This window comes from Streptomyces sp. NPDC026062 (assembly GCF_055568375.1).
Genome location: NZ_JBVHOQ010000006.1, coordinates 228,687 through 270,590, shown reverse-complemented (window position 1 = coordinate 270,590; position 41,904 = coordinate 228,687). Strand labels below are relative to the sequence as shown.

42 protein-coding genes (1 of these 42 cut by a window edge) are annotated in these 41,904 nt (G+C 68.2%); 17 read left to right on the top strand and 25 right to left on the bottom strand.

Annotated features, from left to right (window positions below; genetic code table 11):
• The first annotated feature begins 165 nt into the window (after positions 1-165).
• From ACZ4LX_RS08175 to ACZ4LX_RS08165, 3 genes are all read left to right on the top strand, one after another.
• Positions 166-1,335: an RHS repeat domain-containing protein gene (locus ACZ4LX_RS08175; protein ID WP_467639929.1), complete on the top strand. Its 1,170-nt coding sequence runs from the start codon at positions 166-168 to the stop codon at positions 1,333-1,335.
• A 50-nt stretch (positions 1,336-1,385) separates the two neighbouring features.
• Complete coding sequence (locus ACZ4LX_RS08170) at positions 1,386-1,667, top strand: hypothetical protein (RefSeq protein ID WP_467639932.1); 282 nt, start codon at positions 1,386-1,388, stop codon at positions 1,665-1,667.
• A gap of 376 nt (positions 1,668-2,043) precedes the next feature.
• Complete coding sequence (locus tag ACZ4LX_RS08165) at positions 2,044-2,859, top strand: DUF6585 family protein (protein WP_467639935.1); 816 nt, start codon at positions 2,044-2,046, stop codon at positions 2,857-2,859.
• 94 nt (positions 2,860-2,953) lie between these two features.
• Here ACZ4LX_RS08165 and ACZ4LX_RS08160 read toward each other — a convergent pair whose 3' ends face one another.
• Genes ACZ4LX_RS08160 through ACZ4LX_RS08145 form a run of 4 tightly spaced genes read right to left on the bottom strand, consistent with a single transcriptional unit; the run spans position 2,954 to position 6,697 of the window.
• Positions 2,954-4,147, bottom strand: a complete 1,194-nt coding sequence (locus tag ACZ4LX_RS08160; protein ID WP_467640538.1) for an ABC transporter permease — start codon at positions 4,145-4,147, stop codon at positions 2,954-2,956.
• Positions 4,148-4,206: 59 nt separating this feature from the next.
• Positions 4,207-4,929 carry an ABC transporter ATP-binding protein gene (locus tag ACZ4LX_RS08155; RefSeq protein ID WP_467639938.1) on the bottom strand — a complete coding sequence of 241 codons (723 nt, stop codon included), beginning with the start codon at positions 4,927-4,929 and terminating at the stop codon, positions 4,207-4,209.
• Positions 4,926-6,008, bottom strand: coding sequence for a peptidoglycan-binding protein (locus ACZ4LX_RS08150; RefSeq protein WP_467639940.1), 1,083 nt, complete (start codon positions 6,006-6,008; stop codon positions 4,926-4,928). The genes ACZ4LX_RS08155 and ACZ4LX_RS08150 overlap by 4 nt, the downstream gene beginning before the upstream one ends.
• Entirely contained in the window at positions 6,005-6,697 is a 693-nt protein-coding gene (locus tag ACZ4LX_RS08145; protein ID WP_467639943.1) for a hypothetical protein, read from the bottom strand. The genes ACZ4LX_RS08150 and ACZ4LX_RS08145 overlap by 4 nt, the downstream gene beginning before the upstream one ends.
• Positions 6,698-6,832: 135 nt before the next feature.
• Between ACZ4LX_RS08145 and ACZ4LX_RS08140 the strand changes: the two genes are divergently transcribed.
• The 3 genes from ACZ4LX_RS08140 to ACZ4LX_RS08130 all read left to right on the top strand — a co-directional run bounded on the left by ACZ4LX_RS08140 (position 6,833) and on the right by ACZ4LX_RS08130 (position 9,593).
• Positions 6,833-7,540, top strand: a complete 708-nt coding sequence (locus ACZ4LX_RS08140) for a response regulator transcription factor (protein ID WP_467639946.1) — start codon at positions 6,833-6,835, stop codon at positions 7,538-7,540.
• Positions 7,541-7,659: 119 nt separating this feature from the next.
• A complete protein-coding gene (locus ACZ4LX_RS08135; protein ID WP_467640540.1) occupies positions 7,660-9,102 on the top strand; it encodes an ATP-binding protein in 1,443 nt (480 codons plus the stop codon).
• Positions 9,099-9,593 carry a GerMN domain-containing protein gene (locus ACZ4LX_RS08130; RefSeq protein WP_467639949.1) on the top strand — a complete coding sequence of 165 codons (495 nt, stop codon included), beginning with the start codon at positions 9,099-9,101 and terminating at the stop codon, positions 9,591-9,593. Before ACZ4LX_RS08135 ends, ACZ4LX_RS08130 begins: the two co-directional genes overlap by 4 nt.
• A 232-nt stretch (positions 9,594-9,825) precedes the next feature.
• On the opposite strand, the gene metK is transcribed toward ACZ4LX_RS08130, so the two are convergent.
• From metK to ACZ4LX_RS08050, 16 genes are all read right to left on the bottom strand, one after another.
• A complete protein-coding gene (gene metK / locus ACZ4LX_RS08125; protein ID WP_467639952.1) occupies positions 9,826-11,034 on the bottom strand; it encodes a methionine adenosyltransferase in 1,209 nt (402 codons plus the stop codon).
• A 75-nt stretch (positions 11,035-11,109) separates the two neighbouring features.
• Positions 11,110-11,514 (bottom strand): holo-ACP synthase, encoded by a 405-nt coding sequence (locus tag ACZ4LX_RS08120; RefSeq protein WP_467639955.1) that lies wholly within the window; start codon positions 11,512-11,514, stop codon positions 11,110-11,112.
• Between the two features lie 32 nt (positions 11,515-11,546).
• Entirely contained in the window at positions 11,547-12,707 is a 1,161-nt protein-coding gene (locus ACZ4LX_RS08115; protein WP_467639958.1) for an acyl-CoA dehydrogenase family protein, read from the bottom strand.
• Complete coding sequence (locus ACZ4LX_RS08110) at positions 12,700-13,299, bottom strand: hypothetical protein (RefSeq protein ID WP_467639961.1); 600 nt, start codon at positions 13,297-13,299, stop codon at positions 12,700-12,702. The genes ACZ4LX_RS08115 and ACZ4LX_RS08110 overlap by 8 nt, the downstream gene beginning before the upstream one ends.
• Before the next feature lie 5 nt (positions 13,300-13,304).
• Positions 13,305-14,147: a hypothetical protein gene (locus tag ACZ4LX_RS08105; protein WP_467639964.1), complete on the bottom strand. Its 843-nt coding sequence runs from the start codon at positions 14,145-14,147 to the stop codon at positions 13,305-13,307.
• A gap of 9 nt (positions 14,148-14,156) precedes the next feature.
• Entirely contained in the window at positions 14,157-14,423 is a 267-nt protein-coding gene (locus tag ACZ4LX_RS08100) for an acyl carrier protein (protein WP_467639967.1), read from the bottom strand.
• Positions 14,424-14,441: 18 nt separating this feature from the next.
• On the bottom strand, positions 14,442-15,737 hold the full coding sequence (locus ACZ4LX_RS08095; RefSeq protein ID WP_467639970.1) for a type III PLP-dependent enzyme domain-containing protein: 1,296 nt from the start codon (positions 15,735-15,737) through the stop codon (positions 14,442-14,444).
• Positions 15,734-17,101 (bottom strand): preATP grasp domain-containing protein, encoded by a 1,368-nt coding sequence (locus ACZ4LX_RS08090; RefSeq protein ID WP_467639973.1) that lies wholly within the window; start codon positions 17,099-17,101, stop codon positions 15,734-15,736. Before ACZ4LX_RS08090 ends, ACZ4LX_RS08095 begins: the two co-directional genes overlap by 4 nt.
• A gap of 5 nt (positions 17,102-17,106) precedes the next feature.
• The gene (locus ACZ4LX_RS08085; RefSeq protein WP_467639976.1) at positions 17,107-18,057 is read right to left on the bottom strand and encodes a 3-oxoacyl-[acyl-carrier-protein] synthase III C-terminal domain-containing protein; all 951 of its coding nucleotides are present in this window, start codon (positions 18,055-18,057) and stop codon (positions 17,107-17,109) included.
• A gap of 11 nt (positions 18,058-18,068) precedes the next feature.
• On the bottom strand, positions 18,069-18,896 hold the full coding sequence (locus ACZ4LX_RS08080; protein ID WP_467639979.1) for a class I SAM-dependent methyltransferase: 828 nt from the start codon (positions 18,894-18,896) through the stop codon (positions 18,069-18,071).
• A 22-nt stretch (positions 18,897-18,918) separates the two neighbouring features.
• On the bottom strand, positions 18,919-19,158 hold the full coding sequence (locus ACZ4LX_RS08075) for a phosphopantetheine-binding protein (RefSeq protein WP_467639982.1): 240 nt from the start codon (positions 19,156-19,158) through the stop codon (positions 18,919-18,921).
• 9 nt (positions 19,159-19,167) lie between these two features.
• Positions 19,168-19,590: a holo-ACP synthase gene (locus tag ACZ4LX_RS08070; protein ID WP_467639985.1), complete on the bottom strand. Its 423-nt coding sequence runs from the start codon at positions 19,588-19,590 to the stop codon at positions 19,168-19,170.
• Between the two features lie 4 nt (positions 19,591-19,594).
• On the bottom strand, positions 19,595-20,443 hold the full coding sequence (locus ACZ4LX_RS08065) for a class-II aminoacyl-tRNA synthetase family protein (RefSeq protein ID WP_467639988.1): 849 nt from the start codon (positions 20,441-20,443) through the stop codon (positions 19,595-19,597).
• Positions 20,440-21,306: a diiron oxygenase gene (locus tag ACZ4LX_RS08060; RefSeq protein WP_467639990.1), complete on the bottom strand. Its 867-nt coding sequence runs from the start codon at positions 21,304-21,306 to the stop codon at positions 20,440-20,442. The genes ACZ4LX_RS08065 and ACZ4LX_RS08060 overlap by 4 nt, the downstream gene beginning before the upstream one ends.
• A gap of 256 nt (positions 21,307-21,562) precedes the next feature.
• The gene (locus ACZ4LX_RS08055; RefSeq protein WP_467639993.1) at positions 21,563-22,645 is read right to left on the bottom strand and encodes a LuxR family transcriptional regulator; all 1,083 of its coding nucleotides are present in this window, start codon (positions 22,643-22,645) and stop codon (positions 21,563-21,565) included.
• Positions 22,646-22,650: 5 nt separating this feature from the next.
• Positions 22,651-23,436, bottom strand: coding sequence for a thioesterase II family protein (locus ACZ4LX_RS08050; protein WP_467639996.1), 786 nt, complete (start codon positions 23,434-23,436; stop codon positions 22,651-22,653).
• A gap of 250 nt (positions 23,437-23,686) precedes the next feature.
• Between ACZ4LX_RS08050 and ACZ4LX_RS08045 the strand changes: the two genes are divergently transcribed.
• The 3 genes from ACZ4LX_RS08045 (at position 23,687) to ACZ4LX_RS08035 (ending at position 25,931) form a co-directional block, all read left to right on the top strand.
• Positions 23,687-24,169: a helix-turn-helix domain-containing protein gene (locus tag ACZ4LX_RS08045; RefSeq protein WP_467639999.1), complete on the top strand. Its 483-nt coding sequence runs from the start codon at positions 23,687-23,689 to the stop codon at positions 24,167-24,169.
• Positions 24,170-24,262: 93 nt separating this feature from the next.
• Positions 24,263-24,778 (top strand): hypothetical protein, encoded by a 516-nt coding sequence (locus tag ACZ4LX_RS08040; protein ID WP_467640002.1) that lies wholly within the window; start codon positions 24,263-24,265, stop codon positions 24,776-24,778.
• Between the two features lie 7 nt (positions 24,779-24,785).
• Positions 24,786-25,931 (top strand): MAB_1171c family putative transporter, encoded by a 1,146-nt coding sequence (locus tag ACZ4LX_RS08035; RefSeq protein ID WP_467640005.1) that lies wholly within the window; start codon positions 24,786-24,788, stop codon positions 25,929-25,931.
• A gap of 22 nt (positions 25,932-25,953) precedes the next feature.
• Here ACZ4LX_RS08035 and ACZ4LX_RS08030 read toward each other — a convergent pair whose 3' ends face one another.
• A complete protein-coding gene (locus tag ACZ4LX_RS08030) occupies positions 25,954-27,210 on the bottom strand; it encodes an MFS transporter (protein WP_467640008.1) in 1,257 nt (418 codons plus the stop codon).
• A 154-nt stretch (positions 27,211-27,364) separates the two neighbouring features.
• On the opposite strand from ACZ4LX_RS08030, the gene ACZ4LX_RS08025 reads away from it, so the two are divergent.
• The 3 genes from ACZ4LX_RS08025 to ACZ4LX_RS08015 all read left to right on the top strand — a co-directional run bounded on the left by ACZ4LX_RS08025 (position 27,365) and on the right by ACZ4LX_RS08015 (position 29,078).
• Positions 27,365-27,709, top strand: coding sequence for an ArsR/SmtB family transcription factor (locus ACZ4LX_RS08025; RefSeq protein ID WP_467640011.1), 345 nt, complete (start codon positions 27,365-27,367; stop codon positions 27,707-27,709).
• 67 nt (positions 27,710-27,776) lie between these two features.
• On the top strand, positions 27,777-28,400 hold the full coding sequence (locus ACZ4LX_RS08020; protein ID WP_467640014.1) for a pyridoxamine 5'-phosphate oxidase family protein: 624 nt from the start codon (positions 27,777-27,779) through the stop codon (positions 28,398-28,400).
• A 417-nt stretch (positions 28,401-28,817) separates the two neighbouring features.
• A complete protein-coding gene (locus ACZ4LX_RS08015; protein WP_467640543.1) occupies positions 28,818-29,078 on the top strand; it encodes a DUF6243 family protein in 261 nt (86 codons plus the stop codon).
• A 54-nt stretch (positions 29,079-29,132) separates the two neighbouring features.
• Here the strand turns inward: ACZ4LX_RS08015 and ACZ4LX_RS08010 are convergent, their stop codons facing one another.
• Positions 29,133-29,438, bottom strand: coding sequence for a response regulator transcription factor (locus ACZ4LX_RS08010; protein ID WP_467640017.1), 306 nt, complete (start codon positions 29,436-29,438; stop codon positions 29,133-29,135).
• A gap of 546 nt (positions 29,439-29,984) precedes the next feature.
• On the opposite strand from ACZ4LX_RS08010, the gene ACZ4LX_RS08005 reads away from it, so the two are divergent.
• The 3 genes from ACZ4LX_RS08005 (at position 29,985) to ACZ4LX_RS07995 (ending at position 32,621) form a co-directional block, all read left to right on the top strand.
• Positions 29,985-30,407, top strand: a complete 423-nt coding sequence (locus ACZ4LX_RS08005; protein WP_467640020.1) for a hypothetical protein — start codon at positions 29,985-29,987, stop codon at positions 30,405-30,407.
• 568 nt (positions 30,408-30,975) lie between these two features.
• A complete protein-coding gene (locus ACZ4LX_RS08000) occupies positions 30,976-32,139 on the top strand; it encodes a hypothetical protein (protein ID WP_467640546.1) in 1,164 nt (387 codons plus the stop codon).
• Positions 32,139-32,621: a hypothetical protein gene (locus ACZ4LX_RS07995; protein WP_467640549.1), complete on the top strand. Its 483-nt coding sequence runs from the start codon at positions 32,139-32,141 to the stop codon at positions 32,619-32,621. Before ACZ4LX_RS08000 ends, ACZ4LX_RS07995 begins: the two co-directional genes overlap by 1 nt.
• A gap of 62 nt (positions 32,622-32,683) precedes the next feature.
• On the opposite strand, the gene ACZ4LX_RS07990 is transcribed toward ACZ4LX_RS07995, so the two are convergent.
• Positions 32,684-34,801 (bottom strand): tetratricopeptide repeat protein, encoded by a 2,118-nt coding sequence (locus ACZ4LX_RS07990; RefSeq protein WP_467640023.1) that lies wholly within the window; start codon positions 34,799-34,801, stop codon positions 32,684-32,686.
• A gap of 172 nt (positions 34,802-34,973) precedes the next feature.
• Between ACZ4LX_RS07990 and ACZ4LX_RS07985 the strand changes: the two genes are divergently transcribed.
• Entirely contained in the window at positions 34,974-38,309 is a 3,336-nt protein-coding gene (locus tag ACZ4LX_RS07985; RefSeq protein WP_467640027.1) for an AfsR/SARP family transcriptional regulator, read from the top strand.
• 430 nt (positions 38,310-38,739) lie between these two features.
• Here ACZ4LX_RS07985 and ACZ4LX_RS07980 read toward each other — a convergent pair whose 3' ends face one another.
• Positions 38,740-40,299 carry a hypothetical protein gene (locus ACZ4LX_RS07980; protein WP_467640030.1) on the bottom strand — a complete coding sequence of 520 codons (1,560 nt, stop codon included), beginning with the start codon at positions 40,297-40,299 and terminating at the stop codon, positions 38,740-38,742.
• 640 nt (positions 40,300-40,939) lie between these two features.
• Complete coding sequence (locus ACZ4LX_RS07975) at positions 40,940-41,413, bottom strand: hypothetical protein (protein WP_467640032.1); 474 nt, start codon at positions 41,411-41,413, stop codon at positions 40,940-40,942.
• 472 nt (positions 41,414-41,885) lie between these two features.
• Here ACZ4LX_RS07975 and ACZ4LX_RS07970 point away from each other — a divergent pair, with 472 nt between their 5' ends.
• Positions 41,886-41,904, top strand: partial view of a DUF6801 domain-containing protein gene (locus ACZ4LX_RS07970; protein ID WP_467640035.1) — the start only. Its footprint extends 1,340 nt past the window's final position; the window shows 19 of its 1,359 coding nt (coding positions 1-19); the start codon lies at positions 41,886-41,888; its stop codon lies beyond the right edge, outside the window.

Below are 41,904 nucleotides of genomic sequence, written 5' to 3'. Positions count from 1 at the left end.
TGCCCCACACCCAGCGGGCCAGAAACCGGGCCGAACTCGCTACTGAAACCCGCAGGTTCTTCCACCGCCGACAGCGCCAGCCCCACATCGTCACCGGCTACTTCAAAGCCCCGCACGTCCGATACGTCCTCGACGAGTGAACCCAATGAGTTTCTGATCAATAAGTTGACCGAAAGTTATACCTACGACTCTGTAGGAAATCAGACGGCAGCCGTTCTTTCGGGACACCACTTTGATAGCGACGCCATGGGCGACCGCACCTACAGCGGCAATCGCTTGATGCGAGCAGGAGCGAAGCGGTACGAGTACGACAATGCCGGACGGTTGGTCAAATGCACCAAGGCCCGCTTGTCAAAAAAGCCCGACACCTGGCATTACTCATACGACGCTCACAGCAGACTCACCGCCATAAAAACTCCTGACGGGGCCTGTTGGCGCTATTCCTACGACGCACTCGGACGCCGCCGCCGAAAGCAGCGCATGTCTCCGGACGGCATATCAGTGGCCGAGCAGACCGTGTTCAGCTGGGACGGTAGCGTCCTTGCCGAACAAACCACTACGCATCCCGGTGTAGTGCCCACCCCGGTCACGCTTACCTGGGATCACCATGGCCAGATTCCCATTGCCCAGACGGAACGCCGAATCGATGGTCACACTCAGCACGAAATCGATACACGATTCTTCGCCATAGCCACCGATCTGATCGGTGCACCCACCGAGCTCATCAGCACATCCGGTGAAATTGCTTGGCGCGCACAGGCCACCCTTTGGGGCTCCACGACATGGAACAGCAACGCCTACGCGTACACGCCGCTCCGCTTCCCCGGCCAGTACTACGACCCGGAATCCGGTCTCCATTACAATCACCACCGCTACTACGACCCACAGACCGCGCGATACACCACGCCAGACCCGCTCGGCCTCGCCCCGGCCCCCAACCCGAACACGTACGTAAAGAACCCGCACTCGCAGGCCGACCCATTGGGTCTGGCACCCACCGACTACCCGGACCTCGGCGACGACTGGAAGCCGCTGGACATCAAGGACCCGAGTAACTGGAACGGTTGCGAGGAAGTAGCTGTGCAGATTCAGGAGCGGCTGGGCGGTGGGACCCGCTACAGAATAAGCAACGCCATACCCGACCCGCTCGCTGAGAACTTCGCTATGGGGCCCTACAGGAACACCGACCCAGCATGGTTTCACCATGACGTAGTCATGCACAACGGGCGCGTCTACGACGGCTTCACCGGCCGAACCGGCCTGAGCAAGCAAGAATACGACGAACTATGGGACCCCAACTATCTCGATATCCTGCATTGGAGGCCACTCGATTGATGCTTCACGAAATCCTACCTCACCTCCGCAAAAGGCCGCTCATGTTTGGAGTGGACGGAACCTTCGCCACTCATGTTTCGTTCCTCTACGGATACTCTGCCGGCGATCCGCGAGGGGAGCTCCAGAAGTTTCACGCATGGCTCAATAAGGATTTCGAGGCCAGCTCGAATATGAGCTGGGTCTGGCTCGTACTAAAAAGGGCCTTTCCGGGAAGAATCTCACTCTGGGATCCGAACGCCCCTCGCACCTCCGAGGAAGAAGCCACTGCCGTGGTCGCCCTGCTGACATCTCTTGAGGAATTCATCAATTCAGAGGAAGGGGAGCACCAGTAGCCCAGCCCACAGAACATTTACCGGGTCGGTTTTCTGCTTCCTTTTCATACACTCCCAGGAAACCGTCCTGGCCACCGGGGCGAAAAGCGTCATGGAGGCGACAACATGGCCAAGCTCTGCGGCAACCAGGTCCGCAGCATCCCTCTCTGACGAGCCCCTTTTCCCCATGACCTGCGGCACGGGCGGGGCCACCGGGCTGTGAGCGGCGGGCGGAACTGCCGCGTCTCTGCGGTGATGGTGTGCCGCCTGAATCACCAGGCGGGCCAACCATGCCTGACCGGGGCTGAATTGACGGATCAGCAGGTGGCGGCTCTCTACCGCACGCGAACACAGGACCCTCATAATGGCGCTCTGGTTCCGGGTGGGGGAGGCTTGGATGTCGTCTGAGCGTAATGCCACACAGGTCCCGCACGCGTTACGTGCCGCGGCAAAGGAGCGCGGGCTGGGGGCGCGTAAGGGGCTGGTGCAGAGCGAGCCGAAGCGTTTCCCGTGGGGCGCTGTGCTGCCGTTCGGCGTGCTCGGCGTGTTCCTGGGGTGGCTGGCTCTGTCGTACGCGATTGAGGACCAGCGGGAGCAGGGCGCCTGGTACTACTCGCTCCCGCTGCTCATTCTCGCCGCGATCCCGCTGGGGTTCGTAGGATTCATCCTCTTCGTCCGGCTCTTCCGTCCCTCGCCGCCCAAGGTCTGGGTGGCCTGGTACGAGCACGGCGCCCTGTGGCACACCGACCGCGGGGAGACACAGGCATACACCTGGGACGAGATCGCTTCTGTCATCCGGCAGGACATCAAGGTGACCAACGGAGTCACCAGTGCCACCACGCGCCGGCTGACCATCGTGTCGGAGCAAGGTGCCACGATCGTGGTGGGGGACGACTTCAGCGGGATGGTCCCGTTCGCCGAGGGCCTCAGCGCCGCGTTCAGCCGCGCACGGGTTCCGCGGGACACCGCCCGGCTGGAAGCCGGTGAACGGATCCGCTTCGGCCTGGTCGACGTCGACATCTCCGGTGTCGGGCTGGGCAGCCGCCGCATCGGTTGGCCGGAGGTGGAACGGGTCGATGTGAAACAGGGACGCGTGGAGATTCGCCGTCATGGGGACCGCAAGCCCTGGATGTCGCTTGAGGCCCCCGGCTTCCCCAACCTGGCCGTCTTCCTGACCCTCGCCGACGCGCTGCGGCGCCAGCAGGAGTCCTGAGACGCTTTCGGGTCCCCCGATCGTTTCCGGTCCCCCGATCGCTCCCCCGCGCACCACACACCGTCGTCGTACGGCGTCCCCCAAACCCCGTCCCTCACGCCGCGTTCAGCGCCACCGTCGGGTGGAGACGGGAGGCACGGATCGCCGGATAGAGGCCCGCGATCACGCCGGTCAGGAGGGTGGCGGCCAGGCCGCCGGCCAGGGACCAGGGCGGGACGACCGCCGTCCAGCCCTGGACCTGCGCGAAGCCGTAGGTCGCCGCCGCGCCCAGCAGCGCGCCCGCCGCTCCGCCCAGGGCCGACAGGAGCAGCGATTCCGTCAGGAACTGGAGGCGGATCGCGTTGCGGGTCGCGCCCAGCGAGCGGCGCAGGCCGATCTCCTGGCGGCGTTCCAGGACGGAGATGACCATGGTGTTGGCGACGCCGACCCCGCCGACCAGGAGTGCCACCGCGCCCAGGCCCAGCATCAGGGTGGTCAGGCCCTCGTCCGTGGCGGCCTTGGCGGCCAGCGCGTCCGAGGGGCGGGAGACCTTGACCCCCGCCTCGTTGCCGGGGCTGATGGTGCGGGCGAGGATCGCGCGGACGTCTTCCACCGAGGCGTCCGTGGAACGCTCGAAGATGGTGGTGGGGTGGCCGTCGAAGCCGAAGTAGCGCTCGGCGGCCGGGAATCCGACCAAGGCCACCCGGTCCAGGGTGGGGACCAGTTCGATCGGTTCGAGAATCCCGACCACGACCACGCGCGTGTCGTTCATCATGATCGTCTCGCCGGTGCGGCTGATGCCGAGACGGTCTGCGGCCACCGCGCCGAGGACCGTCGTCGGGAGGCGTTCGCCGACCGGATTCAGCCAGGCGCCCTTGTGGATCCTGCCGCCGAGCGTGGACAGCAGGTCGAGGCGGGCCGCCTGGGTGGTGACTCCGGCGGTGCGCTCGTCGGGGACCACGTCGCTGCGGCGGATGCGGGCGTCGACGTCGGCGGTGGCCGTGGCGTACCGCACCGGGCCGACGCGCTCGACCATCGCGACCGCGTTCTCGGGGAGCTTGATCTCCCCGCCCATGGCGTCCTCGCCCGCCTCGGCGGTCAGGAGGTTGGTACCGAGGCGGTCGAGCTGGGACATCAGGTCCGCGCGGCTCGACTCGGACAGCCCGACGACCGCCACCATGGTCGCGATACCGATGGCGATGCCGAGCGCCGAGAGCACCACGCGCGCGCGACGTGCGCGAAGGCCTACCGCACCGACGCGGAACACGTCGCCGACGGAGAGACGGGAAGGCTTGAGGCCGTTCCTCATGAACCGGCCTCTTCCGTACACGTCGCCGACGGAGAGACGGGAAGGCTTGAGGCCGTTCCTCATGAACCGGCCTCCTTCCCGCGTGAGGCGGCCCGGCGCGTGCCTGAGTACGCGTCCGAGACGATCTCGCCGTCCCTGAAGCGGACCCGGCGCGGCAGCGAGTCCGCGATCTCGTTGTCGTGGGTGATCACGCAGATGGTGGTTCCCGACGCGTGCAGCTCGTGCAGCAGCTCCATGACGATCGCACCGGACGCGGTGTCCAGCGCCCCCGTCGGTTCGTCCGCCAGCAGCAGCCGGGGGGCGCCCACCAGGGCACGGGCGATGGCCACGCGCTGCTTCTCGCCGCCGGACAGCTCGTTCGGCGTGTGCGAGCGGCGATGGTCCAGCCGTACCTCGGCGAGCGCCTCGCGCGCCCGCGCGCGCCGTTCCTTCAGCGGCACGCCCGCGTACAGCAGCCCGTCGGCGACGTTGTCCACCGCGTCGCGCCCCGCCGCCAGATGGAAGTGCTGGAACACGAAGCCGATGTGGCGGGCACGCAGTGCGGAGAGCCGGGAGTCGGAGAGTTCGGACACGTCGTACCCGGCGACCCGGACGCTGCCCGTCGTGGCCTTGTCGAGCGTGCCGATGACGTTGAGCATCGTGGATTTCCCCGAGCCGGACGGGCCGACGACGGCGAGCAGTTCGCCCTCCTCGACAGTGAGGTTCACTCCGCGCAGCGCGTGGACGCCGCCGGGGTAGGACTTGGTGGCGTCCCGCAGTTCGATCACCGGGCCGGGCGTCATGGCTTCGCCACTCCGATCTTCATGCCCTCGCGCACGTCGGGGCCACTGACCTCGATCTGCCCGTCGGCCGTCATGCCCGTCTCCACCCGCACCATCGTCGACGTGGCGCCCCGGACGACCTGGAGCCCGTAGCCGCCGTTCTCGCCGCGCAGGGCGACGACCGCCTCGATGGGAACCGCGAGGACGCCCCTGTGCGCCTCGCTGACGAACTTCACGCTCGCCGTCTTCCTGGCGTCCTCACCGGCGGCGGCGCCCGCCCCGCCGTCCAGGACGACTTCGACGGTGATGCCCTCCGGGGCGGCCGCTCCGCCCTCGGATGCGGATTCCTCGGGGCGCACCGTCCCGGCGACCTTGCCGGCCACGGTCTTCCCGCTCGGCAGCGTGACCTCGACCTTGGTGCCGCTCGACGTGAGCGCGCCGTCGGTCTGCTCCAGTTGCGCCCGGACGACCGGCCGGGTGGAGGCGATCGTCAGGACCGTCCCGCCGGGGACGACCTGGTCGGCGAGCGCCGCGTCGGCCTTGGCCACCTTGACCCGGTCGGGCTGGAAGACGACATCACCCCTGCCGACCCTTCCGGTGGTGTCGCGGTTCAGGGTCTTCTGCCACTGCTTGACGGCGGCCTCGGTGTCCTTGTCGTACCAGGGGTCGACGTACAGCTTCGACCCGAACCCCAAGTCGCGCAGGTTGCGCTCCAGTTGGAGTACGTCACTGCCCCGGTCGCCCGTCTTCATCCCGCGGAACATCGGGACCGGTCCGTAGAGGAGCGTGACGGGCTTGTCGTTCAGCTCGTAGAGCGTCTGCCCTCTTGCCACCGTCGCCCCTTCGGAGGCGGCCACCGTGACCGTGCCGTCGACGGCGGACCTGACGGCGCGGCGGTGCGCGAAGTCGAGTGTGCCGTCGACCGTCGTGGACCGCACGAGGTCGGTGCGTACGACGGCCGTGGTGGCGGGCGGCAGATCGCCGCCCCGGCCGGAGGCGTCCGCGGCGCCGCCGTCACCGCGGAACAGGATTCCCCCCGTGCCGGCGACGGCGACGACGGTCGCCGTGCCCAGTACGAGGAAGGCGGTGCGGCGCTTCACTGCATGCCGTCCAGACCGTCGAGCAGCTTGGTCTCGCACGCCTTGCGGGCCTGCTTGTACGACGGCGAGTCCTCGTCGAAGGCCCGCGACATCGGGTTCGGCTGACCGCCCGGCTGGGCCTTGCCCCCGCTCATGGTCGGGTTGGTGAACTTGGAGACGCCGTTGTCCCGCATGCACTGGGCGTGCGCGAGCATCGACTCGTAGGCCTTCTGCTGGTCGATCGGGGGCTCGGCCGTCAGGGCGGCCTGCAACTCGTCGGCACAGACGCCGTTCCTGCCGCCCTTGATGCCTTCGTTACGGCCGGGCTGGGAGCCGATCTCGTTGATCTTCTCCCAGTCGAAGTAGCCGCTGAGTTTGGGGTCGGGGAAGTCCTTGTAGCCGCCCTTGGCGCGCATGCACTGGACGTACTTCATATGGGCGTCGTAGGAAGCGCCCTTGCCCGCGGTCGGGGTGCCCGGACCGCTCTTCTTCTCCGCGGCGCTCGCGGACGGCGCGTCCGGTACGTCGGCGATCGCGTCGCCCTGCTTCGTGTCGCCCGAGCTGTCACCGCCGCCGCAGGCGACGGAGAAGGCGAGTACGGGCACGGCCACGACGACGGCCGTGCGCAGCCGGGCGGTGGTGCGGGGAGGCGTCCTGACGGCCATGCGCAACCGGGCGGTGGTACGGGAAGGCGTCCTGAGGAATCTCATGCGTTTCACGTTCGCCACCGCGGATGATGGCCCTGCCATGGCCACATGATGGGAACGTAACAATGCCCCCGGCCCGCGCCTCCACCCCCGTGCGGAGTAGTCGCGAACGGCCCCCGCGTGCCCATAATCGGCCCCATGCCGCATGTGCTGCTCATCGAGGACGACGCGTCCGTACGGGACGGGATGGAGCTCGTGCTGCGCCGGCACGGATACGGCGTGGACACCGCCGACACCGGCGAGCGGGCCCTCGCCCTGCTGGCCGGCGAGCGGGGCCCGCGGATCGAACTGGCCGTACTCGACCTGATGCTGCCCGGCATGGACGGCTTCGAGGTGTGCCGCCGCATCCGCGCCCGCTCGGCGACCCTGCCGGTCATCATGCTGACCGCCCGAGGCGACGACCAGGACATCGTGACGGGACTGGAGGCGGGCGCCGACGACTACGTGGTCAAGCCGGTCACCGCGCCCGTCCTGGAGGCCCGCATCCGGGCCGCCCTGCGCCGTGCGGAGCCGTCGTCCGGTTCCGCCTCCGGCCGGCCGGACGTACCGCCCGACCTGGGGGGCCTGCGCATCGACCGCGCCGGGATGACCGTCACCAAGCACGGCGACCCGGTCGCGCTGCCGCCCACCGAACTGCGGCTGCTGCTGGAGCTTTCGGCCTCCCCCGGCCGGGTCCTCAGCCGCGAGCAGCTCCTCGAATCCATCTGGGACCACACCTTCCTGGGCGACTCCCGGCTGGTGGACGCGGCGGTCGCACGGCTGCGGGCGAAGCTGGAGGACGTACCGGCGAAGCCGCGGTACATACAGACGGTGCGGGGTTTCGGTTACCGCTTCGGGCCGCTGTGAACCGTACGGAAGCGGGCCTGCCCGGCACCGCCCCGGAAGCACGTCCGCCCGGCACCGCCCCGGAAGCGGGCCTGCCCGGCGCCGCCCCGGGGAACCGCTCCCGGCGGCTCGTCGGCGGGCTGCGGATCCGGCTCGTCGTCGCCTTCGTCGTCGTCGCCCTCGTCAGCGCGGTGACCGCGACCGCCCTCGCGTACCGGGACGCCCGCACCGCGGTCCTCCAGCGCACCCAGAACGCCGCCGTGAACGACCTCCGGGAACGGGTCACCGCGGTCGCCGCAGACTTCGACGTACCGCCCGACCAGTCGTCGCTGTCCCGCTTCGCGGCGAAGGTCTCGGACGGCATCGGCTCCCGCATCGTGGTCACCCGCTACCAGGGCCTCGTCGCGGCATCCGACTCGCTCGCCCGGACGGAGGACCGGATCACCCCCGAACTGCGCGCCGCCGTACGCGGCGGGGACGAGGCCCGGTTCCAGCGGGTGGTGTGGCGGGGCGAGCCCTATCTGGTCGTCGGCATGCCCGTGAGGTACGCCGACGGGGACCGCCGCACCTCCGGCCTGGAGGTCTTCGCGATCACCGATCTGCGGGCCGAGCGCGACGACACCGCCGCCCTGCTGGACTCCGTGCGGACGGGCACCGTGCCGGTGGTGCTGCTGGCCGCGGTCCTCGCGCTGCTGGCCGCGAGGACGGTCCTGCGTCCGGTACGGAGACTGCGCCGCGCCACCCGTGAGCTCGCGGCGGGAGACCTCGGCAGCCGGGTCGCGATCACCGGCCACGATGAACTCGCCGACCTGGCAAGGACGTTCAACGAGACCGCCGACGCACTCCAGGCCTCCGACGCGGAACTGCGTGAGCAGGAGGCGAAGGCACGCCGCTTCGTGGCGGACGTGTCCCACGAACTGCGCACCCCCCTCGCGGCGATGACGATGGTGGCGACCGTCCTGGAGGAGGACGCCGACCAGCTGCCGCCGGACGCGGCGCGGGCGGCCCGTACCGTCGGCGCGGAGACGGCGCGGCTGGCACGGCTGGTCGAGGACCTGATGGAGATCTCCCGCTTCGACGCGGGGACGGTACGGCTGAACGCCGTCGAGACGGACCTCGCCGACACCGTACGGGCGTCGCTGGCGCTGCGCGGCTGGACGGACCGGGTGGGGACGCGCCTCGACGACAACGTACGGGCGGTGGTCGACCGGCGACGTATCGACGTGATCGTCGCGAACCTCGTGGGCAACGCGCTGCGGCACGGAGCCCCGCCGGTCACCGTGACCCTCGGGACCGCCCTCGCGGCGGACGGGGAGTGGCTGACGCTGGAGGTCGCCGACCACGGCCCCGGGCTGCCGCCGGGGGCCCGGGAGCGGGTCTTCGACCGGTTCTACAAGGCGGACGCGGCCCGCACGCGTGGCACGGCCGACGACAGCGGGCAGGGCAGCGGCCTCGGTACGGCGATCGCGCTGGAGAACGCACGGCTGCACGGCGGCACGATCGACGTCGCCGAAGGACAGCGGCGGGGCGCGGTGTTCACGCTGCGGCTGCCCCTGCGGCGCGACGGAGAGGACACGGAGTGAAGGCCGGGCAGGGAGTCGTGGGCGCCGCGCTGGGAATCGCCCTCATGGGCTGCGGCGTCCAGCCGACCGGAGTGATAGGCGCGGGCGAGCCCGCGTCCGGGCCGACGCGCGGGGCGCGGCTGTACTTCGCGTCCGCCGGCGGACTGCGCGGGGTGCCCGTGCTCGACACGGAGATCAAGAACCTCGACACGGTGGTCAAGCTGCTCCTCAAGGGACCGCCGCCCGCCGAACAGGCCGCCGGCCTCACCTCCTTCCTCCAGCTGCCCGGTTTCTCGGTGACCGGAACGGGCGCCCACATCACGGTGCACATCTACGACATCTATCCGGAGACGGGACGTGACCAGGGCACGGGGCAGCTGGTCTGCACGCTGGCGCGTACCCAGTCCGTACTCCGGCCGAAGGTCAGGACCAACGACGTCGACGTCGTCCTGCGGCCGTCCGAGGGCACCGTGCTGGGCCCCTACCGGTGTGCGGAGTTCCTCAACGGCTGAGGTACGCGGCCGGGTTCGCAAGCCGTGATCGCACTCGACGGGCACAACGGGGCGAGTGCGACGGACCGCCGCCGCGCGTCCGCGTCCGCCGCGCGGCGGCGGTGATCTGCGCGGCGGGCAACGGTCCGAAGAGCGCGCGCCGCCCGGCTGATCGACCGCGCTCGGGCCCCGTCCGCCTCCCGGACGCGTACGGGAAGCGCACCCCTTCGCTCCGCGGCCGGACCGGAACGGGTCAGATGCGGGTGGCCTCACGCAGTGCCTCGGCGCGGTCGGTGCGCTCCCAGGTGAAGTCGGGGATCTCGGTGCCGAAGTGGCCGTAGGCGGCGGTCCGGGCGTAGATGGGACGGAGCAGGTCGAGGTCGCGGATGATGGCGGCCGGGCGCAGGTCGAAGACCTCGCCGATGGCCTTCTCGATCGCGGCCTGGGGAACGGTGGCGGTACCAAAGGTCTCCACGAGGAGCCCGACGGGCTCGGCCTTGCCGATGGCGTACGCGACCTGGACCTCGCAGCGTGCGGCGAGACCTGCGGCAACGACGTTCTTGGCGACCCACCGCATCGCGTAGGCGGCGGAGCGGTCGACCTTGGAGGGATCCTTGCCGGAGAAGGCGCCGCCACCGTGGCGGGACATTCCGCCGTACGTATCGATGATGATCTTGCGGCCGGTCAGGCCCGCGTCGCCCATCGGGCCGCCGATCTCGAAGCGGCCAGTCGGGTTCACCAGCAGCCGGTAGCCCTCGGTGTCCAGCTTGATGCCGTCCTCGGCCAGCCGGGCCAGCACCGGTGCGACGACGTGCTCCCGGATGTCCGGGGCCAGCATCGCGTCCAGGCTGATGTCCCTGGCGTGCTGGGAGGAGACAACAACCGTGTCCAGGCGTACCGGGACGCTGCCCAGGTACTCGATGGTGACCTGTGTCTTGCCGTCCGGGCGCAGATAGGGGACGGTCCGGTCCTTGCGGACCTCGGTGAGCCTGCGGGCAAGGCAGTGCGCGAGGTGGATCGGCAGCGGCATCAGCGCAGGCGTCTCGTCCGACGCGTAGCCGAACATCAGGCCCTGGTCGCCCGCGCCCTGCCGGCCCAACGCGTCGTCATCGCCCTCCACCCGCTCCTCGTACGCCCTGTCGACGCCCTGGGCGATGTCCGGGGACTGCGCGCCGATGGATACCGATACACCGCACGAGGCGCCGTCGAAGCCCTTGGACGACGAGTCGTAGCCGATCTCCACGATCTTGTCCCGGACGAGCCGGGCCACCGGCACGTCCGCCGTCGTGGTGACCTCGCCGGCCACGTGCACCTGGCCGGTGGTGATCAGCGTCTCGACGGCGACCCGGGCGGCAGGGTCCTGTTTCAGCAGCGCGTCGAGGATCGTGTCACTGATCTGGTCGGCGATCTTGTCCGGATGCCCTTCGGTCACGGACTCCGAGGTGAACAGACGACGGGACACAACTCTCCCTGGGGCCGGATCAGGCCGTGGCCTGACAGCGGAGGGGCGACAGCCCGATCGGGCGCGCCCCGCGGTTCAGCGCGAGGATTCGAGGTCGGTGCACAGGGCCGCGGGCACGCCGATCGCGACGGCGACGACCACGCCCTTCTTGTGCGTCACGGACACACTGATATCGGTGATGCCACGGTCGCGGGCGTGCCGGAGCGCCGGACCGCGGAGGTGGACCTGGGGAGCCCCGCCCTCCGTGCGCAGGATGGCCACCTGCCGCGGGGTCACCCCCGCCCCCACACCGGTACCGATGACCTTCAGCACCGCCTCCTTGCCCGCGAAGCGGCCGGTGAGGAACTCGTGGGCCCGCTCGGCGCCGAAGGAGGCGGCGGTCCGGAGCTCCTCGGGGGCGTACGTGTAGTCACGGAACCACGGACGGGTGAGCAGAGCCGCGAGCTCGTCCTCGTGCGTGACGTCGACACCGATCCACACTGTGTGCTCACCCTGCTCTCCGCGGTGTCCCGCTAGTTGAGAAACGTCCCCTTGAGTACGCCCTGGAAGACGGCGAGCCGCTGGATGTGGCCGGTCCCCTCCATGAACTCGAAGGCCCGGGCGTCCCGGTACAGCTTGTTGAACAGCGGATCCTCCAGGAGCGCGCCGGGGCCCATCAGTTCCGCGGCCACCAGGGTGCAGTGCTCGGCAAGCTCCGCCGCCCGTGTCTTGACCCCGGCAATGTGATCGGCACGCACTCGGCCGGCGTCGATGGCCGCGGCCACCTCGTAGTTCTGGAAGCGGACGGCGGCGAGCCGGTCCTCCATGTCCTCCAGCCGCGACCGGGCACCGCCCCTCAGAGCGGGGCGCTGCTCGTGCACGTGCTCCAGCACCGCGCGGCACAGTCCCACAATGGTTCCGGCCAGCACCGGACGGAATCGCTGGAGCGTGCGGATGGCGCCGACCAGCCCGCGCCGGCTCGGCCTGAGGCTCTCGTAGCCGAGAATCTGCTCACGTTCCACGCGTACGCCGTCGAGCCTGATGGCGGAGATGCGCGCTCCGCGCATGCCCACGGTCGGGATCGGCTCGGCGTGGAATCCGGGAGCGTCCGTGTCCACGAGGACCGCCTCGATGCCCAGCGGCCCGGGTGCCCGGCGGCAGAACACGACGCCCAGTTGGGCGTACGCGGCATTGCCCACATACCGCTTCTCACCGGAGAGCCGGAAGCCGTCCCCCTCGGGGACGAGCGTCGTCTCCAGTTCGGTCGCGGCCGAGCCCTTGGCCGGTTCGGTGAGCCCGAAGAACGTCCAGACGGGGTCAGGACCGGCCATGCGCTCGTAGTACGCGTGGCGCTGTTTGTCGTCCCCCAGGGAGCCCACCGCGACCCCCGACATCAGCGGGCCGGGGCACGCGAGCATGAATCCCGCGTCGCCGTAGCTCAACTCCTCGATGGTGACCGTGTGTTCCAGGCAGGAGCTCATGTCGTAGGTGTACGGGCCGATGCGCAGTGGTGAGTCCAGGTACTCCACCGGAATGGTGCAGCCGCGCATGATGTCCACGGCGGGCAGTCCCAGCCGGCGTTTGATCGCCTCCGGGTCGCGGTCGATCTCCAGCCCGATGTCCCGTAGTTGCCTGCCGGCCTCCCGTACATAGGAGCGCAGCGCGTGGATCCGCTCGCCGGTGGGCTCAGTCATCTCCGGCCTCCGATCCCCGCTGCTGCGGGTGCAGGTAGGTATGGCCCAGAACCTCGGCCAGGTACAGGACGGTCCCCGGTCCCCCGGCCACGAAGCCACTCGCGCCGTGCAGCCTGAGCGCCGTCCGGCCCGCGTCCACCAGATCCACGTGGATGCGCCGGCGTCGTCGCGGAGTGCTCAGGGGAAGCCTCCGCAGGTTGTCCGATTCCGAGAGAACCAGGGCCACATCGGCCACAGCGCCCTGGACGAGCTGCCGGTTCAGCAGGCTGGCGCCCTCCGAGACCCGCTCGCCGAGCCGGGCGACCGCGCTGTTCAGTACCTGCCGTACACACTCCAGGTGCAGCCGGATCAACGCGTCGGCGAACTCCTCCTGCTGTCGGACCACAGCCGGTGTTCCGCCGCGTTGCGCCATAAGCGCCCCCAGACTGCCGGCCACCTCGGTGCCGTTGGTCACCAGCGCCGGAGAGCTGACGGCCCAGCCACCGAGGGAGACCACCGGACCGCCCGGGGACACCCTGTCGTGGCAGGCGTCGAGCTCGGCGGCGAAGCCCCGCAGTGTGAGGTCCGGGGATGTCGTCGTGTCGGTGTTCACCGGCGTCACCTCCCCCGCCCCGCGGGCTCCGGGCAGGTGCCGTAGTCGTCCGACCTCAGCACGGCCAGGTGGCTGTCCCCGGAACGCGGGTCGGTGTCGCACAGCACGACCGTCGTGTACTCCTGCTGCCAGGAGCGCCAGTGCCGCGCGAGCGCCAGCCACACGCTGGTGCAGTACGTGCCGCCGCTTGCCTGGTAGCGGTGGCGGACGTCGGCGAGCGCGGCCGTGTCGAGCCACGGTCCGGCCACCAGCAAAGTGCCGTCGGGCTCCTTGCCCACCACCTCCCCGATCCGGTCGGCCACCGATTCCTCGGCGGGGACCGTCTCGACGCCGGCCACCCGGAGTCCGCCCTCCTGGCCGAACCGGAGCATGACCCCGGAGTCGACCAGGTGATGGTCGTGGACCAGCGGCATCCGGGTGGGCAGGGTGGTCTGCTCCAGGACGGCCAGGACTGCCTCGCGGGCCCGGCCGGCGCGCTGGAAGACGCAGATGACGCGCAGTGCCGTGAACGGCGCGGCCAAGCCCTGCTGATGGATACCGAAATTCGTCGAACCGCCGCCGAGTCGCCGGTCGAGGTAGGGCGAGATCGCGGTGAAGGGTGTGACATCCGGCAGCGCCTGCGTCACGATCACCAGGTCCGGCGCACTGCCGCCGATGTCACCGGTGGCTACGAGCCGGTCGATCAGGTCCCGGTGGCTGACGTTCGGCCCGGCGCGCAGCAGATCCTCGTCCACTTCAAGGCCGAACGGCTCAACCAGGTCACGGTAGTAGGAAAGAGTGGACGGATCGCCGTCATGGGGCCTGCTCGGCGGGGATACCACGGCGCAGGCGGCACGCAAGGTGGGCATCGTCGTCGCTCACCCCTCGCCGGCGGTCTGTTCGGTCTGGGACAGGACGTAGTCGGTGAGCGTTCCGACCGACTTGAAGTCGTCCATGTCCAGGTCCTCGGGGTCCACCGAGATGTCCGTCGCGTCCTCCAGTTCCATCAGCAGTTCCAGGACGGACGTGGAGTCCAGATGCAGGTCCTCGAAGAGGCGTACCTCCTCGGTGAGGCCGGTAACGGGGCGCTCCAGTACCGCGCTGAGGGACTTCTCCACCGCCGAGATCACGCTGCCGCGTTCCATTGCCAGTTCGCTCCTGAGTCAGTCGAAGTCGATGAGGCGCTGCTTGGCCAGCAGTTCCTCCTTGCGGTCCCGCTCCCGCACCAGGTGCGCGGTCCCGTTGTGAACGAGCACCTCGGCCGGGAAGCCGTGGCTGAGGAACAGGCCGGGGGACGCGGTCGGTCCGTACGCTCCCGAACGCTCCACCCCCAGCAGATCGCCGGCCTTGACCGGGGGCAGGGCGACCTTCTTGCCAATGACGTCGTTGGGTGTGCACAGCGGCCCGGTGACGGTGTACGTGCCGGCCGGCTCGTCGTCGTACCGGCTCAGGGAGCGGATCGGGAAGTTGCGCTTGACGAAGCTTCCGACGCCGACCGCCGCCATGTGGTGGTTGGTGCCGCCGTCGGCGACCACGAACCGCTCGCCCATCGACTCCTTGACGTACAGCGCCCGCACCACGTACGTACCGCACATCGCGGTCAGGTAGCGGCCGAGTTCGTTGATCAGCCGGCAACCCGGGTGCGCCGCCGCGAACGGCCCGACCACCTCGTTGATCCCGTCGATCGTGGCCTGAAGGTCCAGGTCCTTCTCGTTGTCGAAATAGGCGACACCGAACCCGCCGCCGAAGTCGACGGTCTCCAAGGTGATGTCGAGGGCCTTCGCGAGTTCCTCGGCCAGCGCGAGGATCTGACGGGTGTTGTGCGCCAGGTCCTCGGCGTTGAGGAAGCGGGTGCCCATGTAGGCGTGGAAGCCGCGCACCCGCACCCGGTGCAGGCGGTCGAAGAAGTCACGGGAGGAGCGCAGCAGGTCCGCGTCGATGCCGAACTGGCGTGGCTTGCCGCCCATCGCCAGACCCGACCCCTTGGTGTGGAAGTCCGGGTTGACGCGGAGCAGCACCGCGACCTCGTCGCGGTCCGCGGCTGCGGCGATCTCCTCGATCTCCGCGACCTCGTCCAACGACTCGCACACGATGGCGTACAGACCGGCAGCGACGCACGCCTCCAGCTCGGCACGGGTCTTTCCCGGTCCCAGGAAGATGACGTTCTCGGGTGCGATGCCCGCCTGCTTCACGGTCATCAGCTCCACCATGGAGGAGATCTCCGCGCCGGCACCGAGTGAGCCGAGGCGGGAGGTGACGCTGACGTTCGGGTTGGCCTTCAGGGAGAAGAACACGTCCACAGCCGGGTTCAGCTGCTCGCGCAGCGACTGGTAGACGGATCGCAGCACCTCCCCGTCGTACACGAACACAGGGGTTCCGAACTCCTCGGCGATCTGCGAGACCGGCACCCCCTGCACATGGAGTTCCGTGCTGCTCGGGGCATCCTTCGGGCTGCTCATGACTTCCTTTCCGTGGGGGCGAGCCGGCCGAGCGCGCCGGCCACCTTCCGGTCGAGTGCCGCGAGTTCCTCACGCCGCTCGGCGAAGAGCAGCGTGTAGAGCCGGCCGTCGAACGGGACGGAGGCGCCACTCTGCGCGTTGACGGTGCCGAAGGAGGTGATGACCACTCCGGAGCCATCGGACGGTGGTTCGGCCAAGGGGCCGAGCGCCCCGGCCAGCTCGTCGAAGGAGACGGGTGCGGTGAGCCGCAGCGGGTAGTGCCTGGCCAGGGCCGCGCCCTCGGGGGCCATGAACCGTTCGGCCACCCGTCCCTGGTAACTGGACATGTTGAGCCGCGCGTTGATCTCCAGGACCGGGTAGAGCAGATCGTCGGCGGCCACCAGGGCGTCCACACCCACGATGCCGAAGAACCCGTCCTTGTGGAGCCGGGCGCCCAGCGCCTCTGCGGCCTCGGTCAGCGTCTCGTGCTGGGCCGGGGTCAGGCCGGCGGGCATGACGTGGCCGAGGTGCACTCCGCCCGAGGTCAGTGCCTCCTTGACGAAGTCGAGCCCGACCCGGCCGGAACGGTCGATGGTGAACTGGTAGTTGAGGTCGAAGCGTTTGGGCAGGAACCTCTCCACCACCACATGTATCGCCTCGTCGCCGGTGCTGCGCGCCCGGCGCTCGACCATGCGCATCAGCCGGTCGGCCTTCCTCCGGCTGTCGAGCACGAGCAGGCCCTTGCCGGATACTCCGTACGCGTCCTTGACGATCACCGGTTCGCCGTTGTCCAGCGTCCGGTCGAGCGCCTGGCGCAGCTGCGGGACCGTCTCACAGCAGAATCCGGGGATCTCGCGCAGCCCCAGATCCGCGGCCAGCCGACGGCTGTAGATCTTGCTGTTGACCCGCTCGCAGGTGGCCGGGTCCGGTACCGCGGCGCGGAGCCGCGTCTCCTCGGAGATCTGCTGTTCCAGGACCGAGTTGCCCATGGGCATGAGGTACGCGCCCTCACGCGCGAGCAGGCGCAGCCGGTCCAGCAGCTCCGGTGAGTCCAGTACGGCCCGGCTGGTGCCCCCCGCGCCGGCGGGGGCCCGCGTGACCAGCTCGGCGGGCGCGCCCAGGCCCGTCCGCTCGACGTATCGGCGGTAGCCGCCGTCCAGCGGCCGGTCCAGCAGGAGGTAGTCGGACGGCTCGGCCAGCAGGACGCCCAGCTCCTCCATACGCTGCACGGTCGCGCTGGTGGCCGACACACGCGCCGCCGGCAGACCGGTGTAGTCGTGCGCCCACTGGTTCTCCACCTCGAAGTTGCAGAGCCATACGAACCGGGCGTCGCGGTCGCCGGTGAGCGCTTCCTTGAGATCCGCCGTGTAGGCGGGCTCGTTCATCGCACTCACCGCTTCCGATGAGTGATCACCATGGCGCCGAAGGTGGCTCCCAGACCGACGGAGACCAGGACGTAGTTGCGGCCGTCCATGAGCCGGTCGCCGTCCCGCAGGGTGGTGTAGTTGACGAAGACATCCGAGGCGTAGCAGTGGCTGTAGCGCTCTATGTTCTCCAGGAAGAACCGGTCGGGGTCGGCGCCCATGTCCTTGATCGTCTGTCGCCAGGAGACCATGTTCACGTTGTGCGGGATGACGAGGTCGATGTCGTCGAAGGCCAGCCCCGCCTCCTCCGTCGCCTGCAGAATGACCTCGCCCAGCACCGTGCTGTAGGACTGCCCGAAGCCCCGGGTCTCGTCCTTGGTCATCTCCAGACCGGCCGCGTACTCCCCGAGCGTGCGGGTCACATAGGAGCGGACCTCGTCCCCCCGGCCGCCCACGGTCACCAGGCAGGCGGCCGCGGCGTCGGCCATGATGGCGCTGTTGGGGATCAGCTGCACCTTGGGTGAGTAGGCCCGCTCTCCGGTCACCATCAGTGCGTGGGTGCCCTCCGGTGCCTCCGCCCGCAGCAGTTCGCCCGCCAGGTCGATGGCTCCCAGACTGCTGACGCACGCCTGCTGGGTGAGCGCGAACGCTTCGGCGTCATGCAGCCCCAGATCGTCACGGATCACCTGGGCGGCGTCGATGTGCGCAGGGGTGAGGGTCTGCATGGTGTGGGCGTAGATGACGTACGAGATCCGGTGCCCTTCCGGAAGTGACTTCAAGGCCTGCCGTGCGGCGGGAAGGACCAGGTCGAACAGGCCCATGTCCGGGTCGAAGCGGAGCCGGTCCAGGCCGTATATCTTCCGGAAGACGCCCACTTCGGCCCGTCTGAGACCGAGGCTGCCGGCGAGTTCGTCGATCTTCACGCTTCGTTCGGGGAGGAACGACTCGATCCTCTCCAGTGTGGTCGCGCCAAGCATCTGCTCTCCTCTCAGTGGCCCGCGAACTCCGCACGGACCAGCCAGCTGCGCGACGCACCCCTGCGGTCGCGGGGCTGCACCTCGTACGGCCACCGGCCCTGCCCCGCGCCGGGCTCGCCGGGCTCCTTCAGCTCCCGCACCTTCCAGCCCGAACCGGCCAGGAATTCCTCCGGCTCGTCCGTGCCGAACAGCCACGGCGTGCCGTCGTCGCGCAGGCCGTTGAGGAAGGACCGGGAGAAGGGGCTCCGCAGCAGGGCCTTGCTGACGAAGTCGACGGCCAGCCAACTGCCCGCTGCCGAGGCGGATCCCAGGACGTTGAGCAGCTCGGACGCCTGCTCCTGGGTGAGGAAGAACATCAGTCCCTCCGCGACCCACAGGGTGGGCTGTTCGCGGTCGAATCCCGCCTCGTACAGCGCGGGCAGCCACTGTCCGGCCAGGTCGGCGGCGACCTGGTGCCGCTCGGTCGCCGGCTGCGCGTCCAGCTTGGCGAGACGACGTCCCTTCTCCCTGACCAGGGCCTCGTGATCGACCTCGTAGACCTTCGCACCGGAGGGCCAGGAGAGCCGGAAGGCCCGGGTGTCCATGCCGGCGGCGATGATGACGATCTGCCGGATGCCGCTGTCACGCAGGATCGCGTCGATGCTGTCGTCCAGGTACTTCGTGCGGATGGCGATGAAGGGCAGCAGGCCGCCCCCTCCGTACTTCTCCAGCAGTTCGAAGCCACGCGGGGCCGCCAGCTCACGTGCGAACGGGTCGTCGAACATCGCCTCTTCGCCGAGTTCGGACTCGACCGCCCTGGCCGCGGCCGTCCACTGGGCCGTGTACGAGACAGCTTCCATCGTGCTTATCCCTTCGGGGAGTTCAGGCCGGAACGAAGAACGCCTTCTCGATTGCTGAGAGCGTCTGGAAGTCCTGGATGTCAATGTTGTCGAAGTCGATTTCGATGCCGCTCGCGCCCTCGATGGCATAGACCAGCTCCACGAAGGAGAGCGAGTCCACGAGCCTGTTCTCGATGAGGTTCTCATCGGGTGTGATGGAATCCCGTTCCGGGTGCCGTTCCAGGATCCACGTGCGTACTTCGTCGATACCTGCCGAAGCCATGTCCACTCCTCAACCGTTGTCGGCGGATGTCAGTCCATCAGCGTCCGTACCAGGCGCATCGGCGCAGAAGGCAATCGCCACCGCGCATGGTTCGTCGTGCGTGATGCTCACTTGGATGTCTCTGAAGCCGGCATTGCGTGCCAATTGGGCTGCGCGGCCACTGAGCCGTACGACCGGCCACCCGCCGTCGGCCTTCAGGATTTCAATTCCGAGCCAGGGAAGGGTCTGCCCCCGAGCACGGAACAACTTGAATACCGCCTCCTTGGCGGCCAGCCGTCCTGCAATTCCGGCGATATCCGGTGCGCCCGCCGCCCAGGAAAGTCTCAGCTCATCCTCCGAGAGAACCCGGGCCAGCGCCGTCCCCTGCTCGCGCTCAGCCATATCGCGGACGCGGACGAACGGGACCAGGTCGATTCCGACTCGTCCGTTCATCACGTCAGAGGTCCTGGCGGACGGCCGCCCGGACCACCTTCAGAGCCTGCCGGGCGTCACCGCCGTGCATATCGAGAAGAACGGACAGCCACCGCTCCAGACCGAAGGCCACGCAGCTGGTGAACGCGTATGCGCGATCCTTCCCGAGACGGATGTCGCACCGCTCGCCGAAGAAATTGCGGTGTGTGTTCACCGACGCGATCGCCAGGCCCCCTGCGGCCTGGAACTCGAACTTGACGGGGCTGATCTTCGCCATGAGAGCGCGGCCGCCGTCATCCTCGAAGAACGGATCGGACGCGACCACCTTCTCCAACCCCAGGTCCAACGCCTCGGCGAATGCCGTGATGCGTTGCGTGAAGTCCGCGATGACCTGCTGGGTGTGCTCGTACGTGCCCAGCGCGACGATTTCCCGCATCTGGAAGCTCAGCAGCCGGCGCAGTCCGTCGTAGCGCTCCTCGTTCCGGAAACAACGGTTCACCAGGGTCACCAGGGTCTGATCGGACACCTGGCTCTTCTCGTAGTACAGATACGCGCCGTAGCAGGTCGCGTGCGGCAGTCCCAGGCGAGGTTCCCGCAGTTCGGAGGTGGCGAACCGACCGTCGGCGGGCTTGCCCGCACCGCTGCTCAGATCAAGTCCGGTCGCGACCAGGGCCAGCTGCGGGAAGTTCGTGTAGACGTCGAACTTCTCCAGGTGGGGGACCGGGTAGAGGGGCGGCGGGAGGATCTCGCGGGCACCGGCGGAGAGTCCCCAGCCGCTGAAGATCCGATCGAGTTCCCTGAGAAGATCGGTCTGGTCGGGGTCGAGGATGACAAGCCCCTGGGACAGGTCAACGGCCTGATCGGTTTCGGTCATCGGACGATTCCCGTCCTCTCCAGAAATTTCGACGTCTTGCGGAATATGCTCTTTTCGAACTCCGGTCGCGTCGGAGAGGCCAGCAGCTCCCGGCGGAGATCCAATGGCTTCTCGATGCCCGCATCGCGGTAGACCTGCGGGTTGTAGAGCGACTCGAAGCTGTAGCTCATGTACCGCTTGACATAGGCGGAGATATCCCGCAGTTCCTCTTCGGAGGAGGTGCGCTTCACTTCCTCGAACAGAACCGAGACCAGTTCGCGGCCGAAGGCGATGTGCCTGGACTCGTCCTGGTGGTGAATTCGATTGATCGCCCGAATGGTCTCATGCAGTCGATCGTCCAGCGCCATCCTGGAATTGAAATGGTCGACCAGCTCCTCAAATATGAGGATCCGGACGAAAACCAGCAGGCTCTCGACGCCGGAACGCGGGATCTCGCCGACAGCCCCGGAAGGCTGACGGTATATCCTGCCGTACCGCAGGCAGAACTCGGCGAAGAACCACATGTGTTCGTTCTCCTCACCGATGAAGTGGTGGAAGAACTCGGAGGGCGTCTCGAAGCCCGTGGTGTGTATGCGCTTGGTGACCTCGATCAGGAGCTCTCGGATACCGTGCACGTTCAGACTGTAGAAGTTGATGCTCTCGTAGCGCGACAGCGCGTGGAGCTGTTCCTCGGTGAGCCGTGCAGCGGCATCCGTCCCATACGTCGTGGTGAGCTCCGGGCTCATCCACCACATGTTCTCCGGCAGACTTTCAGGCCATTCGAAGAGTTTGTACGGGTTGTAGTAGTCATCTATAGCCTTGGTGGTCAGACGGTCCAGGATACCGAGAAAACGGTCATCCTGATCAATTAATTTGCTGACCATGCTCGCACACCCTCCAATTTATGTCGGACTACCGGTGCAGTGGGCGCCGACTTTCACGGACACCGCCCCTTCGGGCACTGAGACAACCGTAATGAGAGGCGTCCGGAAGTGGCAACGGCCGAAAGCGGCTTGGCCACTCCCGGCCACCGGAATTACCTGCCTGCACGGGAGACATGCGGGAACCGGTGGACACAGAGGAACGGCCTGTCCGGGCTCCGCAGCGGAGCCCGGACAGGCCGTTCCTTCGAGGGACCGCTCAGCCGGCCCGGCCCACTTGCAGGCTGGGTTCGCGCACACCGGCGAGGCCGGCGCAGGCCGCCGCCACCCCGGCCTGGAACCGGCTCTCGGCGTTGAGTTCGTCCATGATGCCGGAGATGTGCCTGCGGAAGGTACGCGATGACATGCCGATGCGGCGGGCGACCACATCGTCCTTCAGACCGGTGCTGAGCAGGTCCAGGATGGTGGCCTTGACGTCGTCCAGCGTCTCCCCGTAGGAGACCGCGTCGGCCTCGAAGGCGGCCCCCGACTGCCATGCGTACTCGTAGACCCGGCGGAGCAGGGACACGACCGCCGGCTCGTAGACGATCGTGACCAGCGGGGCGTCCTCACCGACGGCGTTCTCGGACAGAAATGCCGCAGCGCCCACGATGACGAGATTCTCGAAAACGTGGCTGGACGTACGGATACGGGCGCCGGTCCGGGCGGCCCTGCGCAGGCCGGCTCGGGCGGACGCGCTGGTGCGAGCGGTGTGCGGGCACAGGATCCGCGTGCGCGCGTCGCCGGGCAGCGCATCCGGCCCCAGAGGCTCGTCCTTCTGGGGGCTGCCCGGGCCGAACGACCACATGGCGAGGACCTCGTCAGCGGGATTTCGAGCGGCGTCCGCCATCCGCAGCCTCACCTCCCGGGGGTCCAGACAGCGCACCACCACCTCCTGCCGCGGCTGGGAGCGTTGCAGCGTGCTGAATATGTCGGCGAAGCCTCGCAACTGGTCGTGAATTCCTTGCAGTTCACGCCGTTTGTCGTTGATGAACTCTTCCAGCGGCATGACCAGTTCGACGTGGGCCGCGTCCGGACTCACCGCGCGGTATCTTCCCGTCACCTCGCAGTGCTTGACGAGGCGCAGACCGCGCAGCGCGCTCATCGTCCGCTCGACCTGGGCGGTCGGAACGCCCAGGGCGGTCGCCACTTCGGCCGACGTGACGGGTCCGCTCGCGAAGGTCTCCTCGTAGACCCGGATCGCCAGTTCGTCCTGCCTGCGCACGGGAGACAGGTCGGCCATCTCGTCCCCGGGCGTGGCCGCGGTCGGGTCCGTCCACGACTCCATGGCCTTGTCCAGCACGTCCTTCACCGTAAACCGCCGTCCTGTGGCCCAGCGGATCCGACGATGAGGCCCTTGCTGAGGGCCTCGACAACCTGGTTCAGCTCCGTGTTGAGAAAGAAGTGGCCACCGGAGAAGCCGAGGACCGTCAACTCCTGGGAGGTGTGGCTCCCCCAGGCCGCGGCTGCTGTCGCGTCGACGTACGGGTCCGCGTCCGACAGCAGGAACGTGACAGGACAGTCCACCCGGGCGTCCGGTGGAGCGAGGTATCCGGAATTCGCCCGGTAGTCGTTGCGGACCACCGCCAGGATCGATTCCCTGTACTTGGGCTTGTCGAGGAGTTTGACCGGGATGCCGCCCAACGTCCGCAACTCTTCGATGATCTCCTCGTCGTCCTGCGGCACGTTCACACCGAGCCCGTCCGAGGGCGAACGGCGGCCGGAGACGAACAGCCGCACGGGGGGCTTGCCCGCGGCCTCCAACCGCCGGGTCAGCTCGAAGGCGACAACGGATCCCATGCTGTGGCCGAAGACCGCGAAAGGCCGGTCGCAGCAAGGCAGCAGTTCGGCGGCGATCCGGTCGGCCAGGCTGCCGATGTCGGTGAAGCCCTGGAGTTCCGGGCCACCTCGCCGACCCGGGTACTGGACGGACAGCGCTTCGATATCGTGGTCCGGCAGGGCTCTGGCCAGTGGGCCGAAGGCGCTCGCGGACGCCCCGGCATGAGGGCAACAGACCAGTCGCATCCTGGCCTGCGGGGCGGGCCGGGGGAACTGGATCCAGGTCGCGGTGTCCTGGGCGGCTTGCTTGTCCATCGAGTCGTCTGTCCCATCCGTCGCAGCGAACAACATGGAGGTCAACTTGTTCTGATGGTTGAGCAGTTGGGTGATCACCCGCGGCAACTGACCACCATCGGGATCACGCTCCCCCAACGACCCTCGGCCACGTCAGTTGTCGATGGGTCAGCTTAGCTGGCGCCGATTTCTTGTCAACGGAGCTGCCTGGGGGCACGGTTGACATCAACATGACCAACCAGTGACCGAACGGAACAGATGCGGAATATATATGGCTGAAAACACACAGCACTCCTGTACGGGCAAGCTCGCGACCAGGCTGAACCACCTGTTCGCCACGGTGCATCCGCGAGATCGTGGCCCATACAGCAACGAGGAAGTGGCCCGAGCAATCCGCGAGCAAGGGGGGGACATCTCCAAGGCGTACCTCGCCTATCTGCGCAACGGGACGCGCAGCAACCCGACAATGCTTCACCTGCAGTCGCTCGCCAACTTTTTCGGCGTGAAACCCGCTTACTTTTTCGACGACGAGGTCGCGGAGGAGGTGGATTCCATGCTGCTGCGGCTGGTTGCACTACGGGAGGCCGGCATCCAGTTGAGCGAGTGGGAGGCACTGCGCGACGCGGGGATCACCAGAATTGCCGCGCGAGCCAATGGACTCTCCCCGAAGGGACTGGTGGCGGCGGCCGAAATTCTTGATCAGCTGCGTGCGCTTGAGGGTCTTCCGCTGGAGAGAGAAGTCAACGACAGTTGATGCCATGAGGTCCGCTCGGCGACGGTAATCAGCGGATGCCCCGAACCTCACAGGCAAACAACCAGTCAGTGACGGAGATCGACAGGGAGTGGCATGCGGATTCAGTACCGGCGGCTACGCCGCCGCTGCGAGGCCATACTGAGCACCTTGCGACTGGAGCCGCCGTTCTCCCTGGATGAGCTCTGTACTCATCTGAGCGCTCTGCGGGGGCGTCCGCTTCATCTGCTTTCGCTGCCGCGCGGGGCGGCAGCCGCGGGGGTGTGCGGACTGTGGCTCGCCACCGGCACGGACGACTACGTCTTCTTCGAACGGCAGACAAGCCGCCCCCACCAGGAACACATCATCCTGCACGAGCTCGGCCACATGCTGTTCGACCACCCGACGCTCGACCTGCCTGGCGTCGCGACGTCGTCCGGACAGCTCGGAGAATTGGATCTGGGCCTCGCGCAGCGCCTCCTGGCGCGTACCGACTACACCACCCGGCAGGAGCAGGAAGCCGAGATGCTGGCCAGTGTGCTGCGGACTGTCGCGGTCCGGCCGGAGCATTCACGGCCTGCCAAATCCGCGGGTGAATGGGAAGCGGCGCTAGGGCTGTCGCGTGTCACATGACGTGCGAGTGGCCGGTTTATGGTTCGAAAACACCGGCATGTTGGCCATGTGGCTCTCTCTGCTGTTTCGGGCACCCTCGGCCATTCGGTCACCGCAGCAGCGCGGCTTCTGGATCGCTGTCGGAGCAGCCGCCATCACCATGACGCTGAAGCTCCGTCCCCTGGTCGAGACAATGGCGCGCGACTTCCATTCCTACCAGGCGTATGCACTGGCCACTCACCTGTGCGGAGTCCTGTCCGCCGTCATCATCATGGACTTCGTCCTCGTCACGGCGGGCTGGCCGCAGCGGGACTGGCTTCATCTCGGTTCCGGCTTGGCCATCGTCTGCCTGGTAATTCTCGGTACGCAGTGGAAGCCGGGCCTGAACGTCCATGAATCGGCCAGTCGCGGAGGCTATGCCTTCTGGCTGATCGTGATCGGTATACATCTGGCCGGGAACGTTCTCTGCATAGCCGTGTGCCGACGGCACTGGTACGGGGGCGGAAAATCGCCGATCAGGACAGCCATGGGCCTGTTCGGGCTGGGCAGCTGCCTGGCGGCGCTTTTCTGGGTGGGCAATCTGGTCCAGCTGATCTCAGACATTTCATGGGTGGTTTTTCCTCTTCCGTTCATCAGCGGCATGCTCTGCCTTTGCAGAGCGGCCGTCGTCGCCGCACCGGCATTTCCCGCCATCCGGCACGCGCACCGGTGCGCGACGGACTTCTGGCGTCTGTGGCGGCTCTGGCAGGACCTCGTGTCCGCGGTGCCCTGGGTCGCTCTCGCGCCGCCTCGGCGGCGCCTGCTGGAACTGCTGCTGCCGCGCGGCTCCTGGGGCCTGCTGGTGTACCGCCAGGTCATCGAGATCCGCGACGCCATCCTGGTGCTGCGCGAATACGCTTCGCTCGATCCGCCGTGCCCCTACCCCGACCCGACGACGGCCCCCGATGTGACCGCCGCGCACGCGGTGGAGATGGCACGCTGGCTGGCAGCGGCCTGCCACGCCAAGAACCGGGGCCACAGCCCGCGAACGCGGGATGTGGGGCTGTCCACGCTGGGTGGCCACGATCTCGTCCACGAGACCGCCTTCCTCATCCAGGTCGCCGACGCCTACTCCCGCCGTGCACCGGGCGGCGACGACCGCCCGGTGCACGGACCCTACGCGGGGATCGAGTGATCCTCGCCCGCGCGGCGCGGAGTCACTTCACGGCCGGAGACGTCCCCAGACCGCCGGCCGTCGGCTTCGCCACCGCACCGTTCGCCTGCGCCTCCGCCTGGCTCTCCGACCGGCCGGACAGCCAAGCCAGCAAGGCCGCGGCGAGGACGAAGACCACGGCGATCGGCAGCAGTGAAAGGGCACTTCCGAACGAGGTGAGGCCGATCGCACCGATCACGCTGGACAGGGAGATCGCCAGGTACATGACGGCCGCGTTGAGCGAGACACCGAGCGTTTCGGCTCCTGGCTGGGAGAGCGCCATGACGCGGTGCTGCTGAGGGGCGGTCACCGACCATGAGCCCACACCACTGAGCGCCACCACGACGATCGCCGCGGCGAACGACTCCCGGCTCGGCAGCATGGCGACGAACACCACGGCCAGACCAAGGGTGGCGCAGATGACCACGTTCCGCGGCCCGTGCCGGTCGGCCAGGCGTCCGGCCATCAGGTTTCCCGCAGTACCGGCCAGTCCGAACACCAGCAGCAACAGCGCCACACGGCCGCCCGAGTCACCGGTGGCCGGCGAGAAGACCGAGCTGATGTACGTATACGGCAGGTAGATCCCGATGAAGGCCAGCAGTGTGACGATGAGGACACGCGCCACCTTGCGGTCGGTCAGCGGCGAGAGCCGCTGGCGCAGGCCCACCTTGGCGCCCAGCCTGATGTCCGGCAGCCGCAGCGCGATCACCGGCGCGATCACGACAGCCAGCGCCGTGACGAACCACATGGTCGCCTTCCACCCGAACTCGTTCCCGATGGCGGTGCCCAGCGGCGCACCGAGAGCGAGCGAGGACGTCAGGCCGGCGGTCACGATCGCGATCGCCCGGCCGCGCCGCTCGCCACCGGCGATGGCGGCGGCGGTGGCCCCCGCGTTGGGCGTGAACATCGCCGCTCCCGCCGCGGCCACCACCCGGGACACCAGGACCAGGGCGTAGCCGGGGGCGAGCGCGGTGACGATGTTGCCCACCGCGAAGATGCCGAGCGCCGTGACCAGCACGCTGCGCCGGGACCACTTGCCGGTGAGGGCGGCAAGGAGGGGCGACAGCAGCGCGTAGGCGATCGAGAAGACACTGACCAGCTGACCGGCGGCGGCCGTGTCGACGTCGAGCGAACTGCTGATCTCGGGGAGCAGGCCGGCGATCACGAAGGCGTCGGTTCCCACGACGAAAGTGCCCAGGGCCAGAACCATCGCATGAGAACGCCAGCGCTCGCCTTGTGCGGTTTGCGCAGTGTCGGTCATCGGGCACTCCAGATCCGATAGCTATCGTCTGTTACGATGCACATCGTAGCTTAGGTCGATCGTCATCGTATCTGTCGATGCTAATCGAACCTATGGGCGGCTCGGCGGAGAGATTCGATGTGTATCGTCAGAGTCGATCACCACGGAGGTTGCGATGCGCGATACGAACGACACCTGGCTACCGGAACCCGATCTCGACGAGGTCGGCATCGGTACAGTCCTCCAGGCCCTGGCCGATCCCGTACGACTGCAGATCGTCCAGCTGCTCGACGCCGCGAGCGAGGGTTCGTGCACCACTCTCGACGTCCCCGTCAAGCGTTCGACCGTCTCCCACCACTTGCGCACGCTGCGTGAGAGCGGAGTGGTGGCGACCCGGCTGGTGGGCAACTCCCGGCTCAGCCGACTGCGCAAGGACGAACTCGAACGCCGTTTCCCCGGCTTGCTGACGTCGATCCTGACCGCCTCCGCACCAGCGGAGCTGCGACAGCACGCCGGATGATCCGCTGGGGGCACGTCCCCGTCCGAGCACCGGGGGGACAGCCGCCCACGAGCCCACAGGAGGTCGAATGGGCCGCTACGCCCACCTGGCTTACACCGAATCGGTGCGCCGAGTCCAGAGCGAGCAGGGAAGCGCGGCGACAGCCGATCGCAGGCTCATGGAGGGAGACGCCCCGGAACTCCTGACGGCCGACGAGGCCGCCTTCATCGTGGCCCGCGACGGCTTCTACCTCGCCAGCGTCAGCGAGACCGGCTGGCCCTACGTCCAGTTCAAGGGAGGCGCACCCGGCTTCCTCCACGTCCTGGACGAGCGGACGATCGGCTACGCCGACGTACGCGGCAACCGCCAGTACATCAGCACGGGGAACGTCCGCGCCGACGGTCGCGTGGCGCTGTTCTTCATGGACTACCCCCAGCAGCGCCGACTGAAGATCTTCGGCAGGGCATCCGTCCGGCCGCTGCACGACGACCCGGCCCTCAGCGAGCGCCTTTCCGCCGCGCGCACCCCCGGCCAGGTGGAACGCTTGGTACTCATCCGCGTCGAGGGTTTCAACTGGAACTGCCCCCAGCACATCACCCCCCGCTACGCGGAAGCCGAACTCAAGCCCGCGCTCGACCCGTTACGTGCCCGGCTCGCCACCCTGGAGGAGGAGAACCGCCGCCTGAGGTCCCGGCTCGGCAACCACGCCTGACCTCGGCTCCCGCACCGAGGAACACGGCCTGCCGACGTCCGAATTCCTCGCCCTCCTCGGACTCCGCGACACATCGGTGCGACCGCGTACTCATGGTGCCGACCCGGCAATCCACATGACCACGCCGCCCAGGGCCGAGGGCCCCTCCCGAGCGGTTGCCCCACAAGGGCCGTGCCACAACGTGCCGGCAGAGGCGGCGGGCAGCGCTCGGGCCGGACGCCGGGGCGGCGAGAGGCCTGGCGTGCGGAGCCGACGGAACCGGGTAACGTCTTTGTCATGTTCTTCCAGACGCCGATTCACGAGTGAGCGCGTGACGGGCCCCTGCTGACGTCCGCCGACGTCCCTCGACGCCGCAGCGCCCGTCCCCATCGATGAATCCGTAGATCACTCCACATCCCTCCGGGAGAACCCATGACCGTGAGCAAGAACATCAACAACCCCGTGGGCATGGGCGGCGGCCAACGCAAGAGGCTGTCCCGCGCCGAACGGCAGAACAACGGTCCGCACCGCAATCTCGACCGCCAGGGTGCCGCCGACCGGAAGGCGGAGCTGGTGCGCAAGATGCGCGAGAAGGCAGCCGCGGCCGGAGACGCACCTGAGGCCACGGCCGAGCCCGCGCCGAAGGCCGCGGCCGAGCCCGCCGCGCAGACGGACGGCGACGCCACCGCGCAGAGCTGACGCACCGCGGCCACAGGGCCGACACCGCACAGGGCAGGGCTTTCGGCCGCCCTGTCAGCGGCCGTCGGCGTACGAGGCGCTGACCAGGCCGTGCGGGTACGCGGTGACGACCAGTTGCACACGGTCACGCAGGCCCAACTCGCCGATGGCCTGCGGAATATGTTTCCTCACCGCCAGAAGGCTGATCACCAGTGCGGCGGCGCTCTCGTCATGGGACAGCCCTTCCGTCACCAGCCCGACCACCTCGCTCTCACGCGCCGTCAGCGCGTGCAGGGTGGCGGTGGGCCGGGGGCGGTGCGCGAAGCGTTCGATGACGCACCGGGTGACGCCCGGTGACAGCAGGGAGTCGCCCGCCGCCACGACCTCGACGGCGCGGCGCAGTTGGGCCGGTTCCAGCTCCTTGGTGAGGAACCCGCTCGCGCGTCAGCCGCAGCAGGACGGCTTGCCGTACCGCCTCCGCTCCCGAGGCTGCCTCGCCGACAACGGGCCAGGGTCTTGGCCCGGCCGAGCAGGCTGCGGAAACCCGCCCACCACCGGCGACCCGTAGGGCCGCGGCCGCAACCCCTGCCGCGACCGCCAGCAGGCCGACGGTCGTCAGCCGGCCGTGCGGCAGATTGACGTACCGGCTCACTGTCTCGGCCCATGGGTCGTACGCCCGGTTGAACGCATCGGATATCGCGAAGGTGAAGACAGCGGCGACGAGGCAGGCGGAGCGAATATCTTGGTCATGGAGCCGGAGAGCAGGGCGGGCGCCCACACACAGGCAGTGGCCCGGCACCGGAATGGGCACACCCCAAAACCGGCCACCTCGGCAATGGGTGCACCCCGGGCATTCCGGAACTCCTGCGGTGGTCCATGCCACGGGCCTAGGCTGCGGCTGCAGGACACCGACCCAGGGAGCCCGGCATGGACCCGATCACGGCAGCGGCGCTCACAGCAATGGCCGGCAGTGTCGGCGGCGACGCCGGCCGCCAGGCGTGGCAGGGACTCACCGCGCTGGTGAGGCGTCCGTTCCGGCGGGGCTCGGCGGAGGATGCGGGCCCGGAGGGGCTGCCCGGCGTCAGCTCGGGCGAGGTGGAGGTCGCGGAACTGGAGAACGATCCGTCCGACCCGCTGCGGGCCCAGGCGCTGGCGACGGCTCTCGGCGTGCGCGCGGCCCTGGACGCGCAGTTCCGCGCACTGCTCGACGAGTGGTGGCAGGAAGCCCGGAGCAGTTCGAGCAGCGAGGTGCACAACAGCATCAGCGGCGGGACCCAGACCGGCCCTGTCCTGCAAGGCCGTGACTTCACGAGTCCCACCTTCAACATGACTGAGGACAGGGACCGCTGATGGCCGGGCTGCCTTCTGGCGGCCTGACCCCGCTGTCTCACGTCGACCGCGGGTGACCTGACCCCTCGCAGCGTGTCCACCGCGTCCCGCCTGTCCGCCTGTCCGGCAGTCCGGCAGTCCGGCAGTCCGGCAGTCCGGCAGTCCGGCAGTCCGGCAGCAGTACGGGCGATGAGGGGTGCCGACCACGCCGAACCTTCTCCGCCGCCCTCGCCCACAGCCCTTCGAGCTGCCCCGCAGCACGGTGCAAGGTTCTCGCAAGGCTCTGTCGAGCCTTCCGTCTCCCCTGCCGGGCATCCCGTCGACAGAAGCAGTCCGTGGCACTCGGATGGAATCCACCAAGGGGGACGCCATGTCGGCGTTGAACACGACGGGATCGAATACGACAGAACCGAGCAGGACGGGACCGACGAGTACAGCCGGGCCGAGCACAACGGGTCAGACGAGCACGACGGAACCCAGCCCGCCCAACCCGAGCACGCCCACCCCGATCACAACCTCCGCAAGCCGGTTCGAGACAAACACCACCGTGGGAGAAGGCGTTACCGAGTCACGACAGTGGCTGACCCTGGTGGGGCGCAAAAAGGTGCTCGCGGTGATCCACACAGTCACGTACGGGAAACGGCTGATCGACATCCTTTCCCTGCTGGAAGCCGACTTCCGGCTCCAGGTCGTCTTCACGGCGCCACCGCACGCCTTCGGTGACGACGTGCCCGCCTTCCTCTCCAGGCTGGGGAGTGTGGTGCTGCCGTGGGACCAGGCGACCCGCATGAGCTTCGACCTCGCCCTCGCCGCCGGACCACGCGGCGTGGAGTACATCGACGCGCCGCTGATCACACTGCCGCACGGGGCCAACTACCTGAAGAGGGTCGTCGAGGGAGCGAACACGGGCGTGGCAGGGCTGCGCAGGCAGGATCTGCTGCCCGGTGGACGGCTACCGGCCGCCGTGGGCGTGCCTCACCACGCCGAGCTGCGCGAACTGTCCCGCAGCTGCCCGGAAGTGCTTCCCCTGACGCATGTGATCGGTGATCCCGTACATGACCGGATCACCACCAGTCTGCCGCTGCGCGCCGCGTACCGCCGGGCACTCGGGGTTTCCGAGGGACAGAAGCTCGTTGTCGCCGTTTCGACCTGGGGAGCCCAGTCGTCCTTCGGCCGGTTCGACGCCCTGCTGCCCCGACTGATCAACGAGCTGCCGACGGCGCGCTACCGTACGGCGTTGCTCGTGCACCCCAATGTGTGGGCCGGGCACGGGGCCTACCAGGTCAGGTCGTGGCTGGCGCGGTGCGATCAACGGGGAATCGGGATCGTGCCGCCCGAAGCGGACTGGCGCAGCATCCTGATCGCAGCGGACTGGATCATCGGTGATCACGGCTCGGTCACTCTCTACGGGACGCTCACCGGGGCACCCATCCTGCTGGCCGCCTCGCCGGAGCGGGAGATCAATCCCTCGTCGCCGGCCGCGACTCTGGCCGCCCACGCGCCGACCCTGTCTCCCACTCATCCACTGGTAGACCAACTCGACTATGTGGCAAGGGAATACCGTCACGAGGAGTATGCCCCGATCAGGTCGCGCATCACTTCGGAGCCCGGCCGGTTCAACCGGAACATGCGCAGGCTGATGTACCAGGTCCTGGGGGTGGGACAACCCGCGCACGAGCCGGTGACCGTCCCGCTGCCGGAGCCGAGGCCGCTCGGCGCATGGGTACTGGGACGCGGGGAGGTGTCCGCGTGATGCGCTTTGTCGTGGTCGAGGCGAGTCCCTTTCCGCATGTGCTGCAAGCCCGCCGCCTCGGTGCGTCGTTCAGCGTGCGGCTGAGCCCGCCGGGCCGCGTCCACGGCGCATCGGTCATCGATGAGCACCTTGTCGTGGACGTGGACGCCTGCCAGGACGGCGCCCTGCTCGACTGCGCGGATGTGCTCCAGGGGAGCCGGGTGCACTCGGCCGCCGGCGCACTGCACCGGTTGGCCGGTCTCACTTCGGCCCACCCTGCCTGCGGCATCGCCGCGGTGCCCCTGACCGGCGCCGAAGGCGCGAGCGGGTGGGCCCTGGCCCGCGGCTCGGACCGGGCTGCCGTTCTCGTGACGTACGTCCCCAGCACACAGGATCAGGCCTTTGCGGAGCAGTCGTTGCTGCCGTCGTGCGTGCATGCCTGGCTGGTGGCGGGGCGCTCGCTGCGGGAATGGCCGTACGCCTGCGAGGCATCGGCCGACTGATTCGCACACGCCCCGTCACACACCGGGGGCAGTCCGGCCGTCCCGGCCCGCCCCCTGACGGGTCACCCGTCCCCGCCGAGCCGACGTGCGTCGGCGGGGCTCGTGGTCTCGAACAGGGCGAGGGCCCGTGCGAGAAGATCCTCCGCGACCGCCTCGTCACCGTGCTCCGCGGCGCTCTCACCCAGCATCTCCAGGGTGCGCGCCTGCCAGAAGGCGGCTCCGGACCCGGTGAACACCGCCAGAGCCCCGCTCATCCTCGCCATGCCCTCCTCGTACGCCCCCCCGAGCACACTGGCACGCCCCAGGAAGACGAGGGCTCGCGCGGCGTCGTGGGGATCGTTCACCGCGACCAGCGCGGCATGGGCCCGGGTGAAGCAGTCGATCGCCTCGTCCGGGGCTCCCTCCGCGAGTGCGATCTCCCCGAGGGTGGTACGGGCGAGGGCCACGCCTCGCGGGTATCCGCAGCCTTCCCACACCGAGATCGCCCGGTTCAGGTACGTGATCGCGTCGGCATGCCTCCCGGCCTCGCGATGGCACGCGCCGAGGCCCATCAGCGCCTGGCCCTCATCCCGTATGTCACCGGCATCGCGCGCGGCCCGGAGGGAATCCCGATACCAGGTGGCCGCCTCCTCGGCGCGGCCGGCGGCCCCCAGGCCGATGGCCCCCGAGTTGAGCATCTGGCGCTCGGCCGTCCTGTTCCCGGCCTGTCTGGCAGCCTCCAGGCCGATCCCGTGGGCCTCGATCCACTCGGCGTAGTGGCGCAGTCGCAGGAAGAGGGGCCACAGGGCGTCCACAAGCATCCAGCTCGTGTCGTACCAGCCCTTGTCGGCTGCGAGCCTTACGGCATCCATGAGCTGCGCGCGACGGGAGTCGAGCCATGTGAGCGCCTCGACGTCCTCGGTGAACGGCAGCGGGAGTTCCGATGGGTGGACATAGCTCCTGGGGAGTGTGAACTGCACCGGTGTCAGAAGCTCCTGCGCTGCGGTGGCGGTGGAAAGGGACCAGTCGCAGAACCGCCGCAGCACCTCCTCGCGGGCTGCGCTGGTGTCGTCGTCCATGGCGCGGTCGCGCGCGTGGATCCGTAAGAGGTCATGGAAGCGGCAGCTCTCGGGCCCGACGTCCTCGACGAGATTCGCCTCGACCAGCTCGTCCAGCCGGCGCTCCGCCCATTCCAGCGACTCACCGCAGGATGCGGCGGCGGTCATCGCGTCGAAGGTCCGCACCGGCAGCAGACCGAGCGTCCTGTACAGACGCGCGGTATCACTGCTCAGTACGGCGTACGACGCGTCCAGGGCCTTGCGCACCGATGTCTCCCCCTCCACTTCGAGTGCGGCCAGCCGGCCGCCGCCCGCGTCCCGTGCGAGGGCGTCAGCAAGCGCCCCGACCGATTGTCTGGGGCGTGTCGCGAGCCGGGCGGACGCCAGGCAGACCGCGAGCGGAAGACCTGCGCAGAGGGCCACCAGGCGGTGGACCGACGGGAGTTCGCCAGCTACCCGGTCCTCACCGATCGCACGGGTGAGCAGTTCGACACCGGCGGCCGGGCCGAGCACATCGAGCTGGTGGAAGCCCGCTCCCTGCATCCGCAGGCCAGTCAGTTTGCGACGGCTGGTGACGACCACGAGGCCGCCCGGCCCGCTGAGCAGCAACGGCCGGATCTGGGCCGCCGTGAACGAGTTGTCGAGCATGATCGCGATCCTCCGGTCGGCGGTGAGGGACCGCCACAGGGAGGCCAGCTCGGCCGCGTCCGTCGGTGGCGGCCCGGCCCCGAGTGCCCGGAGGAACTGGGCAAGGATCTCCGCAGGCCTCATCGGCTCGCCCGCCGAGTCCCCGCGCAGGTCTGCGTACAACTGCCCGTCGGGAAAATCGGCGCTCACCGAACGCAGCCATTTGGACACCAAGGTCGTCTTGCCGATTCCGGCCGGACCGCTGACGACGATCAGTGTCGTTCCCGCGGCACGCAGATCGTCCAGCGAGGCCAGATCATCGTCTCGATTGGTGAAGTTCGTTGGAACGGGGAGCAGTTGGCGTGGCGGAGCAGGTCTGTCGGGTGCCGTCGGCGCGGAGTGGACATGAATACCTCCATGCACCTCACGGGCCTGGACGGTGGGACCGTACAGCCGTGCCTCGCCACTGATCTCATTTCTGTGAGGCCATTGCGAGCCCGCACTCGAATCACTCATCCATCTACCCCCGGAGATCGATTGGCAATTGCCCGGACTCATTCGCGTTCTACCCCGGTGCGACTTGGAATGACCATCGGGAAGAGAGCGGATCGAGCCAAGTATGGGGACGCCGCATGGTGGAATTCACGGTGCGATGTCATGCTCGTGGTCCATCCGACGGACCAGCGGGGTGCTGGTGCAGATCCAGATTCTCGGACCGGTGGGGCTGTGGCTGAACGGGCACTGGCTGGAGCTCGGATCGGACAAGGAACGGGTTTTACTGGCCGCGCTCGCGCTGGAGGCGGGCCGCCCGGTCTCCATCAGCGCGCTGATGGAGAGGCTCTGGGACGGCGACCCTCCCGAACGCGCCCGCGCGAACACGCACACCTACATCTCACGCATTCGCGGGCGACTGCGGCCTCCGGGTACGGAGCCTGCCGCACCCGGTCCCGCCGGTGCGAGTCCTGAAGCGCCCGGACCCGCCGGTACAGGCCCTGAGGCACCCACCATCGTCGGGAGGGCGCACACCTACACCTTGCGGGCCGGGCGTGACTGCGTGGACCGGCAGCGGTTCCAGCACCTTGTCGACGAGGCGTTCACCACGGACAGCGATGCGCGGGCGGTGGAGCTGCTCGCCCGTGCCGAGGACATGTGGCAGGGCGAAGCGCTGGCGGGCCTGCCCGGCCTCTGGGCGGCGGGCGTGCGTCGGACACTCGCGGAATCCCGGCTGAACGCCGGTATCTCACGCATCGCAGCGGAACTGAGGCTGGGGCGCTTCGCCGAACAGGTCGGGCGGCTCATCGCGTTGATCGAGCAGTATCCCGGCGACGAGACCCTGATCGGGCAATTGATGCTCGCGTACTACGGCAGCGGTCGTTACGCGGACGCGCTCCGGGTCCACCAGCAGGCCCGGCAGTCGCTCATGGCCGAGTACGGAGCAGTCCCCGGCGCCGAGCTGAACGCGGTCCACCAGGGCGTGCTGGCCCGGATACCGGCACACGAACTGGCGCACGGGGGCGGCGCTGAGCGAACACCCGCACCCCTCGGGACCGTTGCCACTCCGGCCATGCCCTCGCCGGAGGCACCGAAGCCCGCCGGGCTCCCGCCCGGTGTACCGCCACGCCGTAACCTGCCCCAGCAGCCCTCACTCGTCGGACGCCGTTCGGAGTTACAGGCCCTGACCTCGATGATCGCCGAGCAGAGCGGGCGCGGCGGGCCGGTCGTCACCGTGGAGGCCGTCAGTGGCATGGCAGGCGTGGGGAAGACCGCCTTGGCCGTCGCCACGGCCCACATGCTCGCCGAGAAGTACCCGGACGGGCAGCTCTACATTGACCTGCGAGGGCATTCACCTACCCAGGAACCGCTGGGAGCGGGGGCGGCTCTGGCAACGCTGCTGAGGCTGCTCGGTGCGCCGGCCTTCTCCATTCCGGCGGAGCTGGAAGGGCGCACCGCCCTCTGGCGGACCATGCTGGCAGAGCGCCGCGTGGTCATCGTCCTGGACGACGCGACCGGACCGGAACAGGTCGAGCCGCTGCTGCCGAGCGGATCACCGTCCCTGACGATCATCGCCAGCCGTCGCCATCTGACCGGGATACCGCAGGCGCTTTCGGTCCCGCTCGACGCCCTGCCGGAAGAGGACGCCATCTCGCTCTTCCGCTGCTTCGCGGGGGAGGAACGTACCAGCGACAGCGCGGAGATCGCGCGGATCGTGGGTCTGTGCGGATATCTCCCCCTCGCAATCGAGCTGGTGGCACACCGGTTCCGGTCCCGTACATCCTGGACGCTGACGGTCCTCGCCGAGCGCCTTGCCCGAAGTCCCCAACGGCTGAAGGAGATTCATAGCGCGGATCAGGAACAGGAGATGGCGCGGGCCTTCGCTCTCTCCTACCGGACTCTCACCGCACAGCAGCGGACCGCGTTCCGCCGCCTCGGGCTGCATCCAGGATCCGAGTTCACCGCCGAGGCCGCGGCCGCCCTGCTGGGCCTGCCGCAGGACACGACGGAGCGCCTGCTCGAAGGGCTGCTCGCGTGCCATCTGCTGGGCGAGCCCGTACCGGACCGCTATCGCTACCACGATCTGCTGCGTGAGTACGCCTACGGCCTGTCCCTCTCCGAGGACAGCGAGCGGGAACGCCGGCAGGCTGTCTGCCGCCTGGTGGACTTCTACGTCACGACAGCCGGCCTCGCCGATCGGACGGCGTACCCCCGACGCCTACGGACGCAGTCACCGGCGCCGCTACCGTCGACGCCTGACCTTCCGCTGCCGGACGCCGCCGCCGCACGGTCCTGGCTGGCGTCTGAACGCGGCAATCTGCTGGTCGTCGAAGACCACGCCCGACGCAACGGATCCCCCGGACCGGCCGCCCGGCTCGCCTGCGCCCTGGCAGGGTTCCTGCAGTCGGAGTGCTACTGGCAGGACGCCAGGAGGCTCTTGCGCCACGCCGTCGACCACTGGGACCGGACGAACGACAACGCGCCGGCGCTCTGCCGGGCCCTGATCGACCTGTGCGCGGCGGACGCGAGCATCGGGAACTACTCGCAGGCCGCGGCGGCGGGGGCGCGCGCCCTGGGACTCGCGCGTGAGCTGGACGACGGACCTGCCGAGGCTGCTGCGCTACGCGTCCTCGGCACACTGAACTGGCATCTCGGCGAGAATCGCAAGGCGCTCGTCCTGCTTCAGAAGTCTTTCGCCATCACGGCACTGTCGGGCGACATCTGGGACAAAGCGCGCAGCCGAAACAACATTGCGGTGACCTTGTTGTTCATCGGGGAACGCGACCGGGCACTCACACATTTCCACAACGCCCTCGATGAATTCCGGCTGGCAGGTGACGAGATCGCCTCTGCCCAGACGCTCAACAACATCGGAGAATTGCAGATGCAAGCGGGCAGGCTCGCGTCGGCCCGCCACTCCTTCAAGGAATCCCTACGCCTGCTGGAATCAGGCGGAAGCCGGTACGACCGTGCGACCGTACGCAGAAATCTCGCGGAATCCCTCATGGAGTCCGGCGAGTCGGCAGCAGCCCTCTCCATATTCAGCGAGACCCTTTCCGAATTCCGGGCACTCGGCGACCGGAAGAGTCAGGCGGAGACCCTGGTCGGAATCGGCGAGACGCACTGGCGGCTGGGGACGGTCGAGGAATCCGGCCGATATCTCCTCGAAGCCCTGGAGATCGCACAGACCATAGGAGCCGCCCACCACGAGGTCCAGGCCCTGCGCCGCCTCGGACGCGCGGACTTCACCGAAGGCCGCCTGACTGCGGCGACGGACCGACTGCGAGCAGCAGTGGCCCTCGCCATGCGGACGCACGACGTCGACGAGGAAACCGCCGCACGGACGCTGCTGGCGGAGGTGCGGCTCGCGGCGGGTGACGCCGATGAAGCACGGACGGAATTGCATCGGTCATTCGAATTGGTTCGACACCGGGACCACGCCGATGCGCGCAAAATCGGTCGCCGAATGATCGAAATTGATCATGAACGTAATAATCGGCCGCCCAATCGACCCGTCACGCGCGACGAATAGAACCGAATATCCAACTGGCATATTCATTTCGGAATGACGTTCGATCGTCTGATAGGTTCTTCCTGTCTCTGCAGATCAATGCGGGAAGGAACCCCTTGCACGTGCGCACAATCCTGGCGGTCACCACAATCGCCTGCTTGGTCGCCCTGGCGACAGGAACGATGACAGGCGTCGCAACGGCAGCTCAGGTGAACGACCAGAAGGACGGCTGCATCATGATATGGGCCCCGTCCGCGGCGGGTATGTCGTAGCACCCCGGCAACACCGGAGCATACGGACGGGTCAGTAGCAGACCCGCCACATAGACAACTGGCGGGTCCGCGCCGCTACTTGCCATGCAGGATGGTGAGCAGCGGCAGGTGCAGGCCCTCGGCGCCGGCCGCCGTGCCGTGAGTTGAGGGCTTCACCGCGGTTCGGAGAGAGTGCAGGCTCAGCGCTGGTAGGTGCTGCCCAGGTGCTCCTGGAGCCGCGCGTGGCGGAACTGGTAGACCGCGCCTTCCCGGCGCAGAACGCCTCGCGCGTAGGCGTCCCGCAGGAACGCGTCCAGGTCGCTCGGCAGCCGCCCCGCCAGGGGGAGCCAGATCCGGGCCAGCACCACCGAGCGCCCCCAGGCGGTCATGGTGCCGACGCCGAGGGCGACCGCGGAGCCGGATACGAGTCCGACCAGGGCCCCGGAGAGGAAGCTGTACGTCGCGAGCCCGTACAGGGCCCCGTATCCGATTCCGACCACCAGCCCGACGGTGGTGATCTGTTTGAGCACCGTGGCCCGGTTCGTGTCCAGCAGGTCCGACGGGGAGTCGAGATCCTTCCTCGGGATGACCGTCTCGAACCCGGCCCCGAGAGCGGCGACGAGGCCCAGCACGAGCCCCAGGCCGGTCGCGGTCACGAGCGCCAGTCCCGCGAACGGCACGACCAGGGGCCAGGGGACGCCCATCAAGAGGTTGAAGGCGCTTCCGCCCACGGCCCATACGACCCCGAAGAGCAGACCGCCGACGAGTCCGCCCCTTGTTCTGGGAAGGAAGTTCTTCCGGAGTCTTGCCTTCGTCTCCGTGTCCCTCCAGCTGTACATCCTGATCTCCAGGCGCGACGGTTCGAATATCGGGCCGCCGGCCTTCATCTTCGTGACGAACCCGTGCATGAGCCCGAACGTCAGCCCCATCGCACCGCCGTTCGTCAGGCCGGTGACGGCTGCCACCAGGATGCCGTTCAGGGGTCCGTAGCCGAGTGCGGTCTCGGCTCCGTACACGAGCCCTGCCAGGAGGCCGCAGGCGATACCGATCGTGACGCCGACCCGCAGTGTGACCCAGCGCAGCTTCATCGCGGTGCCCAGCCGCCACCACTCGATGTCGGAGGTCTCCAGCTTCGTCAGATGCACGGCAAGGTAGCCGAGCCATTTCCGGGCACGCTCGACATCCCAGCGAGGGTCCTCCCCCCGCCCCTTCGCCTCTCTTGCGGGCTTGTTGGGGAGATGGCGCTTGTAGGCGGTGCGGACGAAGAAGTCCAGGAGATGCTTCTCAAGGGCTTCCTGGCTGCCGAACTTCGCACGGTCCAGCAGGTCCGACGGATCATGATCGGGCAGCTTCCACTCATAGGCGAAGCGGGCGAGTGTGGTCATCAGAGGGGTGGCCAGCACGGTGGCGAGATCGTGACTGGCCCGGGTCTGGGGGTGGTGGCTCAACTCAGCCAGTACGTACGGCCACCCGACGCCGTCGGCCACGTCCGTCCCGGCGGCCGGACGCGTACCGGTGGCCTCGTACAGATAGCGGAGGGAGTCGCCCAGGTCGAGGTCGTCCAGTTCGATGGCAGCTGCGGAGGGCCTGATGTTGCTCCCGCGCCTCACGGCTTCGATCGCTTCGTAGCGGCTGGTGACCACCAGCGACATGGCGCTGCTGTTGAACTGAGTGACCGCGTCTCCGCGCATGTCGTCATCGGCGGCGATCTCGTCGAAGCCGTCAAGAATCGGCAGTACGTAGTTACCGGATTCCACCAACTCGGCGGCCCATGTCTTGTCTTCGGGCCCCGGACCGGGTGCTGCGAGAAAGGAATAGTCTCTCTCCAACCGACCGATCAACCAGTCGCGGAGATCGCTGATGCCGGGATTCCATGATCCAAGACTGAAGATCACCGGAACCGGTCCCTCTCCGTCAAGAGAGCGTTTCTCCAGGAGGGACTTCGCGAATTGCAGGGCAAGGACACTCTTCCCCGCCCCTGCCCGCCCCAGCACCATCAGCCAGCGGGAATCCTTCTTGGCCTTGTTCAGTGGATCGGCCAGGTCAGTCAGAGGAAATCCTGCTGTCCCGCTCGGAGTTGCGACGCTTGCATTCCCGTTGCCGCGCTCGCCCCAGATCACAGGCCGCCAGTGAACGGGCAGAGAGTCCCGATCCTTCAGCCGCAGCTGTTCCACTTCACGCGTGAGGCGCGACAGGACACTGGTCGTGAGTTGCCCGGCCATTTTCGCCAGTGGATCCTCTGCGGCCGGGCGAGGTCCGATCACGATTCGCTGGACCGCTTCGGCCAGCGCACCCGCAGCAGAGACCCCTCCGTCATAGAGGTTGATGAGAATGTTGACAGCCTCGTCGCCGCTACTGTTGATTCCTGTGCTGTCGCCCTCGACCAGGATCGACGGCCGATCAGGGCTGGGCATGGCGCGGGCCGTGTCCTTCGGGCCCGTCGCGAGACTCGCCGCGCATGTAGTTCCTCGCGTTGCTCCCCGTGGAGATGATCCCCTGGTTGTTCCCGCCGACCGCCACGCTGCCTGGCCCGCTGGCCGACACGGACGGGCGCGCGGGCAGCATCGCTGCCAACTCCGGAGCCATGGACGGGTCTTCCTCCAGAGCCATTCTGATCTGCATACGCAGCACACTCACGGCTTCCGGGTCCTCTGACCTCCGGGCCATGATGGCCACGGCATTCCTGACCGGCTCGGCGTCGGCGTCACGACGCAGGATGCGGCCGAGCAGCCGTTGCCCCAGCCGTACCGTCGCGCCGGCCGTCTCGTCGACCACCTGGTCCTCGATCCGGGCCAGCACACCGACGCCGTACGCACCCACCGCCGCTTGTACGGCGGGCACGACCTGGCCGAGCAGAGCGTCGATATCAGTCAACAGATCTCGTCCCCTCATTCGCACGCGTCCGTGTATTCCTGACGCAGGGACACATCAGCTTATTGCACAGGGCAGTTGGTTCTCAAGGTTTCAACAGGAAGGTACCGCTCCGGGTTGATTCGGGCAGCGGCATCTGCCCATGGCGTGATATCAACGGTGCCCCGGAGTACACCCCGCACGATGCGCATCGATACGCGTCTGTGCGGGCCTCCGAATGCCGTCATTCATGCCGGCGATCGCAAGGAACCGAGGGCCGCCCGTGTCGCGTCTTCCCAGAGACGGTACGGGCACGCTGAACGAAATCGTCCGGGCGCCGCAGACCAGGTGCCGAAGCTCATGACCTGAGCAGCATGTCCGCCCTCGGAAAATGCGAATCGTCCTGCAATCGAATGCCCGAACAGTGGTCGGAGTCGGACTCATGAGTATCAGGTGCAGCAGGTCAGGGATGGGGATCCTCCAAGGAGCCTTAACCGTGTCGGTCGTGGCAGCCG

Coding starts and splice junctions, on each gene's coding strand:
- ACZ4LX_RS08165 (WP_467639935.1), top strand. CDS start 2,044: ATGTCGTCTGAGCGTAATGCCACACAGGTCCCGCACGCGTTACGTGCC.
- ACZ4LX_RS08160 (WP_467640538.1), bottom strand. CDS start 4,147: ATGAGGAACGGCCTCAAGCCTTCCCGTCTCTCCGTCGGCGACGTGTTC.
- ACZ4LX_RS08155 (WP_467639938.1), bottom strand. CDS start 4,929: ATGACGCCCGGCCCGGTGATCGAACTGCGGGACGCCACCAAGTCCTAC.
- ACZ4LX_RS08145 (WP_467639943.1), bottom strand. CDS start 6,697: ATGAGATTCCTCAGGACGCCTTCCCGTACCACCGCCCGGTTGCGCATG.
- ACZ4LX_RS08140 (WP_467639946.1), top strand. CDS start 6,833: ATGCCGCATGTGCTGCTCATCGAGGACGACGCGTCCGTACGGGACGGG.
- ACZ4LX_RS08115 (WP_467639958.1), bottom strand. CDS start 12,707: ATGACTGAGCCCACCGGCGAGCGGATCCACGCGCTGCGCTCCTATGTA.
- ACZ4LX_RS08105 (WP_467639964.1), bottom strand. CDS start 14,147: ATGCCCACCTTGCGTGCCGCCTGCGCCGTGGTATCCCCGCCGAGCAGG.
- ACZ4LX_RS08100 (WP_467639967.1), bottom strand. CDS start 14,423: ATGGAACGCGGCAGCGTGATCTCGGCGGTGGAGAAGTCCCTCAGCGCG.
- ACZ4LX_RS08095 (WP_467639970.1), bottom strand. CDS start 15,737: ATGAGCAGCCCGAAGGATGCCCCGAGCAGCACGGAACTCCATGTGCAG.
- ACZ4LX_RS08090 (WP_467639973.1), bottom strand. CDS start 17,101: ATGAACGAGCCCGCCTACACGGCGGATCTCAAGGAAGCGCTCACCGGC.
- ACZ4LX_RS08085 (WP_467639976.1), bottom strand. CDS start 18,057: ATGCTTGGCGCGACCACACTGGAGAGGATCGAGTCGTTCCTCCCCGAA.
- ACZ4LX_RS08080 (WP_467639979.1), bottom strand. CDS start 18,896: ATGGAAGCTGTCTCGTACACGGCCCAGTGGACGGCCGCGGCCAGGGCG.
- ACZ4LX_RS08075 (WP_467639982.1), bottom strand. CDS start 19,158: ATGGCTTCGGCAGGTATCGACGAAGTACGCACGTGGATCCTGGAACGG.
- ACZ4LX_RS08070 (WP_467639985.1), bottom strand. CDS start 19,590: ATGAACGGACGAGTCGGAATCGACCTGGTCCCGTTCGTCCGCGTCCGC.
- ACZ4LX_RS08065 (WP_467639988.1), bottom strand. CDS start 20,443: ATGACCGAAACCGATCAGGCCGTTGACCTGTCCCAGGGGCTTGTCATC.
- ACZ4LX_RS08060 (WP_467639990.1), bottom strand. CDS start 21,306: ATGGTCAGCAAATTAATTGATCAGGATGACCGTTTTCTCGGTATCCTG.
- ACZ4LX_RS08050 (WP_467639996.1), bottom strand. CDS start 23,436: ATGGACAAGCAAGCCGCCCAGGACACCGCGACCTGGATCCAGTTCCCC.
- ACZ4LX_RS08045 (WP_467639999.1), top strand. CDS start 23,687: ATGGCTGAAAACACACAGCACTCCTGTACGGGCAAGCTCGCGACCAGG.
- ACZ4LX_RS08040 (WP_467640002.1), top strand. CDS start 24,263: ATGCGGATTCAGTACCGGCGGCTACGCCGCCGCTGCGAGGCCATACTG.
- ACZ4LX_RS08030 (WP_467640008.1), bottom strand. CDS start 27,210: ATGACCGACACTGCGCAAACCGCACAAGGCGAGCGCTGGCGTTCTCAT.
- ACZ4LX_RS08025 (WP_467640011.1), top strand. CDS start 27,365: ATGCGCGATACGAACGACACCTGGCTACCGGAACCCGATCTCGACGAG.
- ACZ4LX_RS08020 (WP_467640014.1), top strand. CDS start 27,777: ATGGGCCGCTACGCCCACCTGGCTTACACCGAATCGGTGCGCCGAGTC.
- ACZ4LX_RS08005 (WP_467640020.1), top strand. CDS start 29,985: ATGGACCCGATCACGGCAGCGGCGCTCACAGCAATGGCCGGCAGTGTC.
- ACZ4LX_RS07995 (WP_467640549.1), top strand. CDS start 32,139: ATGCGCTTTGTCGTGGTCGAGGCGAGTCCCTTTCCGCATGTGCTGCAA.
- ACZ4LX_RS07990 (WP_467640023.1), bottom strand. CDS start 34,801: ATGAGTGATTCGAGTGCGGGCTCGCAATGGCCTCACAGAAATGAGATC.